This window comes from Acinetobacter sp. C26M (assembly GCF_023702675.1).
Taxonomy (GTDB): domain Bacteria; phylum Pseudomonadota; class Gammaproteobacteria; order Pseudomonadales; family Moraxellaceae; genus Acinetobacter.
On sequence record NZ_CP098478.1, the window covers coordinates 2,881,419 to 2,939,089 of the forward strand.

General features: G+C 40.0%; 51 protein-coding genes (2 of these 51 cut by a window edge). 25 read left to right on the forward strand and 26 right to left on the reverse strand.

Annotated elements, in window-relative coordinates; translation table 11 throughout:
- Positions 1 to 871, forward strand: the 3' portion of a protein-coding gene (locus tag NDN11_RS13155) for an AI-2E family transporter (protein ID WP_167250677.1). 146 nt of this gene lie to the left of the window's left edge; 871 of the gene's 1,017 nt are visible here — the last part of the coding sequence; its start codon lies off the left edge, out of view; the stop codon is at positions 869 to 871.
- Between the two features lie 215 nt (positions 872 to 1,086).
- Positions 1,087 to 1,581, forward strand: coding sequence for a DNA starvation/stationary phase protection protein Dps (gene dps, locus NDN11_RS13160; RefSeq protein ID WP_251109899.1), 495 nt, complete (start codon positions 1,087 to 1,089; stop codon positions 1,579 to 1,581).
- 56 nt (positions 1,582 to 1,637) lie between these two features.
- Here the strand turns inward: dps and rapA are convergent, their stop codons facing one another.
- From rapA to NDN11_RS13190, 6 genes are all read right to left on the reverse strand, one after another.
- Positions 1,638 to 4,475 carry an RNA polymerase-associated protein RapA gene (gene rapA, locus NDN11_RS13165; RefSeq protein WP_167250681.1) on the reverse strand — a complete coding sequence of 946 codons (2,838 nt, stop codon included), beginning with the start codon at positions 4,473 to 4,475 and terminating at the stop codon, positions 1,638 to 1,640.
- 144 nt (positions 4,476 to 4,619) lie between these two features.
- Positions 4,620 to 5,264 carry an RluA family pseudouridine synthase gene (locus NDN11_RS13170; RefSeq protein WP_251109900.1) on the reverse strand — a complete coding sequence of 215 codons (645 nt, stop codon included), beginning with the start codon at positions 5,262 to 5,264 and terminating at the stop codon, positions 4,620 to 4,622.
- A gap of 142 nt (positions 5,265 to 5,406) precedes the next feature.
- Positions 5,407 to 5,823 carry a GlcG/HbpS family heme-binding protein gene (locus NDN11_RS13175; protein WP_251109901.1) on the reverse strand — a complete coding sequence of 139 codons (417 nt, stop codon included), beginning with the start codon at positions 5,821 to 5,823 and terminating at the stop codon, positions 5,407 to 5,409.
- Between the two features lie 329 nt (positions 5,824 to 6,152).
- Positions 6,153 to 7,451: a glutamate-1-semialdehyde 2,1-aminomutase gene (gene hemL / locus NDN11_RS13180; RefSeq protein WP_167250687.1), complete on the reverse strand. Its 1,299-nt coding sequence runs from the start codon at positions 7,449 to 7,451 to the stop codon at positions 6,153 to 6,155.
- 82 nt (positions 7,452 to 7,533) lie between these two features.
- Positions 7,534 to 8,145: a thiamine phosphate synthase gene (gene thiE, locus NDN11_RS13185; protein WP_251111547.1), complete on the reverse strand. Its 612-nt coding sequence runs from the start codon at positions 8,143 to 8,145 to the stop codon at positions 7,534 to 7,536.
- A gap of 178 nt (positions 8,146 to 8,323) precedes the next feature.
- The gene (locus NDN11_RS13190; protein ID WP_070076818.1) at positions 8,324 to 8,695 is read right to left on the reverse strand and encodes an Mpo1-like protein; all 372 of its coding nucleotides are present in this window, start codon (positions 8,693 to 8,695) and stop codon (positions 8,324 to 8,326) included.
- Between the two features lie 177 nt (positions 8,696 to 8,872).
- Here NDN11_RS13190 and NDN11_RS13195 point away from each other — a divergent pair, with 177 nt between their 5' ends.
- Positions 8,873 to 10,330 carry a CYTH and CHAD domain-containing protein gene (locus NDN11_RS13195; RefSeq protein WP_251109902.1) on the forward strand — a complete coding sequence of 486 codons (1,458 nt, stop codon included), beginning with the start codon at positions 8,873 to 8,875 and terminating at the stop codon, positions 10,328 to 10,330.
- Between the two features lie 252 nt (positions 10,331 to 10,582).
- On the opposite strand, the gene NDN11_RS13200 is transcribed toward NDN11_RS13195, so the two are convergent.
- The gene (locus NDN11_RS13200) at positions 10,583 to 11,215 is read right to left on the reverse strand and encodes a hypothetical protein (protein WP_167250691.1); all 633 of its coding nucleotides are present in this window, start codon (positions 11,213 to 11,215) and stop codon (positions 10,583 to 10,585) included.
- A gap of 105 nt (positions 11,216 to 11,320) precedes the next feature.
- Between NDN11_RS13200 and NDN11_RS13205 the strand changes: the two genes are divergently transcribed.
- Positions 11,321 to 11,704 (forward strand): DUF3144 domain-containing protein, encoded by a 384-nt coding sequence (locus NDN11_RS13205; protein WP_167250693.1) that lies wholly within the window; start codon positions 11,321 to 11,323, stop codon positions 11,702 to 11,704.
- Positions 11,705 to 11,756: 52 nt separating this feature from the next.
- Here NDN11_RS13205 and NDN11_RS13210 read toward each other — a convergent pair whose 3' ends face one another.
- Entirely contained in the window at positions 11,757 to 14,525 is a 2,769-nt protein-coding gene (locus NDN11_RS13210; protein WP_251109903.1) for a M16 family metallopeptidase, read from the reverse strand.
- A gap of 144 nt (positions 14,526 to 14,669) precedes the next feature.
- Complete coding sequence (locus NDN11_RS13215) at positions 14,670 to 15,488, reverse strand: PhzF family phenazine biosynthesis protein (RefSeq protein WP_251109904.1); 819 nt, start codon at positions 15,486 to 15,488, stop codon at positions 14,670 to 14,672.
- 273 nt (positions 15,489 to 15,761) lie between these two features.
- Between NDN11_RS13215 and NDN11_RS13220 the strand changes: the two genes are divergently transcribed.
- The gene (locus tag NDN11_RS13220; protein WP_167250699.1) at positions 15,762 to 16,373 is read left to right on the forward strand and encodes a DJ-1/PfpI family protein; all 612 of its coding nucleotides are present in this window, start codon (positions 15,762 to 15,764) and stop codon (positions 16,371 to 16,373) included.
- A gap of 13 nt (positions 16,374 to 16,386) precedes the next feature.
- The gene (locus NDN11_RS13225; protein WP_167250701.1) at positions 16,387 to 16,551 is read left to right on the forward strand and encodes a DUF1427 family protein; all 165 of its coding nucleotides are present in this window, start codon (positions 16,387 to 16,389) and stop codon (positions 16,549 to 16,551) included.
- Between the two features lie 80 nt (positions 16,552 to 16,631).
- Here the strand turns inward: NDN11_RS13225 and NDN11_RS13230 are convergent, their stop codons facing one another.
- Both NDN11_RS13230 and icd read right to left on the reverse strand, forming a co-directional pair.
- Positions 16,632 to 17,252 carry a pentapeptide repeat-containing protein gene (locus NDN11_RS13230; RefSeq protein WP_167250703.1) on the reverse strand — a complete coding sequence of 207 codons (621 nt, stop codon included), beginning with the start codon at positions 17,250 to 17,252 and terminating at the stop codon, positions 16,632 to 16,634.
- 137 nt (positions 17,253 to 17,389) lie between these two features.
- Positions 17,390 to 18,646 carry an NADP-dependent isocitrate dehydrogenase gene (gene icd / locus NDN11_RS13235; RefSeq protein WP_251109905.1) on the reverse strand — a complete coding sequence of 419 codons (1,257 nt, stop codon included), beginning with the start codon at positions 18,644 to 18,646 and terminating at the stop codon, positions 17,390 to 17,392.
- A 193-nt stretch (positions 18,647 to 18,839) separates the two neighbouring features.
- On the opposite strand from icd, the gene NDN11_RS13240 reads away from it, so the two are divergent.
- Entirely contained in the window at positions 18,840 to 19,658 is an 819-nt protein-coding gene (locus NDN11_RS13240) for an rRNA large subunit pseudouridine synthase E (protein WP_251109906.1), read from the forward strand.
- Positions 19,659 to 19,698: 40 nt separating this feature from the next.
- Here NDN11_RS13240 and NDN11_RS13245 read toward each other — a convergent pair whose 3' ends face one another.
- From NDN11_RS13245 to NDN11_RS13260, 4 genes are all read right to left on the reverse strand, one after another.
- Positions 19,699 to 20,097, reverse strand: a complete 399-nt coding sequence (locus NDN11_RS13245; RefSeq protein WP_251109907.1) for a hypothetical protein — start codon at positions 20,095 to 20,097, stop codon at positions 19,699 to 19,701.
- 224 nt (positions 20,098 to 20,321) lie between these two features.
- Complete coding sequence (locus tag NDN11_RS13250) at positions 20,322 to 22,553, reverse strand: NADP-dependent isocitrate dehydrogenase (protein WP_171549248.1); 2,232 nt, start codon at positions 22,551 to 22,553, stop codon at positions 20,322 to 20,324.
- 328 nt (positions 22,554 to 22,881) lie between these two features.
- Positions 22,882 to 24,258 (reverse strand): heavy metal sensor histidine kinase, encoded by a 1,377-nt coding sequence (locus tag NDN11_RS13255; protein ID WP_167250713.1) that lies wholly within the window; start codon positions 24,256 to 24,258, stop codon positions 22,882 to 22,884.
- Positions 24,242 to 24,925 (reverse strand): heavy metal response regulator transcription factor, encoded by a 684-nt coding sequence (locus NDN11_RS13260; protein WP_251109908.1) that lies wholly within the window; start codon positions 24,923 to 24,925, stop codon positions 24,242 to 24,244. Before NDN11_RS13260 ends, NDN11_RS13255 begins: the two co-directional genes overlap by 17 nt.
- Positions 24,926 to 25,075: 150 nt before the next feature.
- Here NDN11_RS13260 and NDN11_RS13265 point away from each other — a divergent pair, with 150 nt between their 5' ends.
- Together NDN11_RS13265 and uraH are read left to right on the forward strand one after the other, a co-directional pair.
- Positions 25,076 to 25,768: an outer membrane protein gene (locus NDN11_RS13265; protein WP_251109909.1), complete on the forward strand. Its 693-nt coding sequence runs from the start codon at positions 25,076 to 25,078 to the stop codon at positions 25,766 to 25,768.
- Between the two features lie 119 nt (positions 25,769 to 25,887).
- Complete coding sequence (gene uraH / locus NDN11_RS13270; RefSeq protein WP_251109910.1) at positions 25,888 to 26,289, forward strand: hydroxyisourate hydrolase; 402 nt, start codon at positions 25,888 to 25,890, stop codon at positions 26,287 to 26,289.
- A 37-nt stretch (positions 26,290 to 26,326) separates the two neighbouring features.
- Here the strand turns inward: uraH and NDN11_RS13275 are convergent, their stop codons facing one another.
- On the reverse strand, positions 26,327 to 28,030 hold the full coding sequence (locus tag NDN11_RS13275; RefSeq protein WP_251109911.1) for a M61 family metallopeptidase: 1,704 nt from the start codon (positions 28,028 to 28,030) through the stop codon (positions 26,327 to 26,329).
- 170 nt (positions 28,031 to 28,200) lie between these two features.
- Between NDN11_RS13275 and NDN11_RS13280 the strand changes: the two genes are divergently transcribed.
- The 9 genes from NDN11_RS13280 (at position 28,201) to NDN11_RS13320 (ending at position 38,845) form a co-directional block, all read left to right on the forward strand.
- The gene (locus NDN11_RS13280; RefSeq protein ID WP_251109912.1) at positions 28,201 to 29,520 is read left to right on the forward strand and encodes a D-alanyl-D-alanine carboxypeptidase PBP6B; all 1,320 of its coding nucleotides are present in this window, start codon (positions 28,201 to 28,203) and stop codon (positions 29,518 to 29,520) included.
- Positions 29,521 to 29,613: 93 nt separating this feature from the next.
- Positions 29,614 to 30,900 (forward strand): NAD(P)/FAD-dependent oxidoreductase, encoded by a 1,287-nt coding sequence (locus NDN11_RS13285; RefSeq protein WP_251109913.1) that lies wholly within the window; start codon positions 29,614 to 29,616, stop codon positions 30,898 to 30,900.
- A gap of 122 nt (positions 30,901 to 31,022) precedes the next feature.
- A complete protein-coding gene (locus NDN11_RS13290; protein WP_004801387.1) occupies positions 31,023 to 31,505 on the forward strand; it encodes an FKBP-type peptidyl-prolyl cis-trans isomerase in 483 nt (160 codons plus the stop codon).
- Positions 31,506 to 31,624: 119 nt separating this feature from the next.
- Entirely contained in the window at positions 31,625 to 33,064 is a 1,440-nt protein-coding gene (gene phrB, locus NDN11_RS13295) for a deoxyribodipyrimidine photo-lyase (RefSeq protein WP_251109914.1), read from the forward strand.
- A 185-nt stretch (positions 33,065 to 33,249) separates the two neighbouring features.
- Positions 33,250 to 33,999: a hypothetical protein gene (locus NDN11_RS13300; RefSeq protein ID WP_167250729.1), complete on the forward strand. Its 750-nt coding sequence runs from the start codon at positions 33,250 to 33,252 to the stop codon at positions 33,997 to 33,999.
- Entirely contained in the window at positions 33,999 to 34,904 is a 906-nt protein-coding gene (locus tag NDN11_RS13305) for a hypothetical protein (RefSeq protein ID WP_167250731.1), read from the forward strand. The genes NDN11_RS13300 and NDN11_RS13305 overlap by 1 nt, the downstream gene beginning before the upstream one ends.
- Entirely contained in the window at positions 34,891 to 36,141 is a 1,251-nt protein-coding gene (locus NDN11_RS13310) for a glycosyltransferase family 2 protein (RefSeq protein ID WP_167250733.1), read from the forward strand. Before NDN11_RS13305 ends, NDN11_RS13310 begins: the two co-directional genes overlap by 14 nt.
- Positions 36,142 to 37,989 carry a hypothetical protein gene (locus tag NDN11_RS13315; RefSeq protein ID WP_167250735.1) on the forward strand — a complete coding sequence of 616 codons (1,848 nt, stop codon included), beginning with the start codon at positions 36,142 to 36,144 and terminating at the stop codon, positions 37,987 to 37,989.
- The gene (locus NDN11_RS13320; RefSeq protein WP_251109915.1) at positions 37,967 to 38,845 is read left to right on the forward strand and encodes an alpha-amylase family protein; all 879 of its coding nucleotides are present in this window, start codon (positions 37,967 to 37,969) and stop codon (positions 38,843 to 38,845) included. The genes NDN11_RS13315 and NDN11_RS13320 overlap by 23 nt, the downstream gene beginning before the upstream one ends.
- Here NDN11_RS13320 and wecB read toward each other — a convergent pair whose 3' ends face one another.
- Both wecB and NDN11_RS13330 read right to left on the reverse strand, forming a co-directional pair.
- Positions 38,846 to 39,985 carry a non-hydrolyzing UDP-N-acetylglucosamine 2-epimerase gene (gene wecB, locus NDN11_RS13325; RefSeq protein ID WP_251109916.1) on the reverse strand — a complete coding sequence of 380 codons (1,140 nt, stop codon included), beginning with the start codon at positions 39,983 to 39,985 and terminating at the stop codon, positions 38,846 to 38,848.
- Positions 39,986 to 39,987: 2 nt separating this feature from the next.
- Entirely contained in the window at positions 39,988 to 41,202 is a 1,215-nt protein-coding gene (locus NDN11_RS13330) for a tetratricopeptide repeat protein (protein WP_251109917.1), read from the reverse strand.
- Between the two features lie 229 nt (positions 41,203 to 41,431).
- On the opposite strand from NDN11_RS13330, the gene NDN11_RS13335 reads away from it, so the two are divergent.
- The gene (locus NDN11_RS13335; RefSeq protein WP_167250743.1) at positions 41,432 to 42,133 is read left to right on the forward strand and encodes a VIT1/CCC1 transporter family protein; all 702 of its coding nucleotides are present in this window, start codon (positions 41,432 to 41,434) and stop codon (positions 42,131 to 42,133) included.
- Positions 42,134 to 42,252: 119 nt separating this feature from the next.
- A complete protein-coding gene (locus tag NDN11_RS13340; protein ID WP_251109918.1) occupies positions 42,253 to 43,296 on the forward strand; it encodes an NAD(P)H-dependent flavin oxidoreductase in 1,044 nt (347 codons plus the stop codon).
- A gap of 51 nt (positions 43,297 to 43,347) precedes the next feature.
- On the opposite strand, the gene ppk1 is transcribed toward NDN11_RS13340, so the two are convergent.
- Together ppk1 and mtgA are read right to left on the reverse strand one after the other, a co-directional pair.
- On the reverse strand, positions 43,348 to 45,426 hold the full coding sequence (ppk1, locus tag NDN11_RS13345) for a polyphosphate kinase 1 (protein ID WP_251109919.1): 2,079 nt from the start codon (positions 45,424 to 45,426) through the stop codon (positions 43,348 to 43,350).
- A 112-nt stretch (positions 45,427 to 45,538) separates the two neighbouring features.
- The gene (mtgA, locus tag NDN11_RS13350) at positions 45,539 to 46,213 is read right to left on the reverse strand and encodes a monofunctional biosynthetic peptidoglycan transglycosylase (protein ID WP_167250749.1); all 675 of its coding nucleotides are present in this window, start codon (positions 46,211 to 46,213) and stop codon (positions 45,539 to 45,541) included.
- 72 nt (positions 46,214 to 46,285) lie between these two features.
- Here mtgA and NDN11_RS13355 point away from each other — a divergent pair, with 72 nt between their 5' ends.
- Positions 46,286 to 47,092, forward strand: coding sequence for a rhomboid family intramembrane serine protease (locus NDN11_RS13355; protein WP_251109920.1), 807 nt, complete (start codon positions 46,286 to 46,288; stop codon positions 47,090 to 47,092).
- A gap of 31 nt (positions 47,093 to 47,123) precedes the next feature.
- Here NDN11_RS13355 and NDN11_RS13360 read toward each other — a convergent pair whose 3' ends face one another.
- Entirely contained in the window at positions 47,124 to 47,402 is a 279-nt protein-coding gene (locus tag NDN11_RS13360) for a transcriptional repressor (RefSeq protein ID WP_171552447.1), read from the reverse strand.
- 79 nt (positions 47,403 to 47,481) lie between these two features.
- Positions 47,482 to 49,632 (reverse strand): TonB-dependent receptor, encoded by a 2,151-nt coding sequence (locus NDN11_RS13365; protein ID WP_251109921.1) that lies wholly within the window; start codon positions 49,630 to 49,632, stop codon positions 47,482 to 47,484.
- Between the two features lie 164 nt (positions 49,633 to 49,796).
- Here NDN11_RS13365 and NDN11_RS13370 point away from each other — a divergent pair, with 164 nt between their 5' ends.
- Together NDN11_RS13370 and NDN11_RS13375 are read left to right on the forward strand one after the other, a co-directional pair.
- Entirely contained in the window at positions 49,797 to 50,558 is a 762-nt protein-coding gene (locus NDN11_RS13370) for a response regulator transcription factor (RefSeq protein WP_251109922.1), read from the forward strand.
- Positions 50,537 to 51,796, forward strand: coding sequence for a sensor histidine kinase (locus NDN11_RS13375; RefSeq protein WP_251109923.1), 1,260 nt, complete (start codon positions 50,537 to 50,539; stop codon positions 51,794 to 51,796). Before NDN11_RS13370 ends, NDN11_RS13375 begins: the two co-directional genes overlap by 22 nt.
- A gap of 17 nt (positions 51,797 to 51,813) precedes the next feature.
- Here the strand turns inward: NDN11_RS13375 and NDN11_RS13380 are convergent, their stop codons facing one another.
- Together NDN11_RS13380 and NDN11_RS13385 are read right to left on the reverse strand one after the other, a co-directional pair.
- Entirely contained in the window at positions 51,814 to 54,297 is a 2,484-nt protein-coding gene (locus tag NDN11_RS13380; protein WP_251109924.1) for an ABC transporter permease, read from the reverse strand.
- Positions 54,294 to 54,998, reverse strand: coding sequence for an ABC transporter ATP-binding protein (locus tag NDN11_RS13385; protein WP_251109925.1), 705 nt, complete (start codon positions 54,996 to 54,998; stop codon positions 54,294 to 54,296). Before NDN11_RS13385 ends, NDN11_RS13380 begins: the two co-directional genes overlap by 4 nt.
- Before the next feature lie 36 nt (positions 54,999 to 55,034).
- On the opposite strand from NDN11_RS13385, the gene NDN11_RS13390 reads away from it, so the two are divergent.
- A complete protein-coding gene (locus NDN11_RS13390; protein ID WP_251109926.1) occupies positions 55,035 to 55,664 on the forward strand; it encodes an arylesterase in 630 nt (209 codons plus the stop codon).
- A 25-nt stretch (positions 55,665 to 55,689) separates the two neighbouring features.
- Here NDN11_RS13390 and aac(6')-I read toward each other — a convergent pair whose 3' ends face one another.
- Together aac(6')-I and NDN11_RS13400 are read right to left on the reverse strand one after the other, a co-directional pair.
- Positions 55,690 to 56,130 carry an AAC(6')-Ighjkrstuvwx family aminoglycoside N-acetyltransferase gene (gene aac(6')-I / locus NDN11_RS13395; protein WP_251109927.1) on the reverse strand — a complete coding sequence of 147 codons (441 nt, stop codon included), beginning with the start codon at positions 56,128 to 56,130 and terminating at the stop codon, positions 55,690 to 55,692.
- Positions 56,131 to 56,230: 100 nt separating this feature from the next.
- Positions 56,231 to 56,845, reverse strand: a complete 615-nt coding sequence (locus NDN11_RS13400) for a carbonic anhydrase (RefSeq protein ID WP_167250763.1) — start codon at positions 56,843 to 56,845, stop codon at positions 56,231 to 56,233.
- A 233-nt stretch (positions 56,846 to 57,078) separates the two neighbouring features.
- On the opposite strand from NDN11_RS13400, the gene NDN11_RS13405 reads away from it, so the two are divergent.
- On the forward strand, positions 57,079 to 57,671 hold the 5' portion of the coding sequence (locus tag NDN11_RS13405) for an alpha/beta fold hydrolase (protein WP_251109928.1). Its footprint extends 424 nt past the window's final position; only the first 593 of its 1,017 coding nucleotides appear in the window; it begins with the start codon at positions 57,079 to 57,081; its stop codon lies off the right edge, out of view.

The following is a 57,671-nucleotide window of genomic DNA, read 5'->3' on the forward strand; positions in this document are numbered from 1 at the left end:
TGTTGAAAAACATATTGATGGACAACGTGCGCGTATCTTTATCAGTATTATTTTGGGTGTGTTCACAATCGTATTACTGGGCTTCTTTATTACCAGCCTAATCAGCTTTGTGATTTATGATTTAAAAGGGACTGGACTAAATTCCTTTAACTTTAAAATTGATCAAACCTTAATTAAGTTCCAAGCTGAGATGAGTCAATATTTGCCAGGGTATCTGCCACATAGTGTGGCCGACATCAAAAATCAGATCTTGTCTTTCATCAAAAATAATATATCCATCGTGAAAAACACAGGCACTGATATCCTGCATAATCTAGCCACCATGTTAATCGGTCTGATTGTCGGAATTTTGGTTGCGATTCAAAACTTTAAGCAACATGCACCTCAGCCTGCATTTAAAGCAGCAATCTTGCATCGTATTCAAAAACTTTCTGTTTCTTTTAAAAATGTCGTATTTGCCCAAGTGAAGATCTCTCTGATCAATACAGGCTTATTCATTATTTTTGTTTTTATTGTCTTACCTATATTTAATATCCACTTACCTTTTGCCAAAACACTGACCATTCTGACTTTTATTTTTGGTCTACTGCCGATTATTGGCAATCTGATTTCCAATACTTTAATCATTATGGCTGGATTGACCATTTCCCTCTCAGTCGCAGCGATTTCTCTGGCTTACTTGGTCATTATTCATAAACTTGAATATTTCGTGAATGCCAAAATTATTGGTACCAAAATCAATGCCAGTGCTTGGGAAGTGTTATTGGCGATGCTCATTTTCGAGTCGATTTTTGGTCTCAGCGGTCTAATTGTTGCACCTATTTTCTATGCTTACATCAAATTAGAATGTAAGGATGCAGGATTGATTTAGCTTGTTTTTACAAACAGAGAAATACTCTAACAAATGAAATCATCATTTAATCTGAATTCAAACGGGCGTTATCAAAAATAAAATTGATGATAAGTAAACTTACAAAAGCCTAGAAAACGAAAACACTCACGCCTTGCTTCAAGCGATAAGCTAATCAGCAAATGAATGGTTTTTGTTCATTATGTTTTATCACATTATAATTGAATGAGGTAACTATGAATTCTTCAGCAGCTAAATCTTTAAAAGTTTATACCCGTAATAATTTAGATGACTCAATCAAAGAGTCCACCGTAAAAATCTTAAATCAGATCCTTGCCAATTTAATCGATCTTTCATTACTGACCAAACAAGCACATTGGAACATGCGGGGTAGCAACTTTATTGCGGTGCATGAAATGTTAGATATGTTCCGTACTTCATTGATCACCCATTTAGACAATGTTGCAGAACGTGCGGTACAGATCGGTGGAACAGCATTGGGTACGACACAAACTGTTGCAGAAACGTCTCATCTGAAACCCTATCCTATCGCCATCCATGCGGTACAAGATCATTTAAAAGAACTGGCAGATCGCTATGGTGTGGTCGCCAATCACCTACGTGATACCATTGATGAAATTCAAGATCCGATTTCAGAAGATATTATTCACGCAGCACTTGAAGATCTGGATCAATATTTATGGTTCTTGGAAGCCAATATTGATCACTAAAAATCTAACCATAAAAAAGAGGACTGTTACAGTCCTCTTTTTTATGTCAGTCCCAATTATGGCTTAACCACAACCAAGACCTGAATCGCTTCTGGTGTCACAGATAGACCATCCAATAGACCTAAGCCTTCTTTCTGGAACTTCTGTAACCGCTCAATTTCGTCTTCACGAATACTTGGATTAAATTGCTTGAGATAGCTTAAACGGTCAATTTCATATTGCCATTTACCGCTGTAATGCTCTTTAGCTTGTTGCATCAATTCTGGTAATGATTCTTTGGCAATATCTAAAGCTTGTGCATAACGTGTTTCGATCACATCACGACGTGCTTTGACTACTTGTCGGCAACTATTGCCATCTAAATGGTGTAAGTATGGACGTAAAATGCTTGGGTCAATCTTCGCTGACAAATCCTGACCATTTTCACTGAGCAAAACACGAATCAATTGCTTCGGCAAGCTTGATGGCAAGTTCAACGCTTTAGGCGCAACGACATCAACCTTAAACCATACTTCCAACAACACCGAACCTTGTTTCAATGCATTTGATTTTAGTAAGGCAACATTGGTACTACCAAATGATTGTGTACGGATCATCTCCATCACACTCTCAATAAACGGATGTTCCAAGGTCAGATATTGCGCATCTTCACGGATTTGTGCCTGATCACGATAGAAAGTCGCAGTCATTCCTTCTTCGTCCAAGCTAATCCCTTGAACTTGCATTTGATCCGTCGGCTTGATGATTACCGTACCATTGCTTTGCTCATCAAAATCAATATTGGTTGATGACATGAAACGCTTCACAAACATTGGCAAAGTGGTGTTGTCATCATAATCTTCAAGTGCTTGTACAATGCCCTGTGCAACCACTGGACGGCAAGAGTTGTACTCAAGCAAACGGTCACGACCTGCCTGTAATTCAGCTTCCAAGGCTTGACGCTGTACATTCACTTCTTCAAGCAAATCTTCAAAAGTCTGACCTTGATCTGCCAATAAGCAATCTTTTAATTCAACAATAAAATTCTCTTGCAGCGTTTGCGCTGTTGGAGAAATACTGCTGAAAATATTGAGCGCTTCGTTATACCAACGGAACATACGTTCTTGTGCTGTACCCATCAAATATGGCACATGGATCTGAATACGGTTTTCTTGACCGATACGATCCAAACGACCAATACGCTGTTCAAGTACGTCAGGGTTTGCGGGTAAATCAAATAAAACTAAATCACTGGCAAACTGGAAGTTACGACCTTCCGAACCAATTTCCGAACAAAGTAAAATCTGAGCACCATAACTGTCTTCTGCAAAATATGCCGCAGCTTGGTCACGCTCTAATAAACTCATACCCTCATGGAACATAGCGGTACGAATACCCGCATGTAAACGTAATACGTTTTCCAATGCTTCAACCACTGGTCCACTACGCGCGATCAACAACACTTTTTTGTGTTTTAAATCTTTGCGTAGCACTTCCATCAACCAAGGCACACGCGGATCATTTTCCATCCATGCGCCATCCAGTTGACCTTCTTCTGGCCACATTTGCTCACGCATTTTGCCATCAAATGACCAATCTTCTGGTGCTGGCAATGGTGCTGGCTGACAATCACGACCTGGGAAGCCTTGAATCGCTTCACGGGTATTACGGAACAGAATACGACCTGTACCATGACGATCTAATAATTCGTGGATCGCACGCATACGCTGTTCAGGCTGATCATCAATACGATGCCCCAATAAGCCGTCCAGTGCAGCAAGATGCTCTTCTGTTAATGCTTGATCTGACATCAATACTTCTGCAATTTTTGCAGTATGTTGATATTGTTCTTCTTCATCAAGGAAGCGATCGAGGCTACTAAAGCGTTGCGGATCGAGTAAACGAAGACGGGCAAAATGGCTTTCAACGCCTAATTGCTCAGGCGTTGCCGTTAGCAGTAACACACCCGCTGTTTGTTCAGCGAGTTCTTCAACAAGATCATAACGATCATTACCGCCTTCTTCCTCACTCCACATTAAGTGATGTGCTTCATCGACAACCAATAGATCAAAACCTGCTTCCATCGCTTGCTCACGCAAGTCATCGTGGTCAACCATCAAGTCAACACTGGCGATAATGCATTGCTCAGTCAGGAAGGGATTGAGATCAGGATCATGTTCTTTGATCGAAGCGGTACGGGTTAAGTCGAATAGCGAGAATTGCAAATTGAAACGGCGACGCATTTCAATCATCCACTGATATTGCAATGAATCAGGGACTAGAATCAGGATACGTTCAGAACGCCCAGTTTTTAGTTGTTGGTGAATGATCAAACCTGCTTCAATGGTTTTACCTAAGCCCACTTCATCGGCCAATAAAACACGCGGAGCAAAACGCTTACCTACTTCATGTGCGATGTAAAGCTGGTGTGGAATCAAGCCTACACGCGCACCAAGAAAACCACGTAAAGGACTGGTGTGCATTTGTGCTTGCAACAACATCGCTTCAATACGCAGGTCATACCACTCTTTATAATCAACTTGGCTGGCTAACAGACGCTCTAAAGGTTTTGACAGTTGGATTTGCGCACCGATACGGGTTTCATTCAGTGACTTACGTTCTTGTTCGCCATTTTCAAGACTACGAACCACATCGTAACGCAGCACACCATGACGATCTTCAATCGACTCAACAGTCCACTTGATGCCTTCTTGGTCTTGTACTTCATCATTAACGTTAAAGATGATGCGAGATAAAGGCGCATTGTTACGTGCATAAACACGAGTTTCATCACTTTTAGGGAATAAAATGCTGATAGAACGTTCATCTACATCAATAAGAACCCCTAAACCGAGTTCAGTTTCAGTATCTGATAACCAACGTTGACCAATAGCAAACTGCTGCAATTTTTCCACCTTTATCTCAAGTTAGCCTACATATTTTATGCCCTGACCCAAATAAAAGTTAAGGCATTTTATGTAGTTTTCAACGATGTATTTTGACACAAAGCGCAATCAAATAGCGTGCATCACATCGTGTTTCATAAAAAAGTTTTTAGACTAAAACGGTACAGCACAATCAAAGCTGAGTTGTGCACCTGTTTTAGGATGCGCAAAGCTTAATTGCGTTGCATGTAAACACAAACGCGGATAAAGCTGTTGCTGTTCTGAAGTGGCATATAAGGTATCACCTAGAATCGGATGACCTAAATATTGCATATGCACACGAAGCTGATGTGAACGTCCTGTAATCGGAACGAGTTTAACTCGAGTTACAGCTTGTCCCTGAATTTCTAAATGTTCGATCGCTTGCCATTCGGTTAATGCTAGCTTGTGATAAGAAGCATCCACAATATGCAATGGTGGACGGCTTGGATCATAAATCACAGGAATATCGACTGTGCCCTGACCTTCTAAATGTCCAGCAACCAAAGCTTGATAAATTTTTGAGGTTTGACGATCTTGAAACTGGCGCGAAATATTGCTCTGTCCAAATTTGGATAAACCAAACACCAAGATGCCAGAAGTATCGCGATCTAGACGATGAATCAGTAAAGTTTTTGGTTCTAATTCTAATAAACGATTGATTAAACAATCTTGTAAATCAGGTGTTTTCCCCGGCACAGTAAGTAGGCCTGCAGGTTTATGGATGACCATAAAATCTTCATCACGATGAATCAAATGTTCACTTAGAAAATCATTCAAGGTAGCCTTCCAACGACTGGATGAAAACAAGCGGGCAATCATAAAAAGCTTGGCGCTGAATTACAATGCATGACACGTATTTTTACTGATTTTTTTCGTGTTTCTCTCGAATTTTCATCCAGATTCGAATTTTAATGATGATTTAGGTCTGTTGCTCTAGAAATTGTTGAATCGCATGTTGAGCAATTTCTGCATCTTGAAAAGATTGTACACCCGACACACCAACAGCCCCGACAACCTGCTCTTGATAGACAATCGGCTCACCGCCTTCTAACATACCTTTTGCTGCATTGATCGTTAAAAAGCCGATCTTACCATCACGGATCATATCTTCGGATGCCTTGGTGGTTCTTCGGCTGACCGCAGCAGATTGCGCTTTTTCTTGGCAAATCTGTGTCGATAATACCGATGCGCCATCCATACGCTTCATCATTAATAACGTTCCACCGTCATCCACAACTGCAATACTGACATTAAAGCTGCGCGCTGTTGCATATTGCAATGCCGCATCAACCAGAATTTCCACATCAGCGGACGTTAAATAATGTTTAGTTTTCATGTTTTACTCCATTCCTATGGGTTTCTTATAAAAAGCTTTTAGATATGATACAACTGCCATCTACAGCCTACGCAAGCCCAAAGCACAGCCTAAGACCAACGTAAAATATAGTTTATTATTCAAGCATTATTTTATCTTGCGGTACAGTAAAGATTGTTTATCTTTGCGCTTCGTCGTGGAGGTTTAGCATACAAACTGTTGGGAACTGGGTAAGATTCCGTTACGATCATCTATTATTTTTAAACCCGTTAAGTTCTCTATTGAGCTCAAGCTAAAATTCGTCCATAAAAAAAGCCCGAACAAATCGGGCTTCTGTATAGATCACAGCGTTATTTCATTTCTGCAAAAGTTTCTTTTGCTGCCTGAATGGTCTCTGCAATATCTTGATCTGAATGCATAGATGAAATAAATCCTGCTTCAAATGCAGATGGTGCAAGATACACGCCACGCTTTAACATGCCGTGGAAGAATTTCTTAAATGCTTCAACATCACAAGCCAACATTGAATCAAAGCTGGTAATATCCTCTTGATCGGTGAAATACAAACCGAACATGCCACCGACTTGCTGGGTCTTAAATGGAATACCCGCTTCGTCTGCTGCAGCCTGTAAACCTGCAAGTAATTTTGCGAGCTGTGCAGCCAGCTTGTCATAAAACTCTGGTTCACGCAGATGCTTGAACATCGCAATACCTGCACGCATTGCCAATGGGTTACCAGACAATGTCCCTGCTTGATAAACACCACCTAAAGGTGCGATGCACTCCATGATTTCACGTTTACCACCAAAAGCACCAACCGGTAAGCCCGCACCAATGATTTTACCCAATGTAGTCAAATCAGGTTTTACCTTATAAACAGATTGCGCACCGCCTAAAGCAACACGGAAACCAGTCATCACTTCATCAATGATAAAGACCGATTTGTATTCATCGCACACATCACGAATCGCTTGCAAGAAACCATCAATTGGTGTCACCAAGTTCATATTGCCTGCAACAGGCTCAATGATGACACCCGCAATCTCATGACCGAACTTACTAAAGCATTCTTTCAATGCCTCGATATTGTTATACGGGAGCGTTAAGGTATGTTTGGCGAAATCGGCAGGTACGCCTTTTGAAGTTGGCTCACCTTCACCAAGCGTCAATAAACCTGAACCTGCTTTGACCAATAATGAGTCTGAATGACCGTGGTAGCAGCCTTCAAATTTTACAATTTTGTCACGGCCGGTATAACCACGAGCCAAACGAATCGCGGTCATGGTTGCTTCAGTACCTGAACTGGTCATACGCACCAATTCAATTGAAGGCATGATCTCGCAAATGGTGTCTGCCAAAGTGGTTTCATGTACCGTTGGTGCGCCAAAACTTAGGCCATCTTCCGCAGCAGTTTGTACCGCTTGAATAATATCTGGATGCGCATGACCCAAAATCATTGGGCCCCATGAACCGACATAGTCAACATAGCGTTTGCCATCGACATCCCATAAATACGCACCTTTTGCCTTTTCAATAAAGACAGGCGTACCACCAACACCGTTAAATGCACGTACCGGCGAGTTAACCCCACCCGGAATATGTTTACTTGCTTGTTTAAATAACTGTTCTTGCTTTGGAGATAAACTCATAAAAGACTCAACCTAGAATCAAGGACGAGGAACGCTGTCGTTCCGAGAAACAATGAAAGCTCCGCAAAGCGGATGCATATAATTAGTCAAATAACGTTGCCCATGCATGTACACGAGCAGGAATTTCGGCTGTTGATCGTCCTAATATATCACTAATTACCGCACAAAGGCTTGCTCCAGCCTCAACTACGATTTGAGAATTTTCAACGGTCAAACCACCAATCGCACAAATCGGCACAGCAAATTTTTGTCTCGCTTGCTTAATCACTTCGATGCCGACATTGCCTGCTTCTGGTTTTGTTGAGGTCGCATAAACCGCACCAAAGGCCACATAAGTTGCACCGTCAGCAATCGCCTTTTCCGCCAATTCTAATGAATTTAAGCAAGTACGGCCAATAATCACACCTTGTGGTAAACGTGCGGCAGCATCACTTATTTCACCATCGGACTGTCCAAGATGCACACCTAAACCAAATTGTTCCGCTAATGCCAAATCATCATTAATCACAAATGAGACCTGATGCTTTTCACAAAGTGCTTTGATCTGCTCTACTTCACTTGGCTGATCTGCTTTTGCCACTTTCTTACGACGATATTGCAGAATCGCAACTTTGCCTGTCGCCAGAGCCACATCTAGTTTTTCTAATAATAATTGGATTGGATCATCATTGGTAATGAGATAAAGACCGCGCATGAACGTTTCACTATTCACTATAATTACATTAGCTTCAGGGTATATTTTCTTGTTTGAAAATTAAAGATAGCGAGTGTATTTACATCATTAATCGCTGCAAATCAGAACAAATAAAAAAGCTGCCGAAGCAGCTTTACGACACTTAATGTCGCTTTATAATTTTTAAATATACGATAATTCAAGAATCAATTTTATCAAACTGACGATCAATCAGACTTAAACGACCACGCGCAACATCCGATAACATGCGCCAATCCGAGATAAAGCTATACAGCGGCTGTTTAAAGCTGGCAGGCTTATTATGTTCAAAGAAAAAATGTCCAACCCAAGCACAAGCATAGCCTGATACCAAACCATACAAAGCATATTTTGCCTGACGTTTACGGATGGCTTTACTAAAGAAATATAAACCGATCGAGCTGCCTGCCACATGTAAACGACGGCTGGCAATACTGCGATGTTCTGTTAAATAAAAGTGATAAAATTCATCATAGTTTTTAATGGGTAATGAAAATTCCACTGGCTTCGTTATATTCGCTGGTGCATTCATTTTTGGATCATCCTAATCGTGCAAGACTCTCCACACGTTAATGCATTTTCTGTACAAAATAAAGTCATTGCGTGCCATCCTTTTCAAGCTTAAAACAACTTTACAATGATTTTTGAGATCAACAAGTTATACTGAGTTTTGTATTTATCAGTCTCGGTGGTCAGGAGTCATAACATCATGGAAATAGAGCTAAAATTTCAACTCCCTGAATCTAAGAAAAAAAGTGTGTTACAAGTTTTAGGCAAGCAAAAAGCACAAAAAATTCACCTTCAAGCCAAGTATTACGACACTGCCGACCGTTTACTGGCAAAGAATTATGTTGCGATCCGTCTGCGTCAAGAGGGTGAACATTGGGTGCAAACCTTTAAAGCTGCGAGTAAAAACCATTTACAACGCATCGAAGAAGATATTTATTTAGGCAAATGTACCGAAGAACCCGAGCTCGATTTATCCCTCTATAAAAACAATCAAACTGTTCAAAGCGTACTTCGTGATATTTTAGGTGAAGTACCTGCAAATTTATTACTACAGTTTCAAACTGACGTCCAACGTACCTTTCATATATTCGAGTTTGAAGGCTCACAAATTGAAGTTTGCTTGGACGATGGCGAAATCCGTACTCCAACCAGCCAAGCCAAAATCTGTGAAATCGAGTTTGAATTAAAGCAAGGCTCGGCTCAGTCCCTAATTAATTTTGCCAAAACTTGGGTAGATAAATATCAACTCTGGCTCGATGTGCGTAGTAAGGCTGAACGTGGCAATTTATTGGCTATGGGCAAAACGGTATCCCCCGCCAGCAAAGCGAAATCACTAAACCTAGAGAAAAATGTAAGTGCTGAACAAGCAATCAAACTGATTATCGAAAATACACTTAATCATATCTTACCCAATGCAGCCGCAATTGCTGATGGTGTGGCAGAGGCCGATCATATTCATCAAGCTCGTGTTGGTTTACGTCGTTTACGTTCTGCCCTAAAACATTTTTCTAACTGGTCTGCGCAAATTGATCCTGCTTGGGAAGGTCAGTTAGCAGATATTTTTAGAGCTTTGGGACAATCACGTGATAACGATGCGATTCAAGATTCCGTTATTCCGTTAGTAAAAGAAGTCTGTGATTTTGATTTTCCATTCCCAGAGAGTACTGACAATAGTGTTTCTCAGTTATTAAGCCACACTAAAACCACTCAGCTATTTTTAGCATTATTCAGCTTCACCTATAGTGAGCATGAGTCTAAATCTAAACTTTCCAAACAGGTAGCTAAAAGCCTAACTAAGCTTTACCAAAAGATTCTAAATGATGCAGCCCAGTTCTCAACTTTAGAAGTTGAGCAACAACATCGTACTCGTAAACGCGTTAAACAATTGCGTTATTGCATCGACTTTATTGCAGGGATTTATCCTGAAAAAAACGTTCAACAATTCTTAAATAAGTTACAGCCAATTCAGGAATATTTAGGCTTTTATAATGATCTGTTTGTTGCTGAGCAAATCTTCGAGCAACAAGCTGCTGAGTACCCACAATTTTTATTTGCTTTAGGTTGGGTCAAGGCACAGCAGCCACATGTGGCCAAGAAAGCAGCGAAAAAGTTACAAGCCTTATCTGCTCAGGATACTTTTTGGGATGAGAAGCAATAGCTGCATAAGGGAAAATCACCTCACTCTATTCTCTTGCTGGCGGCATGGATGCCGCCGTTAAGCTGTGGCATCAAGGATGTGCCATCAGCTTAACAGAGGGGTTTTGTTACTTTTGTCCAGTCAAAAGTAAGGATCTACCTATACAAAAGGTATTAGGTTATTCATAATTTTTGAGGTCGTGCTAACCCGAAAAGGAAATGAAAATCCATTCTTTAGCAGGCAGATAATATCTTCATATTGAGCTTAAATCATTTACCGATACTTCCCAAAAATCTTCCACGTGCCATTATCTGCAATCGGATCACTATAACTATCATTACGCTGCTTACGTGGCTTATCCCGTGCATCGACCAATTTAAAATGCGGTTCAACACTGAGAATCATGCCGTTCATATAAAATCGAGTTCTCGTATATTCACTTTGTCCATGCTGAAATACATATGTACGCAAATCAATAAACTCACGATGTGCAACTAAGGCCGCAGTATCATCACTGCCTAGCCACTCCTGCATCGCAAAAATCTGATCGGTCTCAAACTGCCCACATTTTTCTAACAAGGCAGCCACACCTCGAAAGGTTTTCGATTCTTTAGCACGTGTTTTATTAATCCGAATCCGATCGACATGAAAGAAAAATAGCGGCAAATTTAAATGACTGGGTAAGTGAATTGCATCCACTATCTCGTCTTCCATAAAAGGCTGACACAGCTGTTGTGCTCTTTCAATCAAGGGCTGCCATTGTCTGTAGTATTCATCCACATCATCTTTCAAACCATAATAGATCGGCAAACCCTCAACATTTTCTAAATATTGAGGTGGATGGATATGTTGGCGCAGTAAGGCTATATCTGTTTTTAAGCTTTGAATCGCGATTGCATCTTGCATAGTGATTTTTCTAATTGCTTAGGCTATTTTAGATTAAGGCAAAGGTTTAGTTTCGACAAGGCTTTGTCTATAATGAGGTGTCTTAACTTGTCGCTGGAAAATATCATGTCTCAAAAAATTAACGCCACCGATGTGACGGATGAAGAAGCTTTAAATGCGGTATTTTTTGAGCGTGCAGATGAATTTATTAAACTTGCCAATGATTTCTGCCGACCGCCAAAAGGTCAGAAAGTCCAGCCAGAAGAGTTACGTGGCCAAGTGAGTGCAGCCATGTTATTTGCTACTGCTCGCTTTAATACGTGGGTCGCAGCCAATAACTTTAAAGATGGCAATGAAATGCGTGATGCCAAAGAACAAGTCATGTCTTATCTCCTACAACAATTCCAAATGATGTTAGAAGATAATTTTGACGAATATTGTGAACAATTTGAAAACTACTTACGTTTCCGCAAGAACGAAGATTTTCATGCACATAAACACGATCATTAATGATTGATGATTAAAACAAAGCCACCTCATCGGTGGCTTTGTTTTTTGTGGTTTACTTCAAGTCTTGTGCTTGACCATATTGATCAGCCATGACTTCTACAAATTGGTCTAGTTTGATGTATTTTTTAATTGCAGCATTGACATCTTCTTTGGTCAGTTTCGCTAGCTCCTGATCGCGCTCTTCACGATCCAATAGCGTTTTGTTGCGTTCTAACTGACCTGTCAACATGCCATGAATATTGCGTTCATCTTCTAAAGCAGTCACACGCTTCTTCATGATATCTGCTTTCGCTGCTTCCACTTCCTGTTCGTTCACACCTTTACTTAAAAGCTCATTTAAGACTTTATGTACAGATTGCGATACTTGTGCAGAACGACCAGATGTATAGTTTGCAGTAATACTTAAAGTACCATCATCAATATCGGGATCAAGATCTAAGCCACTACCAAATCCATACACTAGCGCATTTTTCTCACGTAACTCTTGAGCCAAACGTGATGAAAGTTGTGAGTTGCCTAAAACATGGCTCAAAATAATCAAAGCTGGCGCATCTTTATGATAGGAACCAACGGGCAAGGCTAAAACACTTTGATAGCTGCCAAACTCGCGTTGTTCCGATAAAGCATGAACTTTCTGGGCTTTATAAACCGTATATTGCCCTGTCACTTTTGTGAATGGTTGCTTTGCTTTCCAAGAACCAAAGGCTTTTTGCAAAGTCTTCTGCATTTTCTTGGCATCAAAATCACCCGTCACTGCAATTTGAGCATGGTCTGTCACAAAGAACTGATCATAGAATTGTTTCACTTGCGGCTGAGTGACTTCACCAATCTGTTTCTTGGCAAGTTCTGGTTCAAAGTGATAACGGATATCCCCTGGTTGATAGATTTCCAAAATCTTAGACAAGGTCATCGATGACACAACCGCAGGTTCTGTATATGGACGATCCAATACAGACAGGCTTTGATTTTTTGCCAAATCAAACTCTGTTTGCGAGAATTTTGGCTGTTTCAGGACATCAACAATAAAGTTAAAGAAATCTTCAAACTTGTCTTTCTTCGCTTGAACAACAATGGTAAAACCATTGCCATTTGAACTAACCGATGCACCACCACTAGCCGCAATTGCCTTATCGGTAATTTCCTGCAAGCTATGCTTTTCAGAACCACGAAGCATTAAATAGCTGGCTAAATCTAAAGTAACCCCTTTACCAAATAATGTTTTTTCATCGCCAAAATCCAAGCTAATCGTGGCATAGGTTTTATCGTCACGTGTAGGCGTTGGGAATAATGCATAGCGAATACCATTCTTTAACTCACCACGTTGAATTTTCTGCTCATTTTTTTGCAATTGCTGAGCAGACTGTGCCATAAACTGGGTCACTTCCTGCTTGTAGACATTTGCATCTTTTAATGGCTCAGGCTTTTCATCGCTTTGATCTAAAGTTTTAGGCTTCTCTTCTGCTTTCATGGTCATCGCTTTCTTTTGATCTTCTGGCGTCGGTAAAATATCGCCTGAAATACGATGTGAAGAGACTAAAAAGTCTTTTAAGGTTTTATTCGCATCTTTAAGCTTTAAGTCTTGAACTGCTTGTAAGTCCTTAAAGTATTGATCCCATTGACCATGTGATGAAACTGCATAGTCGCTCAGGCGTGAGCCTAGGGCTACAGCGTCATTGGCAATGGTATCTGCGGCATTTTGAGTAATATTTTTAATGCGCTGTAATTCAGCTTCAGTAAATGGCTGGCTATTTTCAACACCTGTTTTTAGTGCTTCATCAACCTTTTTCGCATCATGATTCGGAGCATAAATTGCGCCCATAAAGACCACGTTAAAATCTTGATCTAACCATGTGGTTGATTGCACTGCCGTACTGATTCCCGTCTCCACCATACTCTTATACAAAGTACCACTTGGCTGCATGGTATATAACGCTGGCGCAAGCGCTAAAGTCGGTTGTAATGGGGTATTTTTTCCATTCATATAGACATGGAATTTAGCCAAATCACTGCCCTTTTGTACCGTAAACTGACGCTGTTCAATTTTACTTGAATCCAAAACTGGGACTTGAACTTGTGCGGGTACTGGACGTGCTGGAATTGGACTAAAATACTGATCAATCTTGCTCAATACTTCGGTCTTATCAAATTTACCAGAAATCACCATGACTGCATTGTTTGGTGCATACCAAGTTCTATAGAACTGGTTTAACTCATTGAGTTGAATCGACTTTAATTCAGGTAAATCACCAATCGGCAAACGACCTAAATATTGATTGCCATAAGCCGCTTTCCACATTTGATCCATCAGTACAGCAAACGGCTGATCCATACGGATTTCTCGTTCACGTTTTACGATTTCAATTTCAGAAGGAACAAATTTTTCTTGCAACACCAATTTATCCATACGCTCTGATTCAAGGTACAGAATTTCATTGAGTGCATTTTTTTCAGGACGAACAATATTTAGATATTTAGTTGCGTAATAATCTGTGCTGGCATTGGTCATCAACGTATATTGATCCAGACGACGTTGAAACTCGTCACCCTTCACATTTTGAGTGCCTTTAAAGGCCAAATGTTCTAATAGATGCGCAAGTCCGCCTTTACCTTTCGGATCATTCAGCGAACCTGTCAAATAAACCGTATTTACATAGACTTTATTTTCTTTATCGTTTGGTGCAAGAATAACTCTGAAACCGTTATCTAATTTATATTCTTCGATATTTTTTTCACTTTTTACGAGCACTGTCTGAGACCAAGACGTCGCACTCAACCCAATCAAACAAAGCGAGAGAGTAAGCTGCTTAAACCGCATTAACATAATTTATCCAAGTATTTATGGTGATTTAAATAATAGAGACAAGCTATGGTAGAGAATGATTCGCATTTTTAATAGTTATGTTTTGAAAAAAGCTGTTTATTTAAACAGCTTTTATCTTTATTTTTGCACAGTTTAAGCTAAAAATCAGATTGTCAGTTCGGCTTGCATATACAATTTGGCATAACCTGAAATTTCAATGCGGTCTTCAGACTCAATCACACATTCTAAAACTCCACCACGTTTAGATGCCTGAAAGGCGGTTAATCGAGTCTGATTCAGTTTTTCCGCCCAAAGTGGGACAATTGCGGTATGAATTGAACCTGTTACCGGATCTTCGTCAATACCAATTGCTGGCGCAAAATAACGAGAAACGCAATCAAACTTCCCTTCACCTCTGGCGGTAATGGCAACATCAGGCTGAGAAGCGGTAATCGCGGTACGAACTTGTCCCAATTGTTTTAGTTTTTCTAGATCAGGTTGTTCATCCAATACATCCTGCACCGTTTCATATTCAATAATATAGGCTTGCACATTACGATAAACCGCTTTAAACGGCTTGGTCAGCCCTTCACGTAATTCTTTAGGATAATCAGTAACTAACTCTGGTTTACGAATTGGAAAATTCATTTTAATTTTGCCATCAGCATCTTGGCTGACAATAAAAATACCCAGATCACGTACATGGAACTGGATCGTTTCTGCCTTGCTAAAGTCTTTAAATAAAACAAAAGCACTGGCTAAAGTGGCATGCCCACAAAACGCAACCTCATTGAGCGGAGAAAACCAACGAATCTCATAATTGGTTTCATCAATGGTTTTAACAAAAGCAGTCTCTGATACATTATTTTCCATCGCGATATTCTGCATCAAACTATCGTCTAACCATTCATCGACGACGATTACAGCCGCAGGATTTCCTTTAAATAATTCTTTTGTAAAAGCATCAACTTGGTACATCTTCATGTCACAGCACTCTCTCTATTTTCCAATTATTTTGAACATTTGGTCTATAAAGTATAGATACAGATTTTTTTAAATTTACGATACACCGTGGCATTTCTTATTCAAGCACACTAAATGCTTTAAAATTAAGCAAAAACAATACTCCGCTTGCTAACAGATCAGCCTAAAAGTCCAATGATTTAGCATAATTCAAAATAAGCCATACAGAATATTCACAATAAAAAATGTGAAGCTCACTATGGTATTACGCAGATTAAACAAGCGAGAAAAACCATGCGTATTCCTGTGAATGCTGTCGTATTTGAGGATTTTGAAACCCTCGACATTATGGGTCCTGTTGAATTGTTTGGCTTACTGCAAGAGCATTATCAAGTCCAGTTTTATAGCCTGAATGGTGGTCTAGTTTCTAATAAACATGGTGTTTGTATCCAGACCAAATCCTTTAGCGAAATCAAAACACATGCTGAAAGTATTTTGCTCGTTCCTGGTGGCATCGTGACTTTTGAATTAATCAAAAATCAGCAATTTCTTGATCAGCTCAAAACTTTAGCAGCTCAAAGCAAACATGTTCTGACGATTTGTACAGGCAGTTCATTACTTGCCGCGACAAGTCTTTTAAATGGTATTAAGGCAACATCGAATAAAATGGCATTTGAATTTGTACAAAAGCTCAACGATCAAGTGTTGTGGCAAGCTCAGGCTCGTTGGGTGATTGATGGGAAATTTTATACTTCATCAGGTGTCAGTGCGGGGATGGATATGACTCTTGCCTTTATACATAACACACAGGGTGAAAAAGTTGCTCAACTTTGTGCGGAAGAAGCCGAATATATCTGGAATAGTAATCCAAACATTGATCCCTTTTGTAAAGTAAAAGCAGGCTGATCAACGGCTGATTATGAAGATTTATGTATTATCGCTCGCAGTTGGCGTATTGGTTGGTGTGCTGTATTACCTAGTCGATGTTAAAGCACCTGCACCACCCATTGTGGCATTACTGGGTTTATTGGGCATTGTGATTGGTGAACAATTAGTCCCTTTTATTCGGCTCTATCTTTCTTAACAAGATAAGCTTTACTCTATCTCCCATAAAAATGAGTGGCCTAAAACCACTCATTTTGATTAGAGCCTTTTATCCTTATTTCAATCAATTCTGACATCAAACCCTAGATTTTCAGCAATCATCAGCGTTTGATCAAGGTTAATAATCGCATCTTTAATCTGCGTTTCTTTGGGGTCTAAGGCACTCAAATCACTGCCTCTTAAATCACACTCGGTAAAATCTGCGCGGTGTAGCCATGCACCAGAGAGATCGCTATCTCGAAGCGAACTTCCATGGCAACGTGCTCCCGTCAGATCAGCTTCTCTTAAACGTGTTCTCAAAAAAGAAGCTTTCTCTAAATCAGCGCCCGGTAATCCAACAAAAGCCCAATCACTGTCCTCAACTCGCATATGGTGGAACTGACAATCGCTAAACATACTGCCGACCAACTTGCAGTCGGTGAATTTACTATCAAAGAAATTGCAAAAATAGAAAGTACAATTTAAAAATGCACTACTTTGATGAACTGAAGCATTAAAACGTGCTCGTCGAAAAGTACATTCATTAAAAACCGCACCTGTGCTTTGGGCTTCTGACAGATCTAAATCAACAAATAGCGTCCGCTCATATTTTTGATTGCTCAGTACTTGTCCGTAGCAATCCAAGCTGGTAATGGTTTCTGTTGTTTTCGGTGCTGCCGCACCATATTTTCTTTCCGCCATGATGTTCAGTTTGTATTTTCGAATACATCAAAATATGTCATGCATTCAATTTTGTACATGTTTTTCTCATGACTCATTTATCTCCATTTTAAATAAAAAAGAGCGGTAAAACCGCTCTTTCATTTCATACTTAGACTTTAATCTTCCATGTGCTGGATTATGGCTTGTCCAAATTCAGAACAACGTAATAAAGTTGCATTTGGCATTAAACGTTCAAAATCATAGGTCACTGTTTTTGCCGAGATCGCCCCCGAAACACCCTGAATAATCAAATCAGCTGCTTCGATCCAGCCCATATCACGTAGCATCATTTCAGCAGACAAAATAATCGAACCCGGGTTGACCTTATCTTGCCCTGCATACTTCGGTGCAGTGCCATGTGTTGCTTCATAAACTGCTATTGCACCGCCAATATTGGCGCCCGGTGCAATCCCAATACCGCCCACTTCTGCTGCAAGTGCATCAGAAATGTAATCACCATTTAAGTTCAGTGTAGCAATCACGGAATAATCGGCTGGACGCATTAAAATTTGCTGTAAGAACGCATCGGCAATCACATCTTTAATAATGATATCTTTACCCGTTCTTGGATTTTTAATTTTTACCCAAGGTCCACCATCTAGCAACTGTCCACCAAAACGTTCTATTGCGAGTTCATAGCCCCACTCTTTAAACGCGCCTTCGGTGTACTTCATAATGTTGCCTTTGTGTACTAGCGTCACAGAAGGTTTGTCATTATCAATCGCAAACTGAATGGCTTTACGCACCAGACGCTGGGTCCCTTCTTTAGAAACAGGTTTAATCCCAATCCCACAATCTTTAGGAAATCGGATTTTGGTTACACCCATTTCTTCTTGCAAAAATTTAATGACTTTCTTTGCTTCTGGAGAATCAGCCTTCCATTCGATCCCTGCATAGATATCTTCTGAGTTCTCACGGAAAATTATCATATCCGTGAGTTCTGGATGTTGCACAGGTGAAGGTACACCTTCAAACCAACGTACTGGACGCACACAAACATATAAATCGAGTTCTTGGCGCAATGCAACATTCAAAGAACGAATACCGCCACCAACAGGTGTAGTCAATGGGCCTTTTATTGATATAATAAACTCGCGTAAAGCATCAAAAGTTTCTTCTGGCATATAATTGCCATAGATTTTATCTGCTTTTTCGCCGCAGTAGACTTCCATCCATTCGATTGAACGTTTGCCACCGTAAGCTTTTAACACGGCGGCATCTACTACTGCCTTCATTGCTGGTGTAATATCCACACCAATACCATCACCTTCAATAAAAGGGATGATTGGACGATTTGGAACATTCAATGACAGGTCTGCATTTACTGTGATTTTGTCTCCATCTGCAGGAACCACAATCTTCTGATAACCCATTTTGTAGGTTCTCCCTCATGTATTTAGCGATTATCTCTATGCCTTCTATGGCATACTTTCGTTTTTTATTGCATGAAACAGTTTAGTCCAAAACAGGTTTTTCTGAGATTTATACGGGAAATAACAACATTTTCCCATTAAATAGAAACCTTTATTGTTATGATGCCGCCCATAGCCAAAGTAGTATATCCATATGAAAGTAGTCGTATTTAATAAACCTTTTGACGTTTTGTCACAGTTTCGCGAAGATGAAAAACATTTAACAGTTTCAAGTTTTATTAAAGATCCTGAACTTCGTATTGCAGGACGTTTAGATTTAGACTCTGAAGGTTTAATGTTTCTTACTGATCATGGTGGTTTAAATCAATTCATCACCCATCCTGATAATAAGAAATATAAAACTTATCTTGCTCAAGTTGATGGTGATGTCACAGAAGAAGCAATTGAAAAACTGCAAAAAGGTGTTGAACTTGCAGATGGTATGACTTTACCTGCCAAAGCACGTAAAGTTGAACAACCTGAATGGCTATGGGAACGTAACCCACCGGTACGTTATCGTGCCAATATTCCAACGACTTGGATCGAACTACAAATCTGCGAAGGTCGTAACCGTCAAGTACGTCGTATGACAGCGGCTGTGGGTTTTCCGACTTTACGTCTGATTCGCACTCAAATTGGTAGCATTGATCTTGTCAAACTGGGTTTACAGCCAGGTGAACAACTCGAAATCGAACCTTTGCTTTATCCAGACTTTAAAGACGTTCCAGCTGATAAGCCTTATGAAGGCCGTTCTTTCGCTAGAAAATCGAATAATAAACCGCATTTCTCTCGCGCCAAAGATAAAGCACGTGAAGAAAAAGGTGAAAAACCATTTAAAAGTAAGAAGAAAGCTGGCGGTGGTACAACCCGTATTTGGCAAACTGATGATGCAGATAAACCACGTCGTAAGACCAATGGTACAACACGTCCAAATACTAAAGCACCACGCGGTCGTAACCGTAATGGTCGTTAAGATTTGATAATATTAAAGCCCACGAAAGTGGGCTTTTCTTTCAACGACAATAATTATCATATATAAATTTTACTGGACCGGAATTTATTACGGGCTTTGTATTTAAACTGCTAGCGTTATCTTGTAGAACTTCAAGTACTTTTCTTTGATCAGTTGTTTTTCTCACTTCAGACAAAGTGACCCAATTTTTTTCACCACAATTCAGCATAATTTTATGAACCATAACTGAATCACGATACCGCTCAATGACAAAATTTTGGTCAAAAAATATCAGTTGATTATAGATGATAACTTTGGGATTCCTTTTAATCACAATACTAGCGGTATCAATATAATTCTTTTGTTTGGCTTTCCCCGATACTAAAACCAGTTCAGCATGTGTGCTTGTCATTATGCTGCTCAATAAAGACATTATTGCTATTCCTAGTTTTTCCATCATCCCCTCTCATATTAAAATTATTTTTAACTGACTTTCTTCGACAGACATTAAATATAAAGACGACTCTTATAAATACAACAGGATAAATATGATTATAAAAATTTAGAAACGAGTCTAATGCTGTATTTCAACTATTTTAAATTTTGATTAGTTATAAAAAAAGCCGATGTTTTCACATCGGCTTTTTTATATCACCGACAACATTGTCGGTGATATATCAAAAATTAAAGTGACGCAAGTGTGGTATTAAACGTTGCACTTGGACGCATTACCGCATTCACTTTTGCTGGATCGATTGCATAGTAACCACCGATATCCGCAGCTTGACCTTGTACTTGAGCAAGCTCAGCAACAATCTTCTGTTCATTTTCAGCAAGTGATTTTGCAAGCGGAGCAAATTTCGCTTTTAACTCAGCATCTTCGTCTTGAGCTGCTAATGCTTCAGCCCAATACAATGCTAAGTAGAAGTGGCTGCCACGGTTATCAAGCTCACCTGTACGACGTGATGGAGATTTGTCGTTATCCAACAATTTCCCTGTCGCTTGATCAAGTGTTTTGGCAAGTAATTTCGCACGGTCATTACTTTCTTTGATACCAAGTTCTTCTAAAGACACAGCCAATGCAAGGAACTCACCAAGAGAATCCCAACGTAAGTGATTTTCTTCAACTAACTGCTGTACATGTTTCGGTGCTGAACCACCCGCACCTGTTTCGTACATACCACCGCCAGCCATTAACGGCACGATCGATAACATTTTCGCTGAAGTACCCAATTCCATAATTGGGAACAAGTCAGTTAAGTAGTCACGTAAAATGTTACCAGTTACAGAAATGGTATCTAAACCACGTGCTACACGCTCAAGCGTATAACGCATTGCACGTACTTGTGACATGATTTGAATATCAAGACCAGTGGTGTCATGATCTTTCAAGTATTTTTCAACTTTCTTGATCAATTCATTTTCGTGTGGACGGTATGGGTCAAGCCAGAAGATTGCAGGCATACCTGAGTTACGCGCACGCGTTACAGCAAGTTTCACCCAGTCACGAATTGGTGCATCTTTCACCTGACACATACGCCAGATATCGCCTTCTTCCACATTTTGTGACATCAACACTTCACCAGTGTCTAGATCAGTAATGTTGGCAATACCTGCTTCTGAAATTTCAAACGTTTTGTCGTGTGAACCGTATTCTTCTGCTTTCTGTGCCATCAAACCAACGTTAGGCACAGTCCCCATAGTACGTGGGTCAAAGTTACCGTTCCACTTACAGAAGTTGATCATTTCTTGGTAAATACGAGCGAAAGTTGACTCAGGCATTACTGCTTTACAATCGTAAGGCTTACCATCTGCACCCCACATTTTACCGCCACCACGAATCATTGCAGGCATAGAAGCATCGACAATCACGTCATTTGGTGAATGGAAGTTAGTAATACCTTTTGCAGAATCTACCATTGCAAGTGCAGGACGGTGTTCTTGGCAAGCATGTAAATCTTCAATGATTTCTTCACGTAAAGATGTCGGTAAAGTTGCAATCTTTTCATAAAGACCAGCCATACCGTTGTTTACGTTAATACCAAGTTCATCAAACAATTTACCGTGTTTTTCAAAAGCATCTTTGTAGTAAATTTTCACACAGTGACCGAATACGATCGGGTGTGAAACTTTCATCATGGTTGCTTTAACGTGTAATGAGAACAAAATGCCCGCTTCACGACAGTCTTCAAGTTCTTTCTCGTAGAAGTCACACAGCGCTTTCTTGCTCATAAACATCGAGTCAATGATTTCACCATCTTGCAGCGCAACTTTTGGCTTGAGCACAATAGTTTCACCAGACTTAGTGATGAGTTCCATTTTCACGTTACGTGCACGGTCTAAAGTCATTGATTTTTCGCCATGGTAGAAGTCGCCTTCATCCATGTGAGAAACGTGAGTCTGTGACCATTGCTTCCACTCGCTCATTGAATGCGGGTGTTTTTTCGCATAATTTTTTACTGCAGCTGGTGCGCGACGGTCAGAGTTACCTTCACGCAATACAGGGTTTACAGCTGAACCAAGGCATTTACCATAACGTGCCTTGATCTCTTTTTCTTCTTCAGTAGTTGGGTTTTCTGGATAATCAGGAATTGCATAGCCCTTCGACTGGAGCTCTTTAATACATGATACCAACTGAGCAACCGAAGCACTGATGTTCGGAAGTTTAATGATATTGGTATCTGGATCTTGCGTAAGGCGACCTAACTCCGCAAGGTTATTGTTTACCTTCTGTTCATCTTTAAGGTAATCTGAAAATTCTGCGAGCACACGAACCGCAACTGAGATGTCACTTTTAACAATCTCAATGCCAGCAGGTTTTGTAAAGGTCTCAATGATCGGTAGTAATGAATAAGTCGCTAATAACGGCGCCTCATCAGTCAGTGTGTAAATGATTTTTGACTTTCCACCAGCCATATATAGCCCCTTGTGTTGGATTGAGTTATGGAAAACTGCGCTTGTGGCCCAGTTCCTAGAACCGATTTGCTTGAACAAACTTGAGAGTATCAGTGTTCATCACATGCGAGTCAACGCAATATCCTGTGATAACGACATTTCGATAAAAAATACTACAAAATGATATAATAGTAGCGTTCTGGTATGTATATATGAGGTCAAGTGATGTCTTTTCAAATACAAACCACTGCCAACTTTAAATGAACGCACTGAATTGATCATTTAGCAAACAAATATGCATATTGCTTAAGCATGAGCCCTATTTTGACAGAGCTTAATGAAGATTACGTTAATTCTTTAGTGGTAAGATCAATTTAAACGCCACTCCTTCAAATCGATTTTCGACCTCAGTTGAACCTGAATGTAACTGCATAATTGAGCGAACAATAGCCAAACCTAGACCACCTGTTTGTGCTTTTTGATGTCGACTTTCATCGACCTGATAAAATCGGTCGAATAAGTAAGGCAAATGTTTTTCATCAATAAAAATGCCTTCTGTCACAATCGTCATGACACAATTTGAATCACGTTGATTTATCGCTACTGCAATCACACCATGCGCTCGACCATGTAAAATGGCATTACTGATTAAATTCGCAATCGCGCGCTGGATTAATGCCTCATTCGCCATGATATTTAGATCATCCATGACATCCAGTTGGAGCGTCATCTGATGTTCTTCAATCAAACAATCAAAATAATCAATAACATTCCTGATTAGCTGTTTGACATTGACTGACTTTTTCTCAAGTACCTGCTCATCGTGTTCAGAACGTGCAATGAACAGCATACTTTCAATCATTTTGGTGAGCCGTTCATACTCTTCCAAATGCGAATATAATAAATTTTCTAATTCTTCTGTTTTACGGGTTTGTGACAATAAAATCTGAGTTTGCCCCATTAAATTATTGAGTGGTGTCCTGAGTTCATGTGCAATATCTTCTGAAAATTGCGCCAGTTTCTGATAATCCTGCTGAATTTTATCCAGCATTTCATTCATCGCCTGACTCAGTTGCTGAACTTCAATATTGGTGGATTCAACTTCAATACGATGATTCAGTTTTTGCACATTAATTTTACTGGTCTCGGCAATCAAAGTACGCATGGAACGAAATAAATAATGTCCCACCATAAATCCAAGAAGACTGGACAACAAAATGCCTAGACCACTATAAAACAAGACTTTCCAAAAATATTGACTCAGGATCTGATTCGCCCCATCCCATTGTTGTCCTGCAATCAATTGATACTGCTTATGACCATATTGAATGGATTGAAATGCGAAGCGTGTACTTGGATGCTCAACTGTATTATTACGATACTGAATTTTATTTGAATAATTCAGTTCAGGGATTTTGATCTGTAATGGATTAATCCTGATCAGGTCGCGAGCTGATTCTTTGACAATAAAAATACTATCCTCATGTCCCACCATATTTTCATAAAGCTTAGGATATTTCCCCAATATCTGAACGGTATGTGCATCGGTCAAAAAAACTTCCATTCGTTTAATCCGAGCAGCCAAGGCCTTATCTTGCTGGGTATAGACCATTTCACGGAAATTTTGATAGGACAAACCGCCAATACTGATAAAAACTACGCAGGAAATTAAGCTAAAGGCAATACTTAAGCGGGAAGCCAATGACAGTCTATTCATTATTGCCATCTTTTAAATCAACCTTATAGCCCATGCCCCTGACCGTATAAATTAACTTGGGAACAAAATGATCATCAATCTTTGCCCTTAATCGGCGTATTGCAACATCCACCACATTGGTATCCGTATCAAAATTAATATTCCAAACCATTGAGGCAATTTGCGTTCGTGTGAGTACTTCACCACGATGTTGAATCAACAACTGTAACAACACAAACTCTTTGGCAGTTAAATCAATTTTGGTATCAGCACGATACACTTCCCGACTGAGTCGGTTTAAGCTTAAGTTTGAAATTTGATAAATTTCTTTTTCTACATTCGGTACACGGCGTAACAGGCTTTTGATCCTTGCCAAGAGTTCCACATAAGAAAAGGGTTTAATTAAATAATCATCGGCTCCGAGCTCTAAACCTTTTACTCGATCCAGCACGTGATCTTTTGCAGTTAGCATTAAAACTGGAATTTTCGAAAACGTCCGTAGCGTTTGTAAGACTTGCCAACCGTCCAGTTGTGGCAGCATCACATCCAAAATCAGTAAATCAAAGACGTCTTGTTGCAAACGTGACAATGCCTCTATGCCATCTTTTGCAATAGCACAGGTATAACCTGATTCAGTTAATCCTTTCGCTAAAAACTGCGCGATTTTAGATTCATCTTCGACAATTAAAATATGCATCCCACATATTAACCTTGTTTATTCATTGCCAAGATTACAAATCGGTAATCCAATTGTCATCACGCCAAGATTTTTTTCTTCCTACCATGTTCTGAGGAAATAAAGATTTTTATCACCAAACATTCCTCTACTGTTTTTGGAAAATTAAATATGGACAAGCTACTTACCCGTTTCGCGGTTTCATCTGTTTTACTGACTGCTGTATCCCTAAGTTACGCTCAGGACATCAATGATGCAGCTTATTATATCTCTGCAAAAGTTGCCGCTGCTAAGCTTCAAGCCGACAATATGGAAACCAGCTTACGCCCTGGCATTGGTCAATTTATCGCGGCTAAAGATAAAAAAGATTTAACCAATACCTCATTGGGTTTCGGCTATGACTTTGGCAATGGTTGGCGTACTGAAGGTGAATATAACTTTAAAAATAATGCTGAATTTACCAGCGGTTCAAGCAACTTTCCCACCAGTCTCAATCATCATAAAGTCGAGACTCAGCGTCTGATGCTGAATGCTTATCGTGATTTTGAGGTCATCAACAATGTAGCCGTGTATGGCAATGTCGGCTTAGGTATTGCCCGCACCGAATCTTCAGGCTGGCAAGGTAATGTATCTCGTCAATACCTTGCAAATACCGAAACACAATTGGTCTATAGCTTAGGTGCAGGTGCGACTTACAAAGCCATTAAAAATTTAAATCTTGATTTAGGTTATCGCTATGTAGACTTGGGTAAAGCCGATAGCGGGTTAAATAACTTCACCAATGCACGTAACTTGCAAGATGAGCAGATGAAAGCACATCTATACTCAAGCGAGCTCTATCTCGGTGCAAGATATTCATTCTAAAACAGTATTAAAAAGCACTGATCAACAGTGCTTTTTGCGCTCCTATCCCATGCATTGCCTTCACAACAACTGACGGCAATGCATACGAAAACATTGATCTAGAAAGGTGAAATATTGCTATGCATAAAAATCTATTCGCCATCGCCACACTATCGGCTTCAAGCAGCTTATTCGCAGCGACAAATCCATTGAGTGTGCATGTTCTCAATCAGCAAAGTGGTCTACCTGCTGCTAATGTCACCGTTGTTCTCGAAGCACAACAAAAAAATCAATGGATAGAAATCAATCAGGCCAAAACTGATCAGAATGGACGAATTACTGCCCTTTATCCGACGCAACAACAATTAAAGTCGGGTATTTACAAAGTAACTTTTAAAACAGGCGACTGGTATAAAACCCAAAAGCAAAGTAGCTTTTTTCCTGAAATTCCTGTTATTTTTGAAGTTGATGGCACTTTACCGCACTATCACATTCCATTACTGCTCAGCCCTTATGGTTATTCGACCTACCGTGGCAGCTAATAAAAAAGGACGCTCATAGCGTCCTTTTTATCAAATTCTAACCCTTCAACCAGCGGTCAACTTTTTGCTGGTCTTCAACTTTGAACTCAACTGTTGTCAGTGAGTTTTCACCCGCTTGCAGTTCCAGCTGTAACAACTCATCGCGACGGAATGCATAAACTGTAAAACAACCTTTTTGCTTCGCATATTTGGCTAAAAGTTTTTCTGATGCTTTGATACCATCAATCGCGATAATCACATCATTCGCCGACAAGCCCGCTTGAGCTGCGGCACTGTCACGACGAAGCTGTTGCACCACCACACCTTCCGCTTTATCAGCCACTTTTAAGCCAAAAGGCAAAGCCTTATCATCTTTGATGTTATAACTTAAACCAAATTCAGGGAATAATTGATCGAGTGGTAATTCATCCGTGGTGTTGATCAAATGATTGATCTGCTCGATCCAGTTATCACCTGTCAGTTCATTACATAATTCAAAAATAGTGCGGTCATTGACCTGAATGCCGTTTTGGGTATTTTCATACAGACGACGCATCAAAGCATCTAAGTTTGAACCACGTAAGCGTAAGCCCAAGTCTAGGCAAAGTGCCACTAAACTGCCTTTGTTATAGTAACTCGTTCCCGCATTATTCGAGTTTTCATCCTGACGGTAGAACTTGATCCACGCATCAAAACTAGACTCGGAAACCGATTGAATTGAACGTCCTGGATTTTGTAAATAACGATCAATTTGTGCTTTCAGTAGCTCTAAATAAGACTTCTGCGAAATCACGCCACTACGCAATAAAATCAAATCATCGTAATAAGACGTAAAACCTTCAAAAATCCAAAGTAAGCTGGTATAGGCTTCTTTATGCAAATCATAATCGGCAAAATTTTCAGGACGAATAAATTTCACTAACCATGAATGAAAATATTCATGGCTACAAAGCCCTAAAAAGCGTTGATAATCTTGAGAAGGTTCTTCTGTTTCATCTACCTTCGGTAAATCATCCCGTGGCGTAATTAAGCTGGTACTGTTGCAGTGCTCCAAACCACCATAACTATTGCCTGTCGCCATGGTCATAAAGGTATAGTTTTGGAATGGTGCTGAACCAAACATGTTGATTTCAGTCTGGCAGATCTTTTGAATGTCCGCTTCTAAACGCGACAAGTTGGTATTGTGCTTACCTGAGATTACAAACTCATGCGGAATACCATTAGCTTCAAAACTAAAACGACTTTGATCTGCCAATTCAAATGGACTATCAATCAGTTGGTCATAGTTCTCTGCTTTTAAGGTAAAACGTCCCTTCACTAAGCTTTTTGATGGCAAACCTGTTGCGATTTGAAAATGTTTTAATTCATCAGGTAGAAATAGTTCAAGCTCACATGCTGCTTGTTCTTGATCTATCAGCCCTAAACAAACACATGCTGGATTAACATATAACCGTGTTTGATCGACATAAGCACCACGTACGGACAAATCATAGGCATATACATCATATTCAACCGTAATCAGTTCATGATCGGTATTGAATAAACGCCAGCGATTCTTTTCAGTTTTTTTAATCGTCAGTAAACGTCCAGCTTCGTCTGATGCTTTCACCGACTCAATATGTTTTGAAAACTCTCGAATCAGATAGCTACCTGGAATCCAAGTTGGTAACCAAAGCTCTTGGTTTGGATTTGCAAGAAAACGAAGGGTGACATGAATTAGGTGTTGGCGATAATCGTCGAACTCAATTTGATAATGCAACATAATTTTTAATCATGAAAATAGGAACAATTTCACACAGCTTAGCATTTTTTTACAAAGTCTTGCCTAGATGTCTTAATTGTCAGCAAAAGTTGCTGGATTCTTCAACAAAAAAGTCATAGCATTCTTGTCTCGCATTCTAGGCCATCGGATCGGCAATACAAGGTATTCACGTGAAATTTCTCCTCTCCCTCTTTACGTTGTTTAGTTTTATTTGTGCAAACCTTGCACATGCAAATTTACTGAACATCGCACCTGAAACAGTTGAAGCACAAGCATGGTCAGTGATTGATGCTCAATCAGGGCAAATCATTGCTGAACATAATAGCCATGTTCAACGCGCACCAGCGTCTTTAACTAAAATGATGGTTGCCTATATTGCATTAAAAGACATTGAAGCAGGTAAATTACGTAAAGAAGAAGTACTGACGGCTACACCTGTGGTCAGCACAGTGATGTGGGATGAGTCACAGATGTACCTGAAAGCTGGCGAACAGATTTCTGTGGATCAGCTTTTGGCAGGTTTAATTGTGATGTCTGCCAATGATGCGGCAGTTACCCTTGCTGAAAAAATTTCAGGTAGTGTGCCACAGTTCGTTGCTCGTATGAATCAAGAAGCACAAGCATTGGGCATGAAAGATACACATTTCAGTAATCCTGCTGGAATCACCATGACTGATCACTATTCAACAGCTGCAGATTTAAGCTTACTTGCGAAAGCGATTGTGAAAGAAACACCTGAATATTTGCATTATTCAAAAATGCCGAGTTTTAGCTATAACCAGCACTTCCATCATGCAACCAATCTTGCATTGAAAATGGATCCAACCGCAGATGGCCTAAAAACGGGTTATACCAAAGCAGCAGGCTACAATCTTGCATTAACAGCAGAGCGTCCGACTTTTAACCCACATGTTGAAAAGCGTCGTTTGATCGTTGTAGTACTCGGAACCCCAAGTGCCGTAAAGCGTGCAGAAGTTGCTCATAAACTCATGAACTTGGCCTACACTTACACCCGTGACGAAGAAGTTATTCCAAAGCAAAGACTCATTGCAGAACTTCCTGTGATTAAATCGACTTTAAAAATGTTTAAAGTTGAGACACAGCAACCAACCATTGTAACAACGTCTCTATATGGTCAAGCGACACCGATTGATTTAAATACTTTTGATTTATTGACACAACGCATTCATTTGATTGATGCAAATCAGCAAGTGACCACGGTTGAACCCCTTCAAACCACCAATACACATATCAATATCGAACTCAATGAACAACATTTAACAGCACCTTTAACTCAAGTAATGAACTTGGCAACGGTATCGATTTATCAAAATAATCAGTTGATTCGTAGTTTACAAATTGAGAATGATGTGCAGATTGAAGAAGCCAATATATTCCAGAAAATTATGATTTGGTTTTCTAATTTATTCTCTTTTTTCTCTACCAGTGATAGTAAAGCTGCCAAACTTTATCCATTAAATCAAGGATAAAAAACCAACTATTTTTATCAAGATTAACCATACAATATTGAGAAAAGGATGGCATAATCCAACCATCCTTTCACAAAAATAATTAGGTTGATCATGAGCAAAACCTTACATCATATCGTGATTGTGGGCGGTGGCGCAGGTGGTTTAGAACTTGCAACACAACTAGGTGAGCGTTTTGGCAGACGTAAGAAAGCTAAAATTACCCTAGTTGACCAAAATCTCACTCACATATGGAAACCTCTCCTACACGAAATCGCTGCTGGCTCACTAAATCCTCACGAAGAACAAACCAATTATTTTGCTCACGCACAGAAACATCATTTTGAGTTCGTACTTGGAACCTTAATCGATGTAAACAAAGATCAAAAACAAATTACGCTTTCTCCCCCACAGCTTTCCAAAGAACACACCCCACTCACCCAAAATCTCAGCTACGATACACTTGTGCTAGCCGTAGGTTCAGTATCCAATGACTTTGGTACAGAAGGTGTACGCGAACATTGTCATTTCCTCGATAGCCGTCAACAAGCCGATATCTTCCAACAAGATTTGTTTCATCTATATATCGAAGCACAAAACCAACCAACCGAACGCGCTTTAAATATTGGTATCGTCGGGGCTGGTGCAACAGGTGTTGAGCTGGCGGCAGAACTGATTGAAACCACGAAAAACTTTTATCGTTATGGCCTCAAGAAAATTGATCCGAAGCAAGTCAAAATTACTTTAATTGAAGCCTCTGATCGTATTCTGCCTGCACTTACAGAAAAAACCGCAGCACATAGTGCTAAGCAACTCAAGAAAATGGGCATTGAAATTCTGACCCAACATAAAGTGCAAAAAGTCGATGAATCGAATGTCTATTTTAGTAATGGTAGTGTCTTGCACTCAGATATTACGGTCTGGGCGGCAGGCGTCAAAGCACCGAAAGTGCTAGAGTCATTTACAGATTTTAAACGAGACAAAATTAATCGTTTAATGGTCTATGCAACATTGCAAACTTACTCAGACCCAAATGTATTTGCCTTTGGCGATTGTGCCAACTGTCAACTAGATGCTCGCCAGCCGCCCCTAGGTCCACGCGCACAAGTGGCAAGTCAACAAGCAACATTCTTAGTAGATGCAATGGCAGCACGGTTGTCGGGTTCGCCACAACCGATGTTTAGTTTTAATGAGAAAGGCTCATTGGTGTCATTAAGTCATAATCAGGCTGTAGGAGAATTGTTAGGCGATGTCAGCGTACAAGGTTTTATTGCCAAAACCATGTATGTTTCTCTATACCGATTGCATCAAGCCAACATTCATGGTTATACCCAAGCAGGCATGCTTACCATGAAAGATTTTCTGACACGTCGCGTACGTCCAAAAATTAAACTGTATTGAGTTGAAATTTGCTATTTCGTCCCTATAAATGATGAAATAGTTTCAAAAAGTGGAAAATAGTCAACAAAATCTATTTTTCACTTTATGATATACACCTAAATTGATTGAATGGATCAAATAACATGACTGCTATTGCACTTAACCACGTGGTTTCATTCCACTACACTTTAACAAACGCTGAGGGTGAAACACTTGATCAATCTCAAGGTGAACCACTTGCATATTTGCACGGCGCAGGCAACATCATTCCTGGTTTAGAAAATGCACTTACAGGTAAAACTGTAGGCGAAAAATTCACTGTAAACGTTCCAGCTGCTGAAGGCTATGGCGAGTACAACCCAGATTTAGTACAAGAAGTTCCAGCTCAAATGTTCCAAGGCGTGGACAACATCCAACCTGGTATGCAATTCCAAGCTCAAACTGATGATGGCGTTCAAATCGTTACTGTTAAAGCGATTGAAGGCGACAACATCATTGTTGATGCGAACTTCCCACTTGCTGGCCAAGATCTTACTTTTGAAGTTGAAATCGTTGAAATCCGTGATGCTTCTCAAGAAGAATTAGATCATGGTCACGTTCACGGTGCAGGTGGTCACCACCACTAATTCATTTTTGAATTAGATGGAAAAAGCAAAGCTTCGGCTTTGCTTTTTTATTGCCAAGTACTTTTACAAAGTCAAAAAATCGCTTAAGGTCATTCAAATCATCATTTATAACACTTGCTATGTCTCAGACCTATCAACTGATTTGGTTTCGCCAAGATTTAAGAATCCATGATCATGCAGCGCTTTGGCATGCAACTCAGGCAGGTCCTACAATTGCACTTGTCATTTTGTCCCCTTCGCAGTGGCAGCAACATAACGATGCAGCGATTAAAATCGAATTTTATCTACGTCAATTACAACAACTCAAACTGCAACTTGCGGACCTGAATATTCCCCTGCTGGTTCAAACAATTCCATTTTGGAAAGATACCCCTGATTTTTTCTCGCATTTAATACAAAAACTTAATATTGAAAATATATATGCCAATATCGAACTCGGGGTAAATGAGTTAAAACGAGATCGGACTGTACAGCAGCAACTCAATCAGCATAAAAAAGAATTGATCCTTTTCCATGATCGAACTTTATTTCCAGTTGCCTCTATCCGCAATCAATCTAACTCGCCCTATCAGGTTTTTGGTGCATTCAAGAAAACCTGCTATCAACGTTTACAGCACGGTTTACCCCAATGTTATCCATCACCAACGAAGCAGCAACCACTGTCGCTGGATATATCAGCCTTTCAACAAGATGATATTCAAACATTACAACGCGACTATATAAAACAAATCCAAGATACCAACTTTAGCAATTGGCAAGTTGGAGAAGCACATGCACTTATGCTCTTAGATCAATTTATTGATGAACGTTTAACTGACTATAAAACAGCACGGGATTTACCTGCGCTATCTGGCACCAGTCAGCTTTCAGCCTATTTAAATATTGGCATTATTTCGATTCGCCAATGCCTGCAAGCCCTATTTAGACCGCAACACGGACATTTTGAGATTCAGTCCGAAGGCCAACAAACATGGCTGGATGAACTACTTTGGCGTGAGTTTTATCAACACATCTTGTTTGATTTCCCTAAAGTCTCCAAACATCAGCCCTTTCAATCTCATACTCAAAAAATCAACTGGCGAGATGATCCAATTGCATTAGAACAATGGCAGCAAGGACAAACAGGCATCCCCATTATTGATGCTGGCATGCGACAAATGTTAGCTACAGGTTGGATGCATAATCGGGTGCGTATGATTTGCGCCATGTTTCTAAGCAAAAATCTGCTTATTGACTGGCGTAAGGGTGAACAATGGTTTATGCAGCACCTAATTGATGGTGACTTGGCTGCCAATAATGGTGGATGGCAATGGTGTGCTTCGACAGGGACGGATGCTGTTCCCTATTTCCGTGTATTTAATCCCATTACGCAGTCACAAAAGTTTGATCCTGAGGGAGAATATATTCGTCAATGGGTTCCTGAACTGGCCCATCTTGATAACAAAATGATTCATGAACCTTATGCTAGAAATCAGCCTTCAACACTGGATTATCCTGAGCCGATGGTGGATTTAAAGGCCAGCCGCTTACGTGCAATCGAAGCATTTAAGTCATCTTAGGGTGGCTTACATAAATTAAAAAAATTATAAAATAAGACAATTTTTATTGTTTTGAAATACAGACTATACTGTATGTTACTGTTTATAAAATTATTTTACAAAGCCAACAACACAAAAACTGTCGTCAAAACTGTAAAATAATGCTAACTTCTTCACAAAAGACATTTATTAAAACTAAAATTATTATGCAAAAAAATCCGGCTCCAGCACTCGTCTTATGGATTATCTCAGCTCAAATTTTTATGGGCATCGTTGCGTATGAGTGGCTACCAGCAAGTTATCGCGGAAGCTGGGTATTTCTACTTATTCTGTTAATTTCAGGGGCTTTTTTAAATGTTGGTATGGCATTAGTACTTGGCCTCGTTACATTTGTAGGTGTAGCTGTCTATTTTTTCCTCGACCTAGCCAATCAAACCTATGTGGAACGCCAACTCCTGCTATTGTTCGTCCTGCCGATTACCCCCATTTTTTTAAGTGCGATCCGTCATAATATTCAAAATGCGCTCAAAAGCTTCCGTGACATTCAAAGTTATGATCGTAATTATCAACACGATATTTTGCCACTTACAGCGTTGAAACATTTCCAAGGCGAATTAAAAAAGCTACTTCAACTCACGCACAAAGACCACTATAAAATCATTACCACCCATATCAACAATACCGTACTGATTCGTGAAATGTTGGGCGAAGATATTTGGAAAGAAACCCAAAATAAAATTATGGCGATTCTTTCAAATGAAAGAGATAGTGTGATTTACCATTTCATTAATGAAGAACTCAGTGAAATTAAAAGTATTGTCATTCATGAACCGAGCATGGATGAACATCAGATCTATCCCCGCTTCATTCAAGATCTTCAAGAACTCACTGTACTCAAACTGCATATTGAGCAACATACTGAATACTTGACACCTTCCAGTCGAGAGGTGCACTGATGTCTGTATTACTTAATATTTGTGGTGTACTGGTTGCGACCAGCCATTTCCCAGATACAACCTTGCAGCAATTTTATCAGCAGTACTATCACTGTCAGATCGAAACAGCAAAGACAGATCTAAGCACTCAAATTCAGCCCCCTCAAATTGTTGCTGAATTCTTTCCTCAGCCTGCGACGTGGTGGCCTGTATTTACATCTGATCAGTTGGACTCCGAAAGCTTCAAACAGTTGGTCGAACAAGGTATTAAACCAGGTGTAATCTTACCGAATGAATATTTTAGTGCAGTTAAATATTATAAAATTAAAAAAGCCGTGAACGAGGGTGCTATTCCTGTTGCTTTCTATCAAATGGCCCATGCAAAGTATTTTGCCGCCAAAGCAACATTCTCTACAGCCATAGGTCTACGCCCCTTAGCAGCACTGATTGAAACGGGTTGGGATGAGAACCTGATTGCCCAGCCTGCTGGCAGCTATATTATTCAATCAGATTTCCCAGATGAATTACGCATTCCAGCACGAAAAATTCAACATCATCAGCACTATTTTTATCAAGCCATTACAGATCCTTCGCAAAGCTCAGGTTATCAAGTGGTGATTAATCCGCCACTTGGAATGCCTGTAAATACCATCGAATACCCCAAACTGGGCATTTCATGGGATTTGAATCGCACACAATTTAGCAGCAGTACTGATGGAGTCGAAACCAGTTTATTTGGCTATATTCTAATTGGGCTAAGTACAGTGGTCATTCCACTCGACTATATTTATTCAGCACATTATCCAAGTTTACTTAGTACATTTGGGAGTTCAATTTCTTGGATTTCACTATTACTTGGTGGCGGACTACTCCTTATCTTGATTATTTCTATCATTCGTAGGAGAAGAATAAATGCCCGCAATTGATATTCTTTTCTTATTTGGTTTTCTGGGTATCTGGATTCCTCAAGCCTTTTGGGCTTGGTTAAGTTTCCAAGCATGGAAATATTCAAAAAATGCAGCCAAAGAACTGGAGAATATGCCTGTTCCTGAGCATTGGCCTGTGTTAAGTGTTCTGATTCCTGCCTACAACGAAGGTGTTGTAATCGAAGATACTTTACATGCGATTGCACAGCAGGACTATCCTGCTCACGCCTATGAAGTTCTACTAATTAATGATGGTTCGAAAGACAATACGCTAGAAATTGCAGAGCGGATGGCTGCAATTTATCCTTGCATAAAAATTGTTAATGTCCCTAAAGGCATGGGAGGAAAAGGTAAGTCTCGTACTCTCAATAATGGTTTACCTCATGCCACAGGAGAATTAATCGTCGTCTATGATGCAGATAGTACGCCAGAGCCAGACTGTGTACGACTGTTGGCCCAAACCTTACTTGCAGATAAAAAGTTAGTGGCGGTAAACGGGAAAGTGCGTACCCGTAACTGGCGTGACAGTATTTTGACTCGGTTTATTGCGATTGAATTTATTTTCTTTCAATGGATTTTCCAAGGTGGTCGCTGGCAACGTTTCGAACTGTCTACCTTGATGGGCACCAATTATGTAATCTGGCGCGATGCTCTAGAAACACTTGGTGGTTTTGATGAAAAATCTTTGGTTGATGATACCGAAATGAGCTTCCGTATCTTCCTCGGGCAAAGACGAATCAAGTGGGTACCTTACGCGGTTGGTTGGCAACAAGATCCACCCTCGTTAAGTGTCTTTGTCAAACAGCGTTCACGCTGGACACAAGGGAATTTCTACGTTACCAGTAAATATTTACCGATCGCACTTCGAAAACCGTTCCCTATCGGCATCGAAATTTTTAACAACATCATGTGCTATGTGCTGTTTGTACCTGCACTGATCTGGAGTCACATCACCTTAACGTTAGGGTTATTGGGTATTGCAGGGATTACCGTTCCTGGTCCATTTACCCTACTTTGGGGCCTATCCTTCTGTTTATATGTCGCACAAATGTGGTTCACCTTATCTTTAGAAAGAGCCAAACCTCAACTATATTTCTTCGCGGTTTTATCTTATGTCACGTATTCACAAGTATTCTTATTTATCGTGTTTAAAGCGGCTTATGACATGCTTAAAAATAAGATTCAGGGAAACTCGTTACAGTGGTATAAAACTGAGCGTAGCAAGGAGAAAAAATAAATGAAAAATAAAACCTTACATCATCCATTTTTAAAAGCTATGCTTGCAAGTGTAGTACTCTCCTTGCCCGTATTTACATCCGCGGACACATTGAATACATGGACCTTTGACAATATCAATACGTCCAATAAATATACCATTGAGCCACACTTCTTTTATGTGGGCAAAGGCTCTGAATGGCAGAATATTCGTTTTAGTAGTGATTATTCCACAGAGCATTTCACTACTTTATTGGTCAAATTTGATGACAAGCTGATCTATAACACCACACTAAACGGTGATGGTACGCTGAGTTTTGATATTCCAGCAACCCCAAGCGGCTTTCATCGTCTAGATTTTATTTTACAGCAATATTCGCCAAATACCTCGCCTGCTGCTGACCGTACTACCTTCTGTAGTGAAGATGTCGATCAGGTGACTTATTTAAGTAACTCTAAAATTGAATATGTTCGCCACCGACCGATTTATCGCTTAAAAGATTTACCAGATGCCTTATTCAACCCTCAGGTTGTGCGACCAACGCCATTTGTTGGCGTCTTGAAATATAACCCTGCACATGTCAATGAAGCTTCAATGTTAGGGCGTTTGATCAGTGCATGGGGTTCAGTCACGCCTATCCAATGGTATGAGCAAAATGCACCAACAGAACAGACTCCCAACTTTTATATAGAAATTGTAAAGTCAGCTAGTCCTTTACCAAAAGGGACTTTAGTGCAAATTAGCACTGAAAATGATATTCCAACCTTACAAATTCAATATGACCAACCTGAAAAACTGACCTCCGCAATTAACGGCTTACTCAATGCAGATTACTTACAGCAACTGAACACCTCTGCAACCTTTCTTCCGAATAAGCTTGCAGCACCAAATTGGGCTAAAATCAAACAAATTCATACCCTTGCCGATTTAGGTATCAGTGATTTCCGCTTGAACCAAGCTGAAAAAAATCTCTTCCTCAACTTCCCCGCTGTTTGGCAGCCAACGGATATTTTACAAGGTCAAATCGCACTCCGTGTGCAAAGTGGTTTATTGGAAGGCTCAAACATTACCACTTGGATCGATGGGGGCTTTGCTGGGAGTTTAAAAACAGCCAATTTAGATTCTGACCCCGTGAATCGACAATTCAACTACTTTGCCAAAACCATTTCAAATAATACAACCTTCAATTTGAAGCTTGAGAATTCGGTTATTGTAAATTCACAGTGCCTACCAACCGCGAAAGGTTCACTTTGGATTGATACACAAAAGTCGACAGTGAAACTGCCACATAAACTCAAAAATGGGGTTGCATCCTTATCGATGACTTTTGCAACCCATCCAACTATTGCTATTGATAGTAATGCAGGGAGTTTAGAAATTGCGATGATCGTCAGCCAAGTGGCTAAAAAAATGCTGATGACCAATGATCCAATCCCGCTAAACCTAGTGAAATTAGATCCCAATAAACCTGAACTTCTTAATGTACAGGTGAATCCTAATATCTATCGTCAACAGGTTTTAATGCATCAAAGTACACTTTATGCACCTGCAACTGCCAATGGTTTCTTGGTCAGTTTCCACGATCAACGTTTTGATATTATTACTGACTCAATGCAAGGTGCGCAGAACTTCACCAAGCTTTGGGAAAAGGTTCAACAAAATATCCCAAACAATGCCAGTAAAATTTTAGTCACTGAAAGCGGTCAAGTTTTTGTTTTACAAAAAATTATGGTTGGAAACCAAAAAGCGCCTCTCGTTAAGCAATCATCATTCTTTATCTTGGTCGTTATAATCTCTGCTATCATGATTCTTGCAATTTTGCTCTGGTACTGGCGAAAAAGACCAAATGCTAAGAATAAGGCTGACTAAATCAACAATTTTAATCACGCTTGCTTTATCAGCTCTGCTATTTTTAGGAGGTTGTATTCATCATCTCAAAACAGATGTACAACCTCCACACATTGAAGGTATGTTTTGGCAGCCTGACTTGGCAACTACGCCACCGTCAGGCAATTGGAACTTATTAGGTGTCTCTACTTTTGTACCCCAATGGTCAGTGGTGCAATCTAAATCTTGGTTTGACCATGATATCGGTTTAGAAAAATGGGATAAAAATATTAATCTGAAACAACTTCAGCAAAAGCCATGGGCTCAACATATTCTTTTGGGCTTGGCTGGAGAATATGATGAAAGGTTAGCCCGCTCCAATGTATTGCAGCTTGCCGAGAATTCTAAAAAAATCATTGCGAATACTAAAGTCATTCCACTTAAAGGTTATTACTTTCCAGTGGAAGCAGACCCAACTTGGATCTGTGTAGATGATTTAGCCAAAGCCATTCGAACCTTACCCAAACCACTTTGGATCAGTATCTATAGTGGCGAACAAGCACCTGAACATTTAGATTCGTGGTTAAAAAGCTGGTTACCAAGCCACACAGGTGTGTTCTTCCAAGATGGTGTTGGCGTTGGAACCCGTTCTCCGCAACAAGCCCGAGTCGTGCTAGAAGACCTTCAAAAAGAATTTGGTAAGGACAATATTGTGATTGTATTAGAAGCTTTTCGTCCTGTGAAAGGCGGAAAGTTTCGCTCCGCCTACCCGTGGGAAATCATGAAACAACTGAAAGCCTACGAAGGGCAAAAAGTGTATATCTTTGACGGCCCACACTATATGAACCGTATGACTGTTTATGCTGTCGCCTTGTGGTATAAACTCAAATACAGCTAATCAATCATGAGACCAACCATCTGCAATTTGGTCTAAAATACGTTGCGACGCTTTACCATCTCCAAAGGGATTTGGAACATTGGCCATTAGCTCGTAATGTGCTTGATCAGATAATAATTTCTCAGCTTCTGCTACGATTTTTTCTTGATCCGTCCCAACCAATATCCCAGCACCTACTTGTACAACTTCGGGGCGCTCCGTTGTCTCTCTTAAGATCAGTACAGGCTTATTAAATGAAGGGCTTTCCTCTTGTAAACCACCAGAATCCGTTAAAATAAAACTAGCCCGATCAATCACAGCCAGTAAGCTTGGATAATCGAGAGGTTTAACCAAATGTACTTGAGCATGTCCATCAAATTGAGCATGAACAAGATCATGTACGGCAGGATTTAAGTGTACAGGCCACACAAAATGCACATCTCTATATTTCTGTGCTAAATGCTGAACGGCATTACAGATGTTTTGAATACCTTCACCGAAATTTTCACGACGATGCGCTGTAATTAAGACCACTCGTGAATTGGCTGAGAAATTCAAATCATGTTGCTGTAAATAATTTTGTTCAGCACCTTTACGCTGAATCAGTTCTCGACCTAAATAGACTGCATCTACCACAGTATTACCAGTTACTGTAATTGCATCAGTAGCAATATGCTCCTGCAATAAATTCTGTTTCGACTGCTCAGTCGGTGCGAAATGCCATTGAGTAATTCTTGAAACCAGTTGACGATTGCCTTCTTCTGGAAATGGGTGCTCTAAATCATAAGAACGTAAACCTGCTTCAACATGAGCGACTGGAATTTTCATAGAAAAGGCGACTAATCCAGCAGCTAGAACAGTTGTGGTATCACCTTGAATTATAATTGCATCGCGCTGTTGCCCATCATTAAAAACACCTTCTAACTGACTTAGACCTTGTATCAATAATTGATTTAGACTTTGGCCTGCATTCATCATTTTTAAACGATGATCAATTTTTATTTGAAAGAATTCAATCGCATCACGAACTAACTCATCATGCTGACCTGTGAAAATAACTTCGACCTGAAAACGAGAATCCTGTTGAGCTTGTAAAATAACAGGTGCTAATTTAATCAATTCAGGTCGTGTTCCAAACACAATCGATATCATTTTTTTCATAGTTAAAAACTCTTATAAAAAACCAGTTCAGTACGGGTGTTGTTATAATTTTCAGTGCCATCAGCTAGAGCATCTTTAAAATAGTGCCCATACAAGCGTTCAACACGTAATTTCACTGGAATATAGTTAAATGGCTGCCAAGCAATGCCAGCACCATATTCAAATAAATTATTGTAATTTTCACCTTCCGAATCCGCTAAGGTATGCAGCTTGCCATAGGCTTGTACTGTACCCGCTTCACCGCGATAAACATTGAAACCAGAACGCAATCTCAAATCAGCAATCACATTATAGTCTTCACGCGAGTAACTCGCGACATTGCCATACAAGTCAGTAAAATAATCATTCCATAGCGTGCGTTGTTCTATCGCGGGATTAGCGTACCATTCTTGGTAACCTGTCACGCCACCGACTACACTTTCACGGAATTTGTCTCGATTACGGTCAATCAGATCATAACTGCCACCGACTTCTAAATAAGCACGGACAGGTATTGATTGCCAAGGTTGATAGTTTGCACCTATGCCAACAGTCACTGCATTTTCATCAATGATTTCAGGACGAACCCCACCCTTAGATTTGGTGTCACGGTTTAGATTTACAAAGCCATAGACTTGTGCCCGGCCATTATCGAGATTCTTCCCATAACGCATTTTTAAGGGAAAAATGAAATCGTCATAACGCGATTCATACGATGGTGCAAAATACACATCCTTAAAAGTCGATGGAACAATTGCTCCACTTAAGTTTTGCACGGCTTGCTGGGCTTTAGCTGCAATTTCAGCATCTGAAGATGTCGATAATCCTTTAAAAATAACTAATGCTTCTTTATTCCGTTTCTGCTGATTCAGCAAATAGGCTTCTTGTAATTTCAGCTGATCGTCTTGTGGTGCAAGCTGTTCAGCCTTACGTACACTTTGAATCGCATCATTTTGTTTATTTAAGCGAATCTGCAAATAAGTCAAACTTTTCCAAACCTTGATATCTTGTGGTGTGAGTTGACCTAACTCAATCAAAATTTTCTCAGCTTCTACTGGCTGGCTTTGTTCAATTTTATAAAACTTGTCCCAACGATCATAAATTGGGTTACCTGGTTTATATGCGGCATCCCCTTCTTTGACAAAATCAGAGCCAGCACTGAATGCATATTGGACTGGTAAGATAAGACCTAAAATTAATAGTGTATGACTCAGCAGCTTATTTTTCGAATTGTTCATCGCAGATCTCAACTAAAAATACTCATCATATGGACAATAAAAATCGATGTAATCCAAAGTTAAAGTGTTAAATTATTCACATATTATAACCAAATCATGGTTATGCAATCGTTAAAATACGTTATTTTATAATAGATTAAGTTTATGAATCATCAATAGAATTTTACAAATAACCCATGATTCACTACGTTATAAATGATTCAGTCCAAATAATTTTAAAGAGCGCATTATGTCCTACTCTCAACATGCTGAACCACATGTAATACAACGTTCTGGCTGGCTGCGTGCAGCTGTTTTGGGTGCCAATGATGGTATTATTTCTGTCACCAGTTTAATCATGGGTATGGCCGCAAGTGGTGCCAGTTCTCATACCCTATTGATTACCTGTATTGCAGGACTCATTTCTGGCGCCACCTCGATGGCAGCTGGCGAATACATTTCAGTCAAATCTCAAGAAGACATTGAAAAATCTGATCTTCATTTTGAAGCCAGAGAGCTGGAAAAAAATCCACATGCTGAACTCAAAGAACTGACTCAGATTTATATTTCACGTGGGCTTGAACCAGAGCTTGCACATGAGGTTGCCAAACAACTGACTGAACACGATGCACTTGGTGCACATGCGCGCGATGAGATTGGTATTCACGAAAATACCGCAGCCAATCCAGTTCAAGCCGCTTTATCCTCAGCAGCCTCATTTTCTTGTGGTGCTGCTCTACCAATGTTGGCAATTTTACTCAGTCCAAGTTCATGGGTGGCACGTTCTGTTCTTATTACAGGGGTAATTTCACTGGCCTTACTAGGTGCATTATCCAGCTACTTCGCCCGTACCTCCATGCTCAAAGGGAGTTTACGTATTACCTTATGGGGTATGCTCGCTATGGCATTTTCTAGTTGGGTCGGCTCTCTGTTTAATGTCACTCCTATATAGGAAGCTAAATTTTTTAATATAAAAATAACCTCTATATTCAATAAGTAAATAGCGATTATTATTTGCAAGCCTTTTTGTTTTTACGTTAAGGTGGTTAAAAATGGAATGAGTAAAGCATCATGTCAATTTTACAATTATTAGAAATAAAACATCCGATTTTACTTGCACCAATGGCAGGTGTTTCGACTCCAGAACTTGCCGCAGAAGTTTCTAATCAAGGTGCACTAGGTTCCTTAGGTCTTGGTGCCAATACGCCAGAAGCGGCTAAAGCTCAGATTTTAAAAACTCAAGAGTTAACAGATCACCCCTTTCAAGTGAACTTCTTTTGTCACCAATCAGAAGTATTAAATACTGAAATAGCACAACAGTGGATTGATTATCTTCGCCCTCAATTTGAAAAATTTAATGCAGAACCCCCAACACAGCTGAATTGCATTTATCCCAGCTTTTTAGACAATGATGACTATCTACATGTCGTACTTGAAACTCGCCCTAAAGCAGTGAGTTTTCATTTTGGAATTCCACACCCTCATCAAATTCAAGCATTAAAAGATGCGGGGATTATCACGATGGTCTCCGCGACCAATTTGCTTGAAGCCCAAGCCATTGAAGCCGCTGGCATTGATATCATTATTGCGCAAGGTATCGAGGCAGGTGGGCATCGTGGTATTTTCAATCAACATTTTGATGCTGCAATTAAAACCTATGATCTAGTACAACTTATCACTCAACATTGCACACTGTCCGTAATTGCAGCAGGTGGAATCATGAATGGTGATCAAGCTAAATCGGTACTTAAATTAGGAGCTGTCGCTGTGCAACTAGGCACCGCCTTCGTACAATGTAAAAGTTCAAGTGCAAATGCAGCCTACCGTAAAGCTCTATTTAATCAGAGCATTACTCAAATCAGTGCAAGCCTGTCTGGCCGACCAGCCCGTGGCTTACTGGGGACTTGGCATACACAACTTGACTCACCCAATCGCCCCAAAGTCCCTGCTTATCCCTATACCTATGATTTAGCGAAACAACTCATGTCCGTCGCAAGCGCACAACATGATTTTAGTTATGGTGCATTTTGGGCGGGCAGCAATGTCGGACAAATCAGAGAACTGGAAGCGGCTGATCTCGTGAACCAACTGGTGTTAGAAATTAAAACCAACTGAATATTTTAAATAAAAAAAACCGACCAATGTTGGTCGGTTTTTTTATTGGTCTTATTTAATTGCGTCAAGCAAAGTATGCTGTGCATTGTGCGGAACTTCACCTTCAACAGGTCGTGCACGATCCCAAACACCATCACCCTGTAACAACCATGCTTGCTGATTATCTTTTAGATAGTTCAATAAACCGAGTTGATAAATACGCTTCTTCAAGGCTGGATCTTCAATCGGGAAACAGGCTTCAACACGGTTGAACAAGTTACGATCCATCCAGTCCGCACTCGAACCATAAATACGTGGATTACCGTTATTACTGAAATAATAAACACGTGTATGTTCCAAGAAACGACCTACAATCGAACGGACACGAATGTTTTCCGACAGATTTGGCAAACCCGGACGTAAGCAGCAAATGGAACGAATAATCAGGTCAACCTGTACACCTGCTTGCGATGCTTCATACAATTTATTGATTAATTGAACTTCGGTTAAGGCATTTACTTTAATAATAATTTGCGCTGGTTTGCCTTCTTTGGCATTGGCAATTTCATCATCAATATAATTAATGAGTTGTGCGTGTAGGGTAAATGGCGCATGGAGTAGCTTTTTCGGCTTCGCCATTTTGCCCATACCGGTTAATTCTTGGAAAATACGATGTACGTCTTCGCACAAGTCTTTATCAGTGGTCATCAAACCATAGTCGGTATAAATACGTGCATTAGTGGCATGATAGTTCCCTGTACCTAAATGTACATAACGCACTAATTTATTATTTTCGCGACGTACCACCAGAATCATTTTGGCATGGGTTTTATAACCCACAATGCCATACACCACCACCGCACCTGCTTCTTGCAGGACATTGGCTACTTCGATATTGGATTCTTCATCAAAACGGGCACGCAGTTCGATCACCGCTGTCACTTCCTTCCCATTTCGTGCCGCTTCGGCAAGTACTTGCACGATTTCTGAATCAGCACCACTACGGTAAAGGGTTTGCTTAATTGCTAGCACTTGTGGATCACGTGCCGCTTCACGTAACAGCTGAATCACGGGAGCAAATGATTCAAAGGGATGGTGCAATAAAATGTCCTGCTTCTGCATGGCTGCAAAAATACTTTCAGACTTTTTAAATGCTTTTGGGATGACAGGTGTATGTGAGTCATAGCGCAAATGTGGACGTTTAAAGTTCGACAATAAACGCGCCAAATTCACTGGTCCATCAACACGATAGAGTTGCTCTTCGTTTAGATCAAACTCATCTAACAAATATTCATAAATATGCTTTGGACAGTTATGCGTAACTTCCAAACGAACTGCGCGACCAAAACGGCGTGAGCTCAATTCACCTTTAAGCGCTTTCGCCAGATCTTCTACATCTTCATTCAATGCTAAATCGGCATTACGGGTCACACGGAATTGATAACAACCCGTTGCCGTCATGCCAGGGAACAAATCAGACACATGCTCGTGAATGATTGCAGACAACATCACATGATGTTCTTTGCCATCGGTTAACTCATCTGGTAAACGTACCACACGCGGCAAGGAACGTGGTGCTGGTACAACTGCAAGATCAATCTGACGACCAAATGCATCTTTCCCTTCTAAAGTCACAATGAAGTTTAAACTTTTATTCACTAAGCGTGGGAATGGATGTGCAGGGTCAAGGCTAATTGGAGTCAGTACAGGTGCAACCTGTTCTTGGAAATATTTCTTAATCCATGCCGATTGGGCAGGCGTCAATTCACCACGACGCAAGAAGCAGATATCTTCTTCACGTAATTTTGGCAAAATTTCTTCATTTAAAATACGATATTGACGCTCAATCGCAGCATGTGTTGTTTTTGAAATTTGATCTAAAACTTGTTTAGGCGTTAAGCCATCTGGGGTACGGCTTTCATTACCTAAGGTCAGTTGCTCCATTACCCCTGCAACACGAATCTCAAAGAATTCATCTAAGTTGCGTGAAAAAATCAGAAGGAAATTCATCCGTTCTAAAAGTGGGTGAAGTGGATCGACGGCCTGTTCAAGTACACGAAGATGGAAATCGAGAATTGAAATTTCACGATTAATATAACGATCGTTGTAGCTATATTCTATGGGCGCTGTTGTCGTCACTGCAGTATTCATACTGAACCTTGTCGCTTTATCATTCATCAAGTGATGATTTAAGTATGCTGCAAAATTATGTCAATTTGGTAAAAAAGCCCAAAAATATTGGGCTTTTTTAAATTTTTTTGAATTATTGCGGAATTTGTATCGCATTCATATATTTTAAAATGACACGTTTGCGATATTGCAGCTTACGATCATTACGATTGTCTTGATAATACTTTGGATTTGGCAGTAATGCTGCCAAGAAAGCGGCTTGTTCTCGGCTTAAACTTTTTGAACTTTTGCCATAATAGAATTGAGCTGCAGCCTCAACACCATAGATGTTCTGACCAAATTCAACCGAGTTCATATACACTTCTAAAATACGGCGCTTTGACCACATCCGCTCCATCATCCATGTGGCAACAGCCTCTTGCCCCTTACGAATAAATGATCTTTGGTTATAAAGAAATAAGTTCTTAGCTAACTGTTGAGAAACCGTTGATCCACCCGCAACCAACTCACCTTTTTCACTATTCCGTTCCAATGCAAATTGGATTCCAGCCCAGTCAAAACCATGATGATGGATGAACTTGGCATCTTCACCCGCTAAAATGGCACGTTTGAAATTATCACTAATTTCATCGTAATCTCGCCATTCCTGCTTGATCGGTTTGAAGTCAGTCAAATAGTCTGCACGCATAAACATCGTAGTTTCAACAGGATGCGTACGCCACCAGACCAAACTACCAAAGATCCACAATTGAATCAGTAGAATGACACCGATAATCAACATTACTGCGCGTGCTAAAAAGGCTTTCATTAAAGTGCATCACTCCATCGTGCAACTAATTCATGCTAAGCTATTTTTTATATCAATAACTAGCGTAAACACATGACTGAAACGACTCCACCACAAATTAATCAAAAACTGCAAATACAAACATGGTGGTTTACTGCGCTACTGATTGCAGTCAATGTCGGATTATTTGGCTGGCAAATTCTTTCAGGGGTGAATATTACCGACCCTGCCCCAGTAGATGCAATCGCTTGGGGGGCAGATTTTACTCCACTGACCTTCACAGGTGAACCTGAACGCTTATTCAGCAGTATGTTTTTCCACTTCGGCATGATTCATTTAATGCTGAATATGTGGGCACTTTATATTTTTGGCAGTGTTGCCGAACAACTATTTGGACGAAGCTACTATATTGCTCTGTATTTTCTTGCTGGCCTAATGGGCAGTGTACTTTCAAGTTATTTAAGCATTCGTGATGGCTATGACCTATTACAACAGTTTGATCCTAAACTCCTACCCCACATTAGTGCAGGTGCTTCAGGCGCAGTAATGGGAATTGGTGCCGCACTGACCGTGGTATCCTTATTTCCGCCGTTGCCACAACAGCGTTTTTGGCTAGATAAAAAGTCATTACTAATGATTATGGGGATTAACCTGATCTTTGGTTTTACTGTGTCAGGCATTAATAATGCCGCACATATCGGCGGTATGATCATGGGAGCTTTATTAGCTACGACATGGTATTTCAGTCAAAAAACTCAAAACAAAGGCTTATTCCAGATCATTGCTTTAAGTCTTGGATTACTATTACTTGCTGCATTTTATTGGTATTGCACAGTGTTAAGTACAGGACTCAATCCTTTATGGCATGAAATTTTGGGACAAAATGGTTTAGCGAAATAAATCTACATCCCCCAAAGCGTAGCTTTATTTTTCAATTTTTTGAAAATGGAGTCGAATATAATGCTTTGTCATTTTCAAATTTTGTATAACTTACTAGTCCACACTTTTTAAACACACTGAGTGTATTATAAATTGTACCTTGAGATAAATACTGCCCCGACTTATGGGAAATATAGCCTATTTCATGCGCAGTAAGGGCCGTATTTGACTCAAATAAAATTTTAAGTACCTGAATACGTGGGATTGTCACTCTAAAGTTATATTGTGCTAATTTCTGCATATAAAACTGCATATTATCAATTTTATTCATATCAGTTGAACCTATTCAAATTATGTAAAAGCGATTAAGCACAGTACATAAACTGTGCTTAATCTTTATTTGAATTAAATTAGAACTTGAAATTCATACCTAAACGAAATGCTCGTGGAGATCCAGGAGTAATATTATTATTGCTATGAGCAGATAAATAATATTTCTTATCAAACAGGTTTTCTACATTTAACTGTAACTGCACCGACTTACTCGCCGTATAGTAAAGTGCCGCATCTGTACGGAAATAACCAGGCAACTCTACATTCGGTATCGGTGCTGATGTTGTCGCAATTAACTCATTAGCAGCGAACATTTTAGATTTATATGATAAGCCTAAACCTGCCCCCCAAACTGGGGTAAAGTCGTAGCGATTCCACAATGAAATGGTGTGTTTCGGCACTTGTGCTACTTGAGCACCGTCGCGTAATGTGGTCGTTGTATCCGCTGTAAACTCTGCTTTAGTGAATGCATAACCTGCTTTCATACTCCATTGTGGAGTGATATTACCATTCAGCTCTAATTCAATACCCTGACTACGTTGACCATCGCCTAGAATCGTTTTGGTTGCATCATTCGGGTCTAAAATAATGACATTGGTCCGATCTAAACGATAAGCAGCAAATGTTGCAGCGAGATCAGGTTTGATATCCCATTTGGCACCAAGCTCGTAATTTATGAATTTTTCAGGATCAAGCTCTTTATTGGTCACAGATAAACTAGATAGCTGGTCTCCTGCTCGAGGTTGATAAGCTAAACTGTAATTTGCATATAAAGAAACAGGTTCAATAGGTTTATAAATTAACCCAATTCTCGGCGAAAACAAAGAGTCTTTCGTGTCAATGGTTGCTGAATTTCGTTTATTTAAAAACTCATTTTTAATATGGTCATAACGTACGCCAGCAATAACTTGAAGCTTCTTATTCAGCTCAATCTGATCTTGTAAGTAAATTCCAAAATTTTTCGAATCACTTTTATTATCTGCATCTGAAGCTGCTTGTCTAAAAGTGACAATCTCATTTGTGGTTGGATTTGATAAAGGAACAGAAACCGAAGTCGCTGTAGCTGCTGCCCCAAAATATCCAGTCTCTCTAAAATTTGTAGTCTTCTGTTTAGCAATCTCAATACCCGCTAATAAAGTATGTCTAATCCCAGCAGTATCAAATTTAAAATTCACATCTGTCTGGTTGAAAATACTTTCCCGGGTTGTGGCATTGTTATATGCAGCAATCGATACTTCTGTTCCTGCTGCATTTACAGCCCCAGGGAAAACGTTTTGATAAAACTTATCTTGATCAGACCAACGGGTTTTGTTTGTTACTTTAAGATTTTCACTAAACTGATGTGAAAGCACAGCAGTCAAAGCATCGAGTTCAGTATTTGTAGGACTTAGCTTCGCATTACCAAAGAATGTTGAACGATCTGTATCAACAGGTTTTCCTTTAAATGAAGGAATTCCACGATCAGCAATACGATCATCTTTAAAATGTTCATAGCCAAGCGTCAATTTTGTATCAGATGAGAGCTTGAAAGCAACGGTAGGATTAATTCCAGAACGTTCAATTTTAACACCATCTCGATAAGAGTCTGAATTCTCATATAACCCATTTAAACGAAGCGCAATATCTTCATTTAAAGCTTGATTAATATCAACTGTAGCACGTCGGTTACTGTCCGTACCTAAAGTTAGCGAGCCGCCTATACTTGAATTCCATTCAGGGACTTTGCTCACTCGGTTGATTAATCCACCAACAGCACTGCGACCAAAAATCATACCGTTAGGGCCTTTAAGGACCTCTACCCGATCAATATTATATAAATCACGATAGTATTGAACATCGTCACGTACACCATCTACAAAAAAATCTGCTGTTGTCGAAAAACCACGAAAAACTGGCGTTTCTCGATTACCTTCACCTTGTTGGAATCCGAGACCAGGTACATAACGAGTCGCTTCTGCAATACTTTGTGCGGCTGTATCACGAATTTGGTCTTGTGTTACGATTGAAACTGATTGGGGAGTATCACGTAATAACGTATCCGTTTTAGTTGCGGTACTACTTTTTTTTACAACGTATTTTGTATCAACATCCGCCTTAACTTCAATCGTAGGCAACAAACTGGCAGTTGCTGTATCTGCAGCAATGGCATTTGAGCCAGCGATTAAAGATAAAGCAGAGACTAAAACGTTTAAAGGAAATACCCTTTTTTTGCACAAACTAGATTCCATAGCGGTACTCTTAGCAGCCATAATGTAAATGAAAATCACTCTCAACTTACACATCGTTACATAAGCAATGTCAGTTTTTTGTCAGATTCCTCAATCTTTTTGAAAATGACAATCATTTCATTCTTTGCTATTGTTGCTTGGCTAAATATCAAGGGTGTTATGAAATGGAATTAAACACGATATCCTCCGCCGTAATACCTCAGAATTTCCACGGAAAAAATACAACAAAAATTAAGGTCCTCGTTGTTGATGATCATACTGATTTAGTTGCAAATATTTTTAGTTTTTTAGAGCGTAAAAACTTTATTTTAGATGCTGCACAAGATGGCTTGAGCGCCTTAAAACTTTGTAATGAATATCAATATGATGTACTGATTTTAGATTGGATGTTACCCAAGCTAAATGGTGCCGATGTGTTAAAAAAACTACGGCATATCGGTTCTGATATTCCGATTTTAATGTTGACTGCAAAAACAGAGATTAATGACAAATTAAACTGTTTTCAGCTTGGTGCTGATGATTATCTTACCAAACCCTTTTCTATTGCTGAGTTGGAAGCACGTATTTTAGCATTGCACCAGCGATATATTGGCAGGAAGAAAATTCTTCAAGTGGGTGACCTCATTTATAATTTATCCACCGATGAAGTAACTCGAGCACAGAAACAACTTTATATTCATTCTGGAGGAAAGAAACTACTGGCCTTATTGATGCGTGAAAGCCCCAATATCGTGAGTAAAGAGCGACTTGAAAATACTCTCTGGGGAGATGAACTACCTGATAGAGATCTATTACGAACCCATATCTACGAACTTCGCAAACGTATTGACACCCAACATGAATTAAAACTAATTAAAACAATCCCTCGTGTAGGTTACCAACTTTCTTTGGCGCCTGAAAATCCATGCACAATCGACCAAATTTAAGAAACCAAATCATTATTGGGCTTAGTATTTATAGCTTAATTTTGACTTTTATTGTCGGTATACATGGCTATATCGTGAATGAAAATATTGAAAAACTGGTATGGAAAACCGTATTAGATGTTGAGTTTGATTATATAAAAAAACGTTTAGATAAAGACCCTGATTTTAGTGGTTCTGTTAAAGATAGTTTTTATTGGTATGATGAGAAAAATACGGGAAAAATTCCTCAAGCATTTTTAGCCTTGAATGCTGGAATCCATGATGAAATTGACTACGATAATAAAAAGTTTGTGGTGATGGTTGAAGAAAAACCATATAAACAAATTCTTGCAATGGACATTACCCATATTGAAACTTATGAAAGTATGCTGCTTGTCTCTACTTTTGTATTTACCTTAATTGTCGTTTTACTTATGGCCATTACAGCCTACTGGGCATTAGGCCGACTTATAAATCCAATTCTCCAAATCGCCAAAGATATCTCCAAACTTCCACCAAACGGTGTCGGAAATAAAATCCATCTAGAGAAATCAGTTCCATATGAGTCCTTCCTTATATCAGATGCTTTAAATCAATATATGGACAGAATTCAACAATATATACATAGAGAAAAGAATTTCATAAACACTGCAAGTCATGAATTAAGAACCCCTATTTCAGTGATTTCTGGTGCAATGGAAGTTGCCCTAAATCACCCTGATACCGCCTCTACGATCATTCCTCATCTACAACGTGCAGCTCGGGTTTCACATGAAATGGAGGAGTTGCTCGCTTTACTGTTAACTTTGGCCCGAGATAAAGATCGGCTAAAACGTATATCAGAAGTCATTGATCTTCAATCTGAATTACCCATCATTATTGAAAATCATCTTTTCCTTTGTACAGGTAAAAAATTAACCATTGAAAATCAACTTACAAGTCCATTACTTATCAGCGCACCTGCTCAAGTGTTACGTATTGCTATCGGTAACTTAGTCCGTAATGCAATTGAAAATAGTGACAATGGCGTCATACAGATTTACGCTAAAAACCAAACATTATTTATTGCAGACCCTGGTCAAGACATGGATGCAGCAGAGCTACGTGAGTTCTACACACAATTAGCCCTCTCTGGCAAAAAGGGATTTGGAGGTATCGGTATAGATCTCATATTAAGGTTGTGTGAGCATTTTGAGTGGCAACTTCAATTTAAACCAGCTCATAAAAAAGGCACCATCGTCATGCTCACTTTTAAATGAATCAATCGTAAAAATAATCACGATTGATTCATTTCTCTTAAGCTTTGTAGCGGTGGAATATCGCATAAATAACTTAGGCGATAACGACCAATCAAAGTGCAAATGATCATCATGCTCAGCGGTAAGATCAACCAAATTTCAGGATGCCATTGCACGGCCATTTGCATCCTGTGACTTGCGATAGCACTAATCACTTCGGCAAATAAACACGCCACCACACCTGACAACAGTCCAATAAAACCAATCTCGAGACTGAGCATCCGTTTAAGCTTATTCTTGGCAACGCCAAATGAACGTAGCAAAGCAACTTCTTTACGGCGCTCATCCATCAGCACATTTAAACATGCGATCAGTACCAATACACCAGAGAAACCGACTAAGGCAGCCAGTACCGTTACAATCTGTACCAGCACATTCACCAAGCGTTTAATTTCATCTAGAATCCGTCCGACATCAATAAAGACGGTATTGGAAAATTGCTGAATCAATTGCACCATTTTCGGCTGATCGGCAAGTGGTAAATAGAAGCTGCCTAAATAGCTGCCAGCGTTTTCATCCATCGTTTCAGGTGAAAATATAAAGAAAAAATTCGGACTAAAGCTTTCCCATTCGACAGTACGTAAGTTCACCACTGTTGCTTCTAATGTACCTTCAGGCAGACTAAAACTGAGCTGATCACCAATTTGAATGCCAAGTTCATGCGCTGTTTTTTCCTCTACAGAGACTTGCCCTGCTTTGCTAAAGTTTGCAGTACCTTGGGTAATCACATTATCTTTTGGATAAAGATTGGCTTGAGTCAGATTAAGCTCACGACGTAATGAGTTGTTTTGTTTGACCAATTCAGGTGAAAATGCATGACCATTTTTAGCCAGTAACCGTCCCCGAATATTGGGATAAAGTGGTGTCGATTGCCAACCATTTTGTTCAATTTGCTGTTTGAACTGTGGCATATCAAACGGAGGCAAACCATAGACAAATTGGTTCGGTGTTCCTACAGGCAATTGTTGTTGCCAACGTTGCAGCAGATCGGTTCTTAATACACTTAATACCGTAATCAAGCTTAAGCCTAAAGCCAGTGCGGTGATCTGCAAAGCGGTTTGATGTGGAATTCGTACATAAGCAGCCAGAGGATGTTTCAGCTGTTTAATCGCTTTGAGTAGCAACCAAATCACCGCATACAAAATCACACAGAGCAACAAAATTGCAGTGAGCACCAACAGGCTTAATTGTAAGTTATCGCTGAGCACCAAACTAAAGATGATCAAGCTGACAATACCAATCGCAAACATTGCCACATAAGACTTACGCGAACGCTCTTGCTGGCGAATCACCCGAATCGGTGGCGTGTTTAGTAATTCCCAAATACTTGGCAAAATAAAGCCAATCAACACCATCACACTGGTAAAAATCGCAATCGGTAAGGCATAAAGCAGATCAACGACAGCGAAGCTTAATTGCAGTTGTGGAATCAGTTGCAACATTAACTGCAATAAACCATAGCCCAAAGCAATCCCAATCAAACTGCCTAATACAACTGACAAGGCACTAACGATTCCAAGCAAAGCCATATAAGCCAATAAAATTTGTCGCTTACTTGCCCCCAAACAACGCATCAATGCAATATGATCTTGATTCTGCTGTACGTAGCGCTGACTGGTTAAGGCAATCGCGATACCACAAAGTAAAATGGTCAATAGATTGGCCAGTTGTAAGAAAGTATCCAAATTTTCAATCGGCTTCATTAAACGAGTATTGGATTGACTGGCATCTCTGAGTTTCAGTGAATTTTGCTCACCTTCAAGTTGTTGATCTGCAGCCTGATCCGTACCCTGCTCATCTTTCTGAGATTGTTTAAAAATCTTTTTATAGGCTTTGATTGGCTCTGGTTCGCCTGCAAGCAGTAGTCGATATTCAATACGACTTCCAACCTGAACTGCATTGGTTTTGGCAATATCGGCGTGGTGAATAATCACTGTTGGAGAGAAACCTGAAAATCCAGTCTCTTGATTAGAATCACGTTCAATAATGCCCGTGACCTTAAACTGCGCATCAGCAATTGCGAGTGGCTCGCCCATTTTTGCATGTAATAAATCCATGGCCCGCTGACTTAACCAAACTTCTCCTGGTTGTATCGCCTGTGCTTTGGGTTGAATCACCAACTGACCACGTAAGGGAAAATTTGCATCTACCGCTTTGACATTCACCATCACAAATTGATCTTGGGTGTGTGCCATTGAACTAAATACGGTCACAGGAGCATACTTTAACTTCAGTTCATCTGCCTGTTGCAGCCAATTCGGCTGAATAGGGTCCTTGTCTGATAGGACTAAATCACCACCCAACATTTCGGCAGCTTGTAATGCCACCGCATTTTGGACTTGAGTATTACTAAACTTGAGCGCTGTAGTTGCACTGATTGCCAAAGACAATGCAATAATCAGCAGATATAAGCCCCCTGTTCGAAAACTTTGTAACAGTAAGGGTTTCAGGACTGAACTCATACCCCCACCTGCAACTTGACGATTTCCTGAATTTGTCCATCAGCGAGTTTGACGTGGCGTTGGCAAAGTGCAGCCAAGTTTTGATCATGGGTGACTAACACTAAGGTTGTACCGAGTTCTTGATTTAAATCAAATAACAGTTGTTCAACCTCTTCCGCAGTTTGTCCATCTAAATTCCCTGTAGGTTCATCTGCAAAAATGATTTTTGGCTCTGCAATTAACGCACGTGCAATCGCAACACGTTGCTGCTCTCCCCCTGAAAGTACTTTCGGCGTTTGCTGCGCTTGTCGAGTCAATCCGACCCTTTCCAACCATGCCAATGCTTTTTGTTCTGCCTGCTTGAAATTAAAGTCTGGTTGCAAACGTAATGGCAACATCACATTTTCCAATGCACTTAACTGCGGCAACAGCTGAAAAGATTGAAAGACAAAGCCAATATTTTCTAAACGAACACGGGCGCGTTGTTCTTCAGTAAGCGTATGAACTGCTTCTCCGCAGACCCATAACTCGCCCAGACTCGGTCGATCCAATGTCGCGAGGATACCTAATAAGGTTGATTTTCCTGAGCCTGAACGTCCTGTAATGGCAATTTGTTCACCTTGATAGATGTCTAAATCAATATCTTTTAAGATGCTGAGACTTTGCTGATTGATTTGAATATTTTGTGTAACTTTTTGGGCAGAGATAATCGGTTGTGGCATGATGTCACGTATCCTTTAGGACAAATTTGAAATACGATGCAAAAATCTAAAGTTATCTGGTCAGTTTCAAAAGCAGTTGGAATCATTGCCATTGCATTGCTCCCAACATTGGTTTCAGCAAAGACTATTTTAATTTTGGGTGATAGCCTGAGCGCAGGTTATGGCATCGATGTAAAACAAGGCTGGGTTCAATTATTACAGCAACGCCTAGACCAACAGTATCCGAAACAGCACAAAGTGGTCAATGCAAGTGTCAGTGGCGAAACCACTAGCGGTGCCTTAGCAAGACTTCCGAAGTTATTGCAAACCTATAAGCCTGAAATCGTGGTCATTGAGCTTGGCGGCAATGATGGATTACGTGGTCAACCGCCACAAATGATTCAAAAGAACCTTGCTCAATTGGTACAACTGAGCCAAAAACAGAAAGCCAATGTTTTACTGTTTGGTATAAAAATACCACCGAATTATGGGACCGCCTATAGCACGGCTTTTGAAAATAATTACAAAATTGTAAGCCAGCAATATAAAGTAAAACTGTTGCCGTTCTTCCTTGAAGGTGTGGCTGGGCAGAAACATTTAATCCAGAATGATCAAATTCACCCCAACGCCAAAGCACAACCGATCATGCTGAATGTGGCTTATCCCTATATCAAAGGCGCCTTATAAGCGCCTGTATAAAAGCTAAAGTTACTTAGCCGATATTTTTCTTAAAATACACCACACGTTCAGTTTCATGAAAACCGAGTGCTCGATGCATTGCATGGCTAATATGATTGTCCAACGCTGCATCTGAAGCAAACTCAGTACATGCAAACTGTTTGGCCCAGATTTCAACCTGCTGAACCAAATCTGTTGCGATACCTGAACGGCGATATTCAGGTAAGACATAAATCCCTTCAAGAAAAGCCACGGGTGAGGTTTGCGTACCATTCACATATTCATATCGAATCGAAGCCTCCAACATGGCAATTGCTTGTTGGCTATCGGTATAAGCCAATAATTGTAAACTATGTGCCTGTGTGATCAGTTGATGCATTTCCTGTAAATGTGTTTCTTCATGATCAGGCCAGAGTAAGCTTCTTAATCGTAGCCAATCCGATAATTGTGATTCAGATATCGGCATAATATTCATAGTGGGGCTGCTTTTTGAGTGAAACACTCAAATTGTATCAATAAAGGATATAAAGCATGAATGATAAAATAATGGCGAGTTTCTCAACTCGCCATTTGCTTTAAAAATCGAAGAAACTGACTTCACCTGTTTCCAGTGAATATTCAGCGCCTACCACAATCATTTTGCCTTTCTCGATCAGACTTTCCAACACCGCTGAACCATGACGTAATTGATTTACTGAAGCAAATACATTGGAACGAACCGCATGAGCTGACAGTTTTTTCAAATCATTTTTTAAATCTGTTTGCATCAAGATTTCAACCGAAGGACGCACACGATTGACAATCGACATCAAATTTGACGATGGCGGCTGTTCAGGGTGCATTAAGGTGTCAATGGTTGCTTGAATCGCACCACAATGACTATGTCCTAATACCACAACCACTGCACAGTCATAACGTTCTGCTGCAAACTCAACACTCCCTACTTGTGAAGGTGCAACAATATTACCTGCAACACGAATCACGAATAGGTCACCTAAGCCTTGGTCAAATACCATTTCCGCAGGTACTCGAGAATCAGAACATCCTAAAACAATCGCAAAAGGATTTTGTTCACTTGCCATTTCGGCACGTTCTTGGTGAGACAATAGTTTTTGTTGAACTGCCTCTCCCTTTACAAAACGAGCATTACCAGCTTTTAAACGTTCTAGGGCTTCTTGAGCGGTGAGCATGCTTAAATCCATCTATGGTTGACATGAGCAAACAGTTTAATGCGCACCTGTTTGAAAGTCACTGACAAAAATAAAAACTCTCGGAGCATTTGCTAATGTTTTCATCAGGGAAATAATGAAAAATTGATGATTTCATTGGCAAGAATTTCCATACAGTTGTAGATTATGCAAATGACTCCGTGACCCCCTTCCCCAATAATCAATGGGTGTAAAAATAGATCAAGGACAGAACAATGAACACAAAAAACCAATTTGCAATGCCCTTTCGTAGGACATTCACTGCAGCTTTACTGGCATGCAGTTTAACCACCATTGCAATCAGCACCACACAGGCTGCAGAAATTGAAATGAGTTTCCAAAACCTATTACAACAAGAACGTGCTTGGGCAGGCTTACAAAATAAGACTTTAAAAGTGGGTGATATCACATGGTCATATAGCGAAGGTGGGCAAGCAGGCAAACCTATCGTCATCTTGATTCATGGCTTAGCAGGAAGTCGCGACAACTGGAACCGTGTTGCACGTGCCCTCACCACAAATTACCACGTCATCATTCCAGACCTTCCAGCCAGCGGTGAAACACAAGTTCCGAAAGATTTTGATTATTCAGTTCCAAACGTGACCGAAAAATTGCGTCGTTTTGTAGAAGCAGCCAACCTTACAGGACCAGCACATGTTGCAGGCCATTCCTTGGGTGGCTCAATTGCGATGCTGTATGCTGGTCAATATCCATTTGAAACCAAAAGCTTATTCTTGATTGATGCGGCTGGTGTTTATAAGTCCGCTACAACCTCTTACCTAAAAGATCCAACCCAAGTAAAAAACAT

What these genes read in the sequence shown, in the direction of transcription:
- NDN11_RS13375 (WP_251109923.1), top strand. Translation starts at nt 50,537, where the DNA reads ATGCACAATCGACCAAATTTAAGAAACCAAATCATTATTGGGCTTAGT.
- NDN11_RS13340 (WP_251109918.1), top strand. Translation starts at nt 42,253, where the DNA reads ATGTCAATTTTACAATTATTAGAAATAAAACATCCGATTTTACTTGCA.
- NDN11_RS13225 (WP_167250701.1), top strand. Translation starts at nt 16,387, where the DNA reads ATGAAGATTTATGTATTATCGCTCGCAGTTGGCGTATTGGTTGGTGTG.
- NDN11_RS13385 (WP_251109925.1), bottom strand. Translation starts at nt 54,998, where the DNA reads ATGCCACAACCGATTATCTCTGCCCAAAAAGTTACACAAAATATTCAA.
- NDN11_RS13300 (WP_167250729.1), top strand. Translation starts at nt 33,250, where the DNA reads ATGCAAAAAAATCCGGCTCCAGCACTCGTCTTATGGATTATCTCAGCT.
- NDN11_RS13310 (WP_167250733.1), top strand. Translation starts at nt 34,891, where the DNA reads ATGCCCGCAATTGATATTCTTTTCTTATTTGGTTTTCTGGGTATCTGG.
- NDN11_RS13260 (WP_251109908.1), bottom strand. Translation starts at nt 24,925, where the DNA reads ATGCATATTTTAATTGTCGAAGATGAATCTAAAATCGCGCAGTTTTTA.
- NDN11_RS13245 (WP_251109907.1), bottom strand. Translation starts at nt 20,097, where the DNA reads ATGATGGAAAAACTAGGAATAGCAATAATGTCTTTATTGAGCAGCATA.
- NDN11_RS13400 (WP_167250763.1), bottom strand. Translation starts at nt 56,845, where the DNA reads ATGCTCACCGCTCAAGAAGCCCTAGAACGTTTAAAAGCTGGTAATGCT.
- NDN11_RS13255 (WP_167250713.1), bottom strand. Translation starts at nt 24,258, where the DNA reads ATGGCAATAATGAATAGACTGTCATTGGCTTCCCGCTTAAGTATTGCC.
- NDN11_RS13285 (WP_251109913.1), top strand. Translation starts at nt 29,614, where the DNA reads ATGAGCAAAACCTTACATCATATCGTGATTGTGGGCGGTGGCGCAGGT.
- NDN11_RS13230 (WP_167250703.1), bottom strand. Translation starts at nt 17,252, where the DNA reads ATGGCGGAAAGAAAATATGGTGCGGCAGCACCGAAAACAACAGAAACC.
- hemL (WP_167250687.1), bottom strand. Translation starts at nt 7,451, where the DNA reads ATGAGTTTATCTCCAAAGCAAGAACAGTTATTTAAACAAGCAAGTAAA.
- NDN11_RS13390 (WP_251109926.1), top strand. Translation starts at nt 55,035, where the DNA reads ATGCAAAAATCTAAAGTTATCTGGTCAGTTTCAAAAGCAGTTGGAATC.
- NDN11_RS13315 (WP_167250735.1), top strand. Translation starts at nt 36,142, where the DNA reads ATGAAAAATAAAACCTTACATCATCCATTTTTAAAAGCTATGCTTGCA.
- NDN11_RS13370 (WP_251109922.1), top strand. Translation starts at nt 49,797, where the DNA reads ATGGAATTAAACACGATATCCTCCGCCGTAATACCTCAGAATTTCCAC.
- NDN11_RS13380 (WP_251109924.1), bottom strand. Translation starts at nt 54,297, where the DNA reads ATGAGTTCAGTCCTGAAACCCTTACTGTTACAAAGTTTTCGAACAGGG.
- NDN11_RS13205 (WP_167250693.1), top strand. Translation starts at nt 11,321, where the DNA reads ATGTCTCAAAAAATTAACGCCACCGATGTGACGGATGAAGAAGCTTTA.
- NDN11_RS13365 (WP_251109921.1), bottom strand. Translation starts at nt 49,632, where the DNA reads ATGGAATCTAGTTTGTGCAAAAAAAGGGTATTTCCTTTAAACGTTTTA.
- NDN11_RS13215 (WP_251109904.1), bottom strand. Translation starts at nt 15,488, where the DNA reads ATGAAGATGTACCAAGTTGATGCTTTTACAAAAGAATTATTTAAAGGA.
- mtgA (WP_167250749.1), bottom strand. Translation starts at nt 46,213, where the DNA reads ATGAAAGCCTTTTTAGCACGCGCAGTAATGTTGATTATCGGTGTCATT.
- NDN11_RS13275 (WP_251109911.1), bottom strand. Translation starts at nt 28,030, where the DNA reads ATGTTGCATTATCAAATTGAGTTCGACGATTATCGCCAACACCTAATT.
- NDN11_RS13290 (WP_004801387.1), top strand. Translation starts at nt 31,023, where the DNA reads ATGACTGCTATTGCACTTAACCACGTGGTTTCATTCCACTACACTTTA.
- NDN11_RS13355 (WP_251109920.1), top strand. Translation starts at nt 46,286, where the DNA reads ATGACTGAAACGACTCCACCACAAATTAATCAAAAACTGCAAATACAA.
- NDN11_RS13195 (WP_251109902.1), top strand. Translation starts at nt 8,873, where the DNA reads ATGGAAATAGAGCTAAAATTTCAACTCCCTGAATCTAAGAAAAAAAGT.
- wecB (WP_251109916.1), bottom strand. Translation starts at nt 39,985, where the DNA reads ATGAAAAAAATGATATCGATTGTGTTTGGAACACGACCTGAATTGATT.
- ppk1 (WP_251109919.1), bottom strand. Translation starts at nt 45,426, where the DNA reads ATGAATACTGCAGTGACGACAACAGCGCCCATAGAATATAGCTACAAC.
- phrB (WP_251109914.1), top strand. Translation starts at nt 31,625, where the DNA reads ATGTCTCAGACCTATCAACTGATTTGGTTTCGCCAAGATTTAAGAATC.
- NDN11_RS13330 (WP_251109917.1), bottom strand. Translation starts at nt 41,202, where the DNA reads ATGAACAATTCGAAAAATAAGCTGCTGAGTCATACACTATTAATTTTA.
- NDN11_RS13190 (WP_070076818.1), bottom strand. Translation starts at nt 8,695, where the DNA reads ATGAATGCACCAGCGAATATAACGAAGCCAGTGGAATTTTCATTACCC.
- NDN11_RS13360 (WP_171552447.1), bottom strand. Translation starts at nt 47,402, where the DNA reads ATGAATAAAATTGATAATATGCAGTTTTATATGCAGAAATTAGCACAA.
- NDN11_RS13320 (WP_251109915.1), top strand. Translation starts at nt 37,967, where the DNA reads ATGCTAAGAATAAGGCTGACTAAATCAACAATTTTAATCACGCTTGCT.
- NDN11_RS13305 (WP_167250731.1), top strand. Translation starts at nt 33,999, where the DNA reads ATGTCTGTATTACTTAATATTTGTGGTGTACTGGTTGCGACCAGCCAT.
- NDN11_RS13240 (WP_251109906.1), top strand. Translation starts at nt 18,840, where the DNA reads ATGAAAGTAGTCGTATTTAATAAACCTTTTGACGTTTTGTCACAGTTT.
- NDN11_RS13200 (WP_167250691.1), bottom strand. Translation starts at nt 11,215, where the DNA reads ATGCAAGATGCAATCGCGATTCAAAGCTTAAAAACAGATATAGCCTTA.
- NDN11_RS13210 (WP_251109903.1), bottom strand. Translation starts at nt 14,525, where the DNA reads ATGTTAATGCGGTTTAAGCAGCTTACTCTCTCGCTTTGTTTGATTGGG.
- NDN11_RS13265 (WP_251109909.1), top strand. Translation starts at nt 25,076, where the DNA reads ATGGACAAGCTACTTACCCGTTTCGCGGTTTCATCTGTTTTACTGACT.
- dps (WP_251109899.1), top strand. Translation starts at nt 1,087, where the DNA reads ATGAATTCTTCAGCAGCTAAATCTTTAAAAGTTTATACCCGTAATAAT.
- NDN11_RS13175 (WP_251109901.1), bottom strand. Translation starts at nt 5,823, where the DNA reads ATGAAAACTAAACATTATTTAACGTCCGCTGATGTGGAAATTCTGGTT.
- thiE (WP_251111547.1), bottom strand. Translation starts at nt 8,145, where the DNA reads ATGCGCGGTCTTTATCTCATTACCAATGATGATCCAATCCAATTATTA.
- NDN11_RS13250 (WP_171549248.1), bottom strand. Translation starts at nt 22,553, where the DNA reads ATGGCTGGTGGAAAGTCAAAAATCATTTACACACTGACTGATGAGGCG.
- uraH (WP_251109910.1), top strand. Translation starts at nt 25,888, where the DNA reads ATGCATAAAAATCTATTCGCCATCGCCACACTATCGGCTTCAAGCAGC.
- icd (WP_251109905.1), bottom strand. Translation starts at nt 18,646, where the DNA reads ATGGGTTATCAGAAGATTGTGGTTCCTGCAGATGGAGACAAAATCACA.
- NDN11_RS13220 (WP_167250699.1), top strand. Translation starts at nt 15,762, where the DNA reads ATGCGTATTCCTGTGAATGCTGTCGTATTTGAGGATTTTGAAACCCTC.
- NDN11_RS13335 (WP_167250743.1), top strand. Translation starts at nt 41,432, where the DNA reads ATGTCCTACTCTCAACATGCTGAACCACATGTAATACAACGTTCTGGC.